The sequence below is a fragment of the Peptostreptococcus stomatis DSM 17678 genome (assembly GCF_000147675.1).
Classification (GTDB): domain Bacteria; phylum Bacillota; class Clostridia; order Peptostreptococcales; family Peptostreptococcaceae; genus Peptostreptococcus; species Peptostreptococcus stomatis.
On record NZ_ADGQ01000035.1, the window covers coordinates 1 to 57,671 of the forward strand.

57 protein-coding genes and 1 pseudogene (1 of these 58 running past the window's edge) are annotated in these 57,671 nt (G+C 37.5%); 54 read left to right on the plus strand and 4 right to left on the minus strand.

The window, feature by feature from the left end; genetic code table 11:
- Positions 1–20: 20 nt before the first annotated feature.
- On the minus strand, positions 21–1,280 hold the full coding sequence (locus HMPREF0634_RS03155) for a D-alanyl-D-alanine carboxypeptidase family protein (protein WP_007789020.1): 1,260 nt from the start codon (positions 1,278–1,280) through the stop codon (positions 21–23).
- 241 nt (positions 1,281–1,521) lie between these two features.
- On the opposite strand from HMPREF0634_RS03155, the gene HMPREF0634_RS03160 reads away from it, so the two are divergent.
- The gene (locus HMPREF0634_RS03160) at positions 1,522–2,052 is read left to right on the plus strand and encodes a DUF4364 family protein (protein WP_007789009.1); all 531 of its coding nucleotides are present in this window, start codon (positions 1,522–1,524) and stop codon (positions 2,050–2,052) included.
- Positions 2,053–2,177: 125 nt separating this feature from the next.
- Here the strand turns inward: HMPREF0634_RS03160 and hflX are convergent, their stop codons facing one another.
- Positions 2,178–3,491, minus strand: a complete 1,314-nt coding sequence (gene hflX / locus HMPREF0634_RS03165; protein ID WP_007789097.1) for a GTPase HflX — start codon at positions 3,489–3,491, stop codon at positions 2,178–2,180.
- Between the two features lie 497 nt (positions 3,492–3,988).
- Here hflX and HMPREF0634_RS03170 point away from each other — a divergent pair, with 497 nt between their 5' ends.
- From HMPREF0634_RS03170 to HMPREF0634_RS03265, 21 genes and pseudogenes are all read left to right on the plus strand, one after another.
- Positions 3,989–5,401, plus strand: coding sequence for an alanine/glycine:cation symporter family protein (locus HMPREF0634_RS03170; RefSeq protein WP_007789083.1), 1,413 nt, complete (start codon positions 3,989–3,991; stop codon positions 5,399–5,401).
- Positions 5,402–5,705: 304 nt separating this feature from the next.
- Positions 5,706–5,972, plus strand: coding sequence for a cysteine-rich small domain-containing protein (locus tag HMPREF0634_RS03175; protein ID WP_007788951.1), 267 nt, complete (start codon positions 5,706–5,708; stop codon positions 5,970–5,972).
- Complete coding sequence (gene cls / locus HMPREF0634_RS03180; RefSeq protein ID WP_007788940.1) at positions 5,972–7,561, plus strand: cardiolipin synthase; 1,590 nt, start codon at positions 5,972–5,974, stop codon at positions 7,559–7,561. Before HMPREF0634_RS03175 ends, cls begins: the two co-directional genes overlap by 1 nt.
- Before the next feature lie 187 nt (positions 7,562–7,748).
- A pseudogene (locus tag HMPREF0634_RS09955) lies at positions 7,749–8,117 on the plus strand (recombinase family protein).
- Positions 8,118–8,191: 74 nt separating this feature from the next.
- Positions 8,192–8,668 carry a hypothetical protein gene (locus HMPREF0634_RS09960; RefSeq protein ID WP_243440506.1) on the plus strand — a complete coding sequence of 159 codons (477 nt, stop codon included), beginning with the start codon at positions 8,192–8,194 and terminating at the stop codon, positions 8,666–8,668.
- Positions 8,669–8,751: 83 nt separating this feature from the next.
- Positions 8,752–8,958, plus strand: coding sequence for a helix-turn-helix domain-containing protein (locus HMPREF0634_RS03190; RefSeq protein WP_007788957.1), 207 nt, complete (start codon positions 8,752–8,754; stop codon positions 8,956–8,958).
- Between the two features lie 25 nt (positions 8,959–8,983).
- The gene (locus HMPREF0634_RS03195) at positions 8,984–9,961 is read left to right on the plus strand and encodes an ABC-three component system protein (RefSeq protein WP_007789030.1); all 978 of its coding nucleotides are present in this window, start codon (positions 8,984–8,986) and stop codon (positions 9,959–9,961) included.
- Complete coding sequence (locus HMPREF0634_RS03200; protein WP_040565701.1) at positions 9,945–10,172, plus strand: ABC-three component system middle component 6; 228 nt, start codon at positions 9,945–9,947, stop codon at positions 10,170–10,172. Before HMPREF0634_RS03195 ends, HMPREF0634_RS03200 begins: the two co-directional genes overlap by 17 nt.
- Entirely contained in the window at positions 10,163–11,887 is a 1,725-nt protein-coding gene (locus tag HMPREF0634_RS03205; RefSeq protein WP_007789005.1) for a DUF2326 domain-containing protein, read from the plus strand. The genes HMPREF0634_RS03200 and HMPREF0634_RS03205 overlap by 10 nt, the downstream gene beginning before the upstream one ends.
- 114 nt (positions 11,888–12,001) lie before the next feature.
- Positions 12,002–12,865, plus strand: coding sequence for an MBL fold metallo-hydrolase (locus HMPREF0634_RS03210; protein ID WP_007789113.1), 864 nt, complete (start codon positions 12,002–12,004; stop codon positions 12,863–12,865).
- A 79-nt stretch (positions 12,866–12,944) separates the two neighbouring features.
- Complete coding sequence (locus HMPREF0634_RS03215) at positions 12,945–13,346, plus strand: hypothetical protein (RefSeq protein ID WP_040565702.1); 402 nt, start codon at positions 12,945–12,947, stop codon at positions 13,344–13,346.
- A gap of 65 nt (positions 13,347–13,411) precedes the next feature.
- Positions 13,412–14,218: a protein-ADP-ribose hydrolase gene (locus HMPREF0634_RS03220; RefSeq protein ID WP_040565706.1), complete on the plus strand. Its 807-nt coding sequence runs from the start codon at positions 13,412–13,414 to the stop codon at positions 14,216–14,218.
- A gap of 352 nt (positions 14,219–14,570) precedes the next feature.
- Positions 14,571–16,937, plus strand: coding sequence for a cell wall-binding repeat-containing protein (locus tag HMPREF0634_RS03225; RefSeq protein WP_007789100.1), 2,367 nt, complete (start codon positions 14,571–14,573; stop codon positions 16,935–16,937).
- A gap of 277 nt (positions 16,938–17,214) precedes the next feature.
- Positions 17,215–18,366: a TlpA disulfide reductase family protein gene (locus HMPREF0634_RS03230; RefSeq protein WP_040565707.1), complete on the plus strand. Its 1,152-nt coding sequence runs from the start codon at positions 17,215–17,217 to the stop codon at positions 18,364–18,366.
- Positions 18,367–18,471: 105 nt separating this feature from the next.
- Entirely contained in the window at positions 18,472–18,561 is a 90-nt protein-coding gene (locus HMPREF0634_RS10195; RefSeq protein WP_330360470.1) for a CD1871A family CXXC motif-containing protein, read from the plus strand.
- The gene (locus tag HMPREF0634_RS03240) at positions 18,554–19,444 is read left to right on the plus strand and encodes a 4Fe-4S binding protein (protein ID WP_007789047.1); all 891 of its coding nucleotides are present in this window, start codon (positions 18,554–18,556) and stop codon (positions 19,442–19,444) included. Before HMPREF0634_RS10195 ends, HMPREF0634_RS03240 begins: the two co-directional genes overlap by 8 nt.
- A gap of 41 nt (positions 19,445–19,485) precedes the next feature.
- Positions 19,486–20,763 carry an ABC transporter permease gene (locus HMPREF0634_RS03245; protein WP_007789075.1) on the plus strand — a complete coding sequence of 426 codons (1,278 nt, stop codon included), beginning with the start codon at positions 19,486–19,488 and terminating at the stop codon, positions 20,761–20,763.
- A 9-nt stretch (positions 20,764–20,772) separates the two neighbouring features.
- Complete coding sequence (locus HMPREF0634_RS03250; RefSeq protein ID WP_007789044.1) at positions 20,773–21,417, plus strand: ABC transporter ATP-binding protein; 645 nt, start codon at positions 20,773–20,775, stop codon at positions 21,415–21,417.
- An 11-nt stretch (positions 21,418–21,428) separates the two neighbouring features.
- Complete coding sequence (locus tag HMPREF0634_RS03255) at positions 21,429–22,805, plus strand: ABC transporter permease (RefSeq protein ID WP_007789115.1); 1,377 nt, start codon at positions 21,429–21,431, stop codon at positions 22,803–22,805.
- A gap of 144 nt (positions 22,806–22,949) precedes the next feature.
- Positions 22,950–23,603 (plus strand): response regulator transcription factor, encoded by a 654-nt coding sequence (locus HMPREF0634_RS03260; RefSeq protein WP_007788995.1) that lies wholly within the window; start codon positions 22,950–22,952, stop codon positions 23,601–23,603.
- Positions 23,600–24,919, plus strand: coding sequence for a sensor histidine kinase (locus HMPREF0634_RS03265; protein WP_007788993.1), 1,320 nt, complete (start codon positions 23,600–23,602; stop codon positions 24,917–24,919). Before HMPREF0634_RS03260 ends, HMPREF0634_RS03265 begins: the two co-directional genes overlap by 4 nt.
- A gap of 103 nt (positions 24,920–25,022) precedes the next feature.
- Here HMPREF0634_RS03265 and acpS read toward each other — a convergent pair whose 3' ends face one another.
- Entirely contained in the window at positions 25,023–25,394 is a 372-nt protein-coding gene (gene acpS / locus HMPREF0634_RS03270) for a holo-ACP synthase (RefSeq protein WP_007789070.1), read from the minus strand.
- A 220-nt stretch (positions 25,395–25,614) separates the two neighbouring features.
- Here acpS and HMPREF0634_RS03275 point away from each other — a divergent pair, with 220 nt between their 5' ends.
- The 21 genes from HMPREF0634_RS03275 (at position 25,615) to HMPREF0634_RS03375 (ending at position 46,364) form a co-directional block, all read left to right on the plus strand.
- On the plus strand, positions 25,615–26,427 hold the full coding sequence (locus HMPREF0634_RS03275; RefSeq protein ID WP_007789046.1) for a transketolase: 813 nt from the start codon (positions 25,615–25,617) through the stop codon (positions 26,425–26,427).
- An 8-nt stretch (positions 26,428–26,435) separates the two neighbouring features.
- Positions 26,436–27,371 carry a transketolase family protein gene (locus HMPREF0634_RS03280; protein ID WP_007788974.1) on the plus strand — a complete coding sequence of 312 codons (936 nt, stop codon included), beginning with the start codon at positions 26,436–26,438 and terminating at the stop codon, positions 27,369–27,371.
- 47 nt (positions 27,372–27,418) lie between these two features.
- Positions 27,419–28,570, plus strand: coding sequence for a S41 family peptidase (locus HMPREF0634_RS03285; protein WP_050786343.1), 1,152 nt, complete (start codon positions 27,419–27,421; stop codon positions 28,568–28,570).
- Positions 28,571–28,685: 115 nt separating this feature from the next.
- Positions 28,686–29,768, plus strand: a complete 1,083-nt coding sequence (cobT, locus tag HMPREF0634_RS03290; RefSeq protein WP_007789106.1) for a nicotinate-nucleotide--dimethylbenzimidazole phosphoribosyltransferase — start codon at positions 28,686–28,688, stop codon at positions 29,766–29,768.
- A gap of 9 nt (positions 29,769–29,777) precedes the next feature.
- Positions 29,778–30,365, plus strand: coding sequence for a bifunctional adenosylcobinamide kinase/adenosylcobinamide-phosphate guanylyltransferase (locus tag HMPREF0634_RS03295; protein ID WP_007789099.1), 588 nt, complete (start codon positions 29,778–29,780; stop codon positions 30,363–30,365).
- Between the two features lie 28 nt (positions 30,366–30,393).
- Complete coding sequence (cobS, locus tag HMPREF0634_RS03300; protein ID WP_007789095.1) at positions 30,394–31,164, plus strand: adenosylcobinamide-GDP ribazoletransferase; 771 nt, start codon at positions 30,394–30,396, stop codon at positions 31,162–31,164.
- A gap of 4 nt (positions 31,165–31,168) precedes the next feature.
- A complete protein-coding gene (locus tag HMPREF0634_RS03305) occupies positions 31,169–31,807 on the plus strand; it encodes a histidine phosphatase family protein (protein ID WP_007789049.1) in 639 nt (212 codons plus the stop codon).
- Positions 31,808–32,019: 212 nt separating this feature from the next.
- Positions 32,020–33,522, plus strand: coding sequence for a cobyric acid synthase (locus HMPREF0634_RS03310; RefSeq protein WP_007788988.1), 1,503 nt, complete (start codon positions 32,020–32,022; stop codon positions 33,520–33,522).
- 137 nt (positions 33,523–33,659) lie between these two features.
- Positions 33,660–35,030, plus strand: a complete 1,371-nt coding sequence (locus HMPREF0634_RS03315) for a cobyrinate a,c-diamide synthase (protein WP_007788982.1) — start codon at positions 33,660–33,662, stop codon at positions 35,028–35,030.
- A 2-nt stretch (positions 35,031–35,032) separates the two neighbouring features.
- Positions 35,033–36,073: an adenosylcobinamide-phosphate synthase CbiB gene (gene cbiB / locus HMPREF0634_RS03320; protein ID WP_007788955.1), complete on the plus strand. Its 1,041-nt coding sequence runs from the start codon at positions 35,033–35,035 to the stop codon at positions 36,071–36,073.
- Positions 36,074–36,183: 110 nt separating this feature from the next.
- A complete protein-coding gene (locus HMPREF0634_RS03325; RefSeq protein ID WP_007789087.1) occupies positions 36,184–37,275 on the plus strand; it encodes an aminotransferase class I/II-fold pyridoxal phosphate-dependent enzyme in 1,092 nt (363 codons plus the stop codon).
- On the plus strand, positions 37,272–38,156 hold the full coding sequence (locus HMPREF0634_RS03330; protein WP_007789089.1) for a GHMP family kinase ATP-binding protein: 885 nt from the start codon (positions 37,272–37,274) through the stop codon (positions 38,154–38,156). Before HMPREF0634_RS03325 ends, HMPREF0634_RS03330 begins: the two co-directional genes overlap by 4 nt.
- A 3-nt stretch (positions 38,157–38,159) precedes the next feature.
- A complete protein-coding gene (locus tag HMPREF0634_RS03335) occupies positions 38,160–38,798 on the plus strand; it encodes a cobalt-precorrin-8 methylmutase (RefSeq protein WP_007789023.1) in 639 nt (212 codons plus the stop codon).
- 70 nt (positions 38,799–38,868) lie between these two features.
- The gene (cbiD, locus tag HMPREF0634_RS03340) at positions 38,869–40,032 is read left to right on the plus strand and encodes a cobalt-precorrin-5B (C(1))-methyltransferase CbiD (RefSeq protein ID WP_040565711.1); all 1,164 of its coding nucleotides are present in this window, start codon (positions 38,869–38,871) and stop codon (positions 40,030–40,032) included.
- A gap of 23 nt (positions 40,033–40,055) precedes the next feature.
- Entirely contained in the window at positions 40,056–40,775 is a 720-nt protein-coding gene (locus HMPREF0634_RS03345; RefSeq protein ID WP_007789114.1) for an SAM-dependent methyltransferase, read from the plus strand.
- Entirely contained in the window at positions 40,765–41,331 is a 567-nt protein-coding gene (locus HMPREF0634_RS03350) for a decarboxylating cobalt-precorrin-6B (C(15))-methyltransferase (RefSeq protein ID WP_007789025.1), read from the plus strand. The genes HMPREF0634_RS03345 and HMPREF0634_RS03350 overlap by 11 nt, the downstream gene beginning before the upstream one ends.
- The gene (locus HMPREF0634_RS03355) at positions 41,331–42,089 is read left to right on the plus strand and encodes a cobalt-precorrin-4 methyltransferase (protein ID WP_007789007.1); all 759 of its coding nucleotides are present in this window, start codon (positions 41,331–41,333) and stop codon (positions 42,087–42,089) included. Before HMPREF0634_RS03350 ends, HMPREF0634_RS03355 begins: the two co-directional genes overlap by 1 nt.
- Positions 42,090–42,097: 8 nt before the next feature.
- Positions 42,098–43,297 (plus strand): cobalt-precorrin 5A hydrolase, encoded by a 1,200-nt coding sequence (locus tag HMPREF0634_RS03360; RefSeq protein WP_007789077.1) that lies wholly within the window; start codon positions 42,098–42,100, stop codon positions 43,295–43,297.
- Between the two features lie 27 nt (positions 43,298–43,324).
- Positions 43,325–44,050: a precorrin-3B C(17)-methyltransferase gene (gene cobJ / locus HMPREF0634_RS03365; RefSeq protein ID WP_007789013.1), complete on the plus strand. Its 726-nt coding sequence runs from the start codon at positions 43,325–43,327 to the stop codon at positions 44,048–44,050.
- Entirely contained in the window at positions 44,047–44,811 is a 765-nt protein-coding gene (cobK, locus tag HMPREF0634_RS03370; protein ID WP_007789022.1) for a precorrin-6A reductase, read from the plus strand. Before cobJ ends, cobK begins: the two co-directional genes overlap by 4 nt.
- Positions 44,812–44,819: 8 nt before the next feature.
- A complete protein-coding gene (locus HMPREF0634_RS03375) occupies positions 44,820–46,364 on the plus strand; it encodes a cobalt-factor II C(20)-methyltransferase (protein ID WP_007788985.1) in 1,545 nt (514 codons plus the stop codon).
- A gap of 326 nt (positions 46,365–46,690) precedes the next feature.
- Here HMPREF0634_RS03375 and HMPREF0634_RS03380 read toward each other — a convergent pair whose 3' ends face one another.
- On the minus strand, positions 46,691–47,794 hold the full coding sequence (locus HMPREF0634_RS03380; protein WP_050786344.1) for a TDT family transporter: 1,104 nt from the start codon (positions 47,792–47,794) through the stop codon (positions 46,691–46,693).
- 153 nt (positions 47,795–47,947) lie between these two features.
- Here HMPREF0634_RS03380 and HMPREF0634_RS03385 point away from each other — a divergent pair, with 153 nt between their 5' ends.
- The 11 genes from HMPREF0634_RS03385 to glyQ all read left to right on the plus strand — a co-directional run.
- The gene (locus tag HMPREF0634_RS03385; protein WP_007788936.1) at positions 47,948–48,853 is read left to right on the plus strand and encodes a patatin-like phospholipase family protein; all 906 of its coding nucleotides are present in this window, start codon (positions 47,948–47,950) and stop codon (positions 48,851–48,853) included.
- Between the two features lie 111 nt (positions 48,854–48,964).
- Positions 48,965–49,888 carry a class II fructose-1,6-bisphosphate aldolase gene (gene fba, locus HMPREF0634_RS03390; RefSeq protein WP_007789001.1) on the plus strand — a complete coding sequence of 308 codons (924 nt, stop codon included), beginning with the start codon at positions 48,965–48,967 and terminating at the stop codon, positions 49,886–49,888.
- A gap of 305 nt (positions 49,889–50,193) precedes the next feature.
- Positions 50,194–50,745 (plus strand): ribosome hibernation-promoting factor, HPF/YfiA family, encoded by a 552-nt coding sequence (gene hpf / locus HMPREF0634_RS03395; RefSeq protein ID WP_007789017.1) that lies wholly within the window; start codon positions 50,194–50,196, stop codon positions 50,743–50,745.
- Positions 50,746–50,891: 146 nt separating this feature from the next.
- Positions 50,892–51,950: a PhoH family protein gene (locus tag HMPREF0634_RS03400; RefSeq protein WP_007789038.1), complete on the plus strand. Its 1,059-nt coding sequence runs from the start codon at positions 50,892–50,894 to the stop codon at positions 51,948–51,950.
- Complete coding sequence (gene ybeY / locus HMPREF0634_RS03405) at positions 51,941–52,402, plus strand: rRNA maturation RNase YbeY (RefSeq protein ID WP_007789055.1); 462 nt, start codon at positions 51,941–51,943, stop codon at positions 52,400–52,402. The genes HMPREF0634_RS03400 and ybeY overlap by 10 nt, the downstream gene beginning before the upstream one ends.
- A gap of 186 nt (positions 52,403–52,588) precedes the next feature.
- Complete coding sequence (locus HMPREF0634_RS03410; protein ID WP_040565714.1) at positions 52,589–53,317, plus strand: diacylglycerol kinase; 729 nt, start codon at positions 52,589–52,591, stop codon at positions 53,315–53,317.
- 77 nt (positions 53,318–53,394) lie between these two features.
- On the plus strand, positions 53,395–54,297 hold the full coding sequence (gene era, locus HMPREF0634_RS03415; RefSeq protein ID WP_007788999.1) for a GTPase Era: 903 nt from the start codon (positions 53,395–53,397) through the stop codon (positions 54,295–54,297).
- A gap of 12 nt (positions 54,298–54,309) precedes the next feature.
- Positions 54,310–55,686 (plus strand): magnesium transporter, encoded by a 1,377-nt coding sequence (gene mgtE, locus HMPREF0634_RS03420; RefSeq protein WP_007789109.1) that lies wholly within the window; start codon positions 54,310–54,312, stop codon positions 55,684–55,686.
- A gap of 82 nt (positions 55,687–55,768) precedes the next feature.
- Positions 55,769–56,515 (plus strand): DNA repair protein RecO, encoded by a 747-nt coding sequence (gene recO / locus HMPREF0634_RS03425; RefSeq protein ID WP_007789079.1) that lies wholly within the window; start codon positions 55,769–55,771, stop codon positions 56,513–56,515.
- Positions 56,516–56,552: 37 nt separating this feature from the next.
- Positions 56,553–57,161 carry a DUF4342 domain-containing protein gene (locus HMPREF0634_RS03430; protein WP_007789019.1) on the plus strand — a complete coding sequence of 203 codons (609 nt, stop codon included), beginning with the start codon at positions 56,553–56,555 and terminating at the stop codon, positions 57,159–57,161.
- Between the two features lie 92 nt (positions 57,162–57,253).
- Positions 57,254–57,671 carry the beginning of a glycine--tRNA ligase subunit alpha gene (glyQ, locus tag HMPREF0634_RS03435; protein WP_007788980.1) on the plus strand. 467 nt of this gene lie beyond the right edge of the window, so the window shows 418 of its 885 coding nt (coding positions 1–418); the start codon lies at positions 57,254–57,256; its stop codon lies off the right edge, out of view.

A 57,671-nucleotide genomic window follows, 5' to 3' on the forward strand; every position in this document is an offset into this window, starting at 1 on the left:
CTAATAAATTTTTAATCATATTATTCCCAAAAAGTATAGCGAGGGCCAACATTAGTATCAGTTATGTGGTCTAAGGCCTTGCCAACAATAGCACATCCACTGACTAGACACTTTTCCAAGAAAGGCATATCCCTAAGTGGGGTCCTAGTGCTGATATCGAAAGAGGCAACCTGGTTACCCTTGTCGTCTGTATATATAAGGTTGGCCAGGGGCTGGTCATTATCTGCAAAAATATCGACAGAGTTGTATTTTATAGTCTTTTTTAGTTTTTCTGTGTCCTTTTGTATAAGGCAAAGGTCCTTGTTTGCAACAAGGTCAAACTTTATAAAAGGTATACCATTTATTACGGGCCTATCTATGGTAGTATTTTTCTTGTATAGGTACTTAGTCTTGTAGTGGTTATTTATATAAACTAGGGTATTGTAGGATGCTAGCTTACGATTTTCCTTGCTGGAAGCTCCTAGGGAAACTCCTATTAACCTATTTGCACTATCATTACCATTGCCCTTATCAATCTTCATCGAGTAGGCCAGGCAGTAACCCGCTGCACCTGTAAAGCCGGTCTTAAGTCCGTCTACATTGGCGATTAGGGGTAAAAGAGGGTTTGTATTTTCCTCATTTATTGCCTTTTTTGGATTGACATAGGAAGACATATTTGTTATAGCAGTCAACTGGTTAGGATACTTATCATAAAGATACTTGGATAAGACTAGGACATCCCTGGCACTTGTCTTATTCTCAACCCCCACAGGCTTGCCACCTACATTTATACTGGTAGGTAGGCCATTAGGGTTGTAGAAAACAGTATTTTCCATGCCTATTTCCTTGGCCTTGGCGTTCATATCTTCTACAAACTTGCTATAGGTAGTAGAGACATGGTGGCTGATTGCTAGGGCAGCATCATTGGCTGACACTATCATCATACCCTTCATCAATTCCTCCAGACTGATTTGTTCACCTGCTGTTAACTTTATATTAGTACCCACCCTGTTGACATCGGATGGTAGTATAGTAACTATATCCTTATAGTCTACCTTCTTTTGGGAGATGGCATCAAATGTCAATAGTAGGGTCATCATCTTTGTTAGGCTGGCCATGGGCACTACCTGGTCGGCATTTTTTTCATATACAATCCTATTAGTATCTGTATCGCTTACTATGGCAGAACGTGAATATGAATCACTAAACCTCTGTTCAGCACCGGCCCTTGCCTGCATCAAAAGGGGAAGGCAAAGCCCTATTGCTAAGACCTTATATGCTTTTTTTCTATAATTTACCATTTCTTAAATTACTCCTGCAACTATATTAAAAGACCCTGTATCAAGGGATCTTTTTTAATTAAACAAGATAATTATAGCACAGTTTGGGCTAAAATACGGACAATTTCTATATTTATTTATAAATATATTTGTAGTTATATATTTGCAAAAAATTTATAGCTTTTTAGTATTATAGATAAAAGTATGGTAGAATAGTAGTTGATAATCGGATATAAAAAATATGTGTATATAGGAGGTAGGTATGCTAGATAACAGTACAGATGATTTAATCTTAGAAAAACTGATCGTATTATATACGCTTAATAGCATGGATGAAGACCTGACAGATTCCCAGTTGACAGAAATAATATTGGGGACAGGTGTTATAAACTACTTTGTATTGCTGGCACTCTTACCAAAGATGATGGATGCAAAGTTTATAACAACTTATGAGAAGAATAATACAAAGTTAAATGCCCTTACCCAGAGTGGGCTAGAAGTATTGGTTTACTTCCAAAACAGGATACCAGAATTTTTTGTCAAGAAGATAGATGACTATATAAGGGATAATAAGGAGGAGTTACTATCTACGCAGATAAAAAAACAAACCCACTACAGCCTGCAGGGGGATTCTTCTTACCTGGTCAACCTGGTAATCATAAAGGGTCGCCAAAATGTCATGAATGTTAACGTAAATGTCGATACAGAGGAAGAGGCTAAGGCCATGTGTGATAAGTGGAATAAGGACTATGAAAATAAGTATAATCAGATAATAGATATAATAAATTCATAGTGGCAGTTTAATAAGTCGGACATATAAAAAGCTAGGAGGTTCAAATCAAGTGAACACCCTAGCTTTTTTAGTGGACTATATATTTTATCTAATATTATATTGAAATTTTCAGGATTATAGATGGGTTACTGGATTTCAATATACTTCTTGTACTTGTTATAGTCTATTTCGTCCAAGGATAAGGTCACACTGATACCGGTATCCAGGTATTCAAAAGCTTCTATGGCATACTTGTCACTAAGGCTACTAAAGATGTTGCCTTGGTCATATGGTAGTAGGAGTTTTACCTTGTAGGAGTCCTTGTCCAGGGCCTTTTGAATCATATCCATCAACTTGTCCATATTTATATTTTTCTTGGCAGACAGGTAGACCATGTCCTCTTGGTTTCTTGGATAGATATCCAGGTCTAGTTTGTCAATCTTATTGTAAACAGTAATAGTATACTTATCATCAGCCTTTAGGTCCTTTAAGACACTCTCCGTAGTGGATTTTTGTATATCAGAGCTGGTATTTGTAGCGTCTATAATGTGAAGGATAAGGTCAGCATAGGTTACTTCTTCAAGGGTTGCCTTGAAGGCATCGACTAGGTCATGGGGTAGTTTACTGACAAAACCAACCGTATCTACTACTAAAAACTCTTTCTTATTTGGAAGCAGGGCCTTTCTTAGGGTTACATCAAGGGTGGCAAAGAGCATGTCCTTGACAAATACTTCCTTGTCCTTTTCATAGTCGGGATGGGTCTTGATTATCTCATTTAGGAGGGTAGACTTGCCGGCATTCGTATAGCCTACAAGGGCAACAATTGGCACCCTGTTCTTGCTTCTCTGAGCCCTTTGTATATCTCTTATCTTTACTACTTCCTTAAGTTCTTTCCTGATATTGGCTGCCCTGTTTAGGATATGCCTCTTGTCCTTCTCCAACTTCTGTTCACCAGGACCCCTAGTACCAATACCTGCACCAGTTCTGGACATCTGACCACCCATGCCATAAAGCCTTGGCAACCTGTACTTTAATTGGGCAAGTTCAACCTGGAGTTTACCCTCACGACTTAGGGCACGCTGGGCGAATATATCCAGTATCAGGGTGGTCCTATCGATTATCTTCTTACCTACAATATCTTCTATATTCCTGATTTGGGCTCCGGATAGCTCATCATTAAAGACCACCATGCTGGCATTCAGGCTATCCGCATAGGCCTTTATTTCCTCAATCTTACCAGACCCCATATAGGTAGCAGCATCTATACTTGACCTATTTTGTATTAGGTCACCCACCACTTCGGCACCAGCAGCCTGGACTAATTCTTTTAGCTCCAACATGGAGTCTTCAATATCGATATCATCAGGCTTTTTTACCAGACTAGTTAGGTTAAGACCAACACAAAGGGCCTTTTCTTTTAAATTTATTATGTCTTCATTGTTTATATTTAAATCATTCATAGTTTTCCCTGAGGAATACACCTCCTTGATATAGTTTATTTTTCTAGGTTTTTATTCGATTATATCACACTATGGGAATAAAAAACATACTTAGAACCATGCAATATATAAATTTATTCAAAAAATTCACATTAAATTCATGTTAAAAAATTCTAATAATATATTAGTTTATAATAAAAAAAACCTAATAATATTTTTTTGGCGGGATAAAAAGTAATCATATACGAAATTTGTCAGAAAAAAAACTAAATTTATATAAAAAATTTTTTTTAAAGCTAGAGGATAGGAAATCGTTACTCCTGAAAGATAATAGTATTTATAATTACAGGAAAAATATAATAATAGGACGTAAATATAAGGTTTGATAGATTTACTACAATTAAGTGACTTTAAAAAATAAGTTTTTTATACAAATTTCATATAAAAAATATACAATAGAGTATGTAATTAGATGTAATTATTTAAAAAACGAAAAATATGGATGGAGGTTTAATAATATGTCTAGTATTTTAGCATTAAACAAAATTATAGGTGATTTTGTATGGGGTTGGCCAATGCTAATAATGCTACTAGGAACAGGCCTATTCTTAGGAATCAGGACTAAATTCGTAGTAGTAAGGAAGTTTGGCTATGTATTGAAGAATACCCTATTGAAGATGTTCGACAAAAATTCTGGTGGAGAGGGAGAAATTTCGGCCTTTCAGGCAGTATCTACAGCCCTGGCAGCCACAGTAGGTACAGGTAATATAGCAGGTGTTGCCCTAGCCATTGCAGTAGGTGGTCCAGGAGCAGTATTTTGGATGTGGCTATCAGCTGTACTAGGTATGTCTACAAAGTTTGCAGAAGTAATTTTGGCAGTAACATACAGGGTTAAGGAAAAGGATTCACATGCCTACTCAGGTGGACCTATGTACTACATAGAAAGAGGGTTAGGTCAGAAATGGCTGGCAAAAATATTTGCCCTATTTGGTGCCTTGGCGTCTCTAGGTACAGGTAATATGACACAGTCAAACTCTATAGCCCAGTCACTAAATGCAGCTTTCAATGTAGATATGAAGGTTGTAGGTATAGTATTGACAGTATTGACAGCAGTAGTAGTATTGGGTGGAATCAAGAGAATAGGACAGGTTACAGAAAAGTTCGTACCATTGATGGCAGCCTTTTATATAGTAGGAGCTATAGTAATACTATTTATAAATGCAAGTGAAATACCACACGCTTTTGGATTGATATTTGGTTCAGCATTTTCTGGACATGCGGCTGTAGGTGGATTTGCAGGTTCTACTTTGATGTTGGCCCTAAGAAATGGTGTGGCTAGAGGAGTATTTACTAATGAAGCAGGTTTGGGTAGTGCACCAATAGCTCACGCAGCAGCAACTACAGACCATCCGGTTAGACAGGGTCTATGGGGAGTATTTGAGGTATTTGTCGATACTCTAGTAATATGTACAATGACAGCCTTGGTAATATTGGTATCTGGACAATGGACATCAGGCTTACAGGGGGCAGCCCTTACAACAAAGGCCTTCCAGTCAGGATTTAGCGGTGGCCAGTACATAGTATCTATAGGCTTAACACTGTTTGCCTTCTCAACAATTTTGGGATGGTCATATTATGGAGAAAAGTGTACTCAGTACTTATTCGGGGAACAGTTTGTAAAGGTATACAGGTTAATATATATTCCATTGGTATTTGTTGGATCAATAGGTGGTTTACAGGCAATCTGGGCAATATCAGATACTGTAAACGGTCTAATGGCCCTACCAAACTTGGTGGGACTACTATTCCTATCAGGTGTAATAATAGCCATGGTTAAGGACTTCTTCAAGGATCCAGACAGGATTAGGAAGACTGAAGAAGAATATCTGGCAGTAGTACCGGAAAAATTCAAGCCTAAGGACTTAAAATAAATTAATATAAAAAGGATGGCATAGGCCATCCACGGGAAAAAGATGTATCGCGCATTTAACTTGTGGGTACATCTTTTTTTGTTGCATAAATATAGGTATTATAAAGGTCAAGATGGCTTCTATAGGCAGTTCTTTTCTTTGTGTGATATAATATAGTTTAGGTATAGTAAACATATGATAAGATAGGTCCTATGTTATGGATAGCTGTATTTATATATTGTAAGATAAGAAAATATCTAGATGAGAGTAGATAGACACATTAAATATAAAAGTAAGTAGATAAAATTATGGAAAGGATAATAGGATGGAAAATTCATATAAGTTTTTTGCCAATAAGGATTGTGAATACTTTCCCTGTCACAAGGGGATAAGTCCAGAAAATTTCAACTGCCTATTTTGCTATTGCCCTCTCTATGTATTGGGAGAGAGGTGTGGAGGCAATTTCAAATATGGTGATAAGGGGATAAAGGATTGTACAGATTGTGCCCTTCCTCACAAGCCCCAATCCTATGAATATATAATAGGAAAATTTAGCCAGATAGCTGAATTAGCTAAGAAAGGGGTAGACTAGTGGACAAGAGGAAAAATACAAAAAATAACAGTAAGGAAAGATTTCTAGTTGCCGGTATAGCCTTGGTAATGCAGGTTTTTTGGGTAATATACCAAGTCAAGTGGATAAATGACATATATCCAATAACAGAAGGATTGAGTCACTTTTTAGCCCTAATGCTAGTAATTAGAATTTATGGTAAACACACAAATGCAGCAATGAAAATACCTTGGATGGTTCTTTTGTTGATATTCCCAATAACGGGCTTGATACTTTACAGTATATTTGCCAGCCGTATATCTAAGTATGCAGTAAAAAGACGGTTCAAATATATCATGGACAAGCTATACCAATATTTGTATAAGGATGATGACCTTTTAGCGGATCTTAAGGAGTCAGAACCTGATATATACGGCCAGGTACACTATATATCTAAGATAGGTAGGTTTCCAGCCTATAATCAAGGCCAGGTCACATATTATCCAGATGCCAAGCTAGGCGTTGAGGCCCAGAAGGAGGCCATGAGACAGGCTAAAAAGTTTATCTTTATGGAATACCATGCCATAGAGGACTCCGTATCCTTCCAGGAAATAGAGGAAATACTGGTAGAAAAGGCAAAAGAAGGCCTGGATGTAAGGGTAGTATATGACGATGTAGGTAGCCTTGTATTTATAGACAAGTCTTTTAGGAAGAGGCTAGAGGGCGAGGGAATCAAGTGTAGGGTATTTAACCCGATTGGACCTATTTTGAATGTATTTATGAACAATAGGGACCATAGAAAGATTACTGTAATAGACGGCAAGATAGGCTTTACAGGTGGGTACAACCTAGCCGATGAATATTTCAACCTGGTAAACCCATATGGCCACTGGAAGGACACAGGCATCAGGATAGAGGGCAGGCCAGTAGATAGCTTGACCCTGATGTTTTTGGAAATGTGGCATGCCAGCAAGTCTACTAAGAAGATAAATGAAGATATAAAGGCACTGATAAACCAGTGGGAGGAAGAAGGGACAGAAACTGAGACTGAAGAAACTTGTCAAGGTCTTCAAAGTGATAAGAATATAATAATTCAGCCATTTGCTGAAAACCCACTAAAAGAAGAATTATTGGCAGAAAATGCTTATATGAATATGGCAAAAAATGCCAGGGACTACCTATATATTACGACCCCATATCTCTTGATAGATGACAATATGAGTGAAGAATTGTCATCAGCTGCCAAGAGGGGAGTAGATGTAAGGATAGTAACACCAGGTATACCAGACAAGAGGATAGTCTATAAGATGACCAGGTCCTACTACGGTGGTTTGGCTAGAAATGGTGTCAGGATATATGAATATATGCCCGGTTTCATACATGCAAAGCAACATATATCAGATGACAAGACAGCCATCATAGGCACTATAAATATGGACTATAGGAGTCTCTACCACCATTTTGAAAATGGGGTATTTATGCACAATGTAGATTGTATAAAGGATATGAGGGCAGACTTTGAGCATATATTTGACCAGTCCTATGAGGTGACAGACAAGTATGCTAGTGGTAGGTCTACTTCACTTAGGATTGTCCAGTGTTTGTGGAGGTTTGTAGCACCTTTGATGTAGGATTGTATAAAATATGATGGAAATAATAATTAAATATTGTTATCTAATTATAATTATAGAAAAATAAAATATTTTATGATATTACGGATATGTGAAAGATGAAAACAACCATCATCAGTTCATTGTCGATGAAACAGTAAAACCTATCGTGAAAAAAGTGTTTGCAAGATATTTAAGCGGAGAAAGTATGTTTACGATTGCTAAAGACTTGATTGAGAGAGAAGTTTTAACACCCAGTAAGCACATAGGACTGCCAAGAGGAACGGGGATTTGGACAGGGCAGATTGTTCGCAATCTCTTGACCCAACGAATCTATACCGGAGCAATTGTTGGTGGAAAGACCAGAGTATACGAAGTTAGCTCGGAACATCGATAATGGATGGATAGCGAGGACTGGATTATACGGGAAAATATGCACGAAGCGATCATATCTAAAGAGGATTTTGTGGAAGTTCAAAACCGATTAAGCAGTAGTGCAAAACATATCAGCCGAGAACGGAGCATTTTCATATTCTTCAGTATAAAGTCTATTGCGGGAAATGTCATCATAAGATGAGCTATTCTGTTTACTATGGTAAAAATGACGGATATTATTGTCCATATCGGTACAAGGCAAAAGACTGTGGCTGTATGAAAGGAAAGATACAAGCTTTGGTACGGGAAGAAATCGTGTCAAAGGAAATTCAGCTTTATACCGAGAGCTTTCTTGAAAAAGAGCAGACGAGAATGATTGAGCATAGAGTCAGAAAAAGTCTTTGTGAGAGCCTGATTGAGCGAAAGAAAAAGCTGGAAGCAGAACAACAAAAGAACCAAATTTCCAAAATACAGTGTTGTGAAAGGCATAAACAAGGTATTATAGAGAAAGATAAGTATTTTGCAAAACGAGAATCCCTGACACAAAGAGCAAAGAACATCGAGCAAGAAATATCGGTCATAGAGGATAAAATACAAGAAAATACAGTTTCAATACATCATCTGAATGTAGATAAGCGAAGAGAAGCAGTAGCGAAAGGAGAACTTGTTTTAGACTGGATCAATGAAGTCATAGACAGAATCCATGTTTATGACAAGGACAAGGTGGAGATTGTTTGGAAATTTGATTGCTGACCTCATGGTATGTTACTCATTGTATGTTGACTGATTGTATTCAAAAGTGATAAAATATTTAAAAATAATAGGGGTACTGTATAATGGATATCATAGAAGTTTTTGCTAAAAACCTTAAAAAATATCGAAATGAAATGGGTTTATCGCAAGAAGCTTTTGCAGAAAAATCTGGCTTGCATAGAACATATATTAGTGCATTGGAGTGTAAAAAAAGAAGCATAGCCTTGGATAATGTACAAAAAATAGCAGATGCTTTGGAGATAGAACCATATTTACTATTCAAAGAATAATATAGTAAGAAAGGAGTGGTATTAAGTGAATAGGACAATTTATTTTGATTATATAGAAGAAAAATTAAATATGTTAGCATATAGAATAGAAGTGCGAAGCAAATTAAACCTTTTGGAACTTAATATCCATTCGGAGAATTTTTTTGCTTGTTTGTGTAATATTATTTTTGATTTAGAATTAGAAAATTTGAATTTCTCATATCAAAATATAGATGGTATAGATTTAATAGATCATAAAAATAAAGTTGTTGTACAAGTTTCTTCAACTTGTACAACAGCAAAAATCGAAAGTTCGCTAAGTAAGGCTGTATATACTAAATATAAAGATTACAGCTACAAGTTTATGTCTATTTCTAAGAATGCATCTACTTCTCTAAAAAACAAAACTTTTCAAAATCCATATAGTATGAATTTTGATCCAAAACAGGATATATGGGATGTTGCGCTACTCCTTAGAAAAATTTTAAACCAGACAGTTCATAAGCAAAGAAAGTTATATGATTTTATAAAAGTTGAATTAGGGGAGGAAGTTGATTGCGTTAAAATTGAGTCAAATTTAGCTAAAGTTATTAATATTTTAGCAGAGGAAACACTTGATATTAATGCTGATTCTCCAGAACTCAATTCTTTTGCAATAGAGGATAAGATTTTTTTTAATGATTTAGGAGATGTTAAAGATATAATTGACGATTATAAAATCTTTTACCACAGGCTTGATGAAATATACAGTGAGTTTGATAAAGAAGGTAAAAATAAAAGTTTCTCTGTATTACAAGAAATTAGAAGACAGTATATAGAATCAAATAGATTATATAATACTCCTACGAATATTTTTTATGAAATAATTAATTGTGTTATGAAAGTCATAATTAAAAGCAGTAATTATATAGAAATGCCGATGGAAGAATTACAAATGTGTACTGATATACTGATTGTGGATGCTTTTATTAGATGTAAAATATTTAAGAATCCGGAGGGATACAATCATGTTATTACCAGATAATATTCATCCTGAACTTAGTATTTATTATAATGGTTCTGTTATTTTAACGGAACTTGAAAAAAAAACTGAACAAAAGCTTTTAGAATTATATTATAATGTAAAAAAGTCAAATGACATGTCATTTTCTATGTTCGTATTGAGTTTAGATTGGTTGTATTTAATACAATTAGCTCAAATAAGTGAGAAAGGGGTAGTAAGAAAATGTTTATAGAAAAATTGAAAATTTCTACTAAGTATGAAACAATTCGAGAGATGAATTTTCATACAGGTATGAATTTGATAATTGATAACACCCTTTTAACAGATGACTTAAAATCAACAGGGAATAATGTTGGTAAGACAACAGTCTTAAAATTAATTTATTTTTGTATGGGAGGAGAAGGTAAGGATATTTATACAGATGAAGAAAATAAAAATAAAGTGTATGAAGATGTTAAAAATTTTTTAATAAATCAGGAAGTGTTAGTAACATTAACCTTGACAAATGGATTTAATATACAAAAAAAAGATCGAATAGTTATTGAACGTAATTTTTTATCGGGGAAAAATGCTATAAGGAAAATAAATGGCGAATCAATATTGAAAAAAGATTTTGAAAATGAACTATTAGCAAAAATTTTTCCAGAACATAAAAACGAAAAACCTTCTTTTAAGCAAATAATATCTCATAATATTAGATATAAGGACAATAGTATTAATAAGACATTAAAAACATTGGATTCTTTTACTTCTGATGTTGAATACGAAACTCTATATTTATATCTCTTAGGTTGTGGGTTTGATAGCGGAGCTAAAAAACAGGCGCTTACTAATAAGATAAAGCAGGAGAATGCATATAAAGAAAGAATTGAAAAAAAACAGAAAAAGAATTCATATGAGGTAGCATTGGCTATCATTGAGGATGAAATAGTTGAGTTAAATAACAAAAAATCATTATTGAATATTAATGAAAATTTTGAAGAAGATTTAAATAGACTAAATGAAAAAAAATATAAAATAAATAGATTAAGTTCACTTATTACTAAACTAGAAATAAGAAGGGATATGATTGTTGAAGCCAAAAATGAGATGGAAAAAGACGTGGCTTCAATTGATTTAGAGCAATTAAGATTGTTGTATAGTGAGTCAAAAGAATATATCCCTAATTTGCATAAAACATTTGAAGATTTAGTTGCTTATCACAATAAGATGATAGTGGAAAAAATTTCATTCATAACAAAAGAGTTACCTTCTTTAAGTGATAGAATTGAAAATGAAAAGAGAACTTTAAAAGCTTTGTTAAGTGATGAAAAAGAGTTGTCACTAAAAATTTCTAAAAGTGATTCTTTTAATGACTTAGAAAATATTATTTCTGAAATAAATGAAAAATATAGATTAAAAGGTGAATATGAAAATACAATCTCACAAATAAACGAGGTAGATTCAATTCTCGAAGCAATAGAGAATGAACTTGAAAACATTGATCAATATTTATATTCCTCTGGTTTTCAAGAAAAACTTAAAAAACAAATAACGAAATTTAACAAATATTTTTCTTCTGTATCATATGAGCTATATGGAGAAAAATATGCTCTGACATATGATATTATCAATAATAAAAAGACAAACAAGCCAGTATATAAATTTACTACATTTAACTCAAATATGAGTTCAGGCAAAAAGCAAGGAGAAATCCTATGTTTTGATTTGGCTTATATAATGTTTGCAGATGAAGAAGGAATATCCTGCTTACATTTTTTATTAAATGATAAAAAAGAATTAATGCATGATAATCAATTGTCGAAAGTTGCGGATTTTGTTATGAAAAAAGATATTCAATTAGTAATTTCAATATTGAAAGATAAATTGCCTGATGATCTATTGAATAAAGCGAATGTTGTTTTAGAGTTATCACAAGAGGATAAATTGTTTAGAATTGAACAATAATATAAAAGAGTAAGAATTTCTTACTCTTTTATATTATAGAAAATATGTATCCAATACTTGATACAAGGGTGTAATTTTATATAGTGGCTAAAAAAGGAACAAAGGTGAGACATTATGGCGAAAAAAGATTCAAAATTCCAAGTAAGATTTATGTCTTTTGCCTTTCGAGGAAAAGAAATATTTAAACCCTTAAATACAGGTTTTATAGATAAGAGAGTGAGTTGTATTAGGGAATATGTAGCCAATATTTACTTTTATACGAAAGATGGTCATACTATTATGATTGATGCAGGATATAACTATGATAGACTTGCGGAAAAGATGCAGTGGCTTGATATTGATCCGAAAGATATAAAAGAAATTTTAATTACCCATCAAGATACAGACCATGTTGGGGCTATTGAAAAAGACAGTGATGGCATATTTAGCAAAGCAACGATATATATAGGTGAAATTGAAAATGAGTATTTAGAAGGTCGTAAACGACGTAAAGTCTTTTGGGGATTATATAAATTGCCTCAAGTGTATATTGATAATAGAAAAGTTTTAATCGATGATGGTCAAGTATTTTATATTGGTAATATTAAGATAGAAGCTTTTCTCGTGCCTGGACATACTTGGGGACATCTTGTATATTTGATTGATGATGCTTATTTATTTACAGGAGATACGATTTGGTTTGGAGCGGATGGTGGTTACGCATTTTTAAATACTCTTGCGGAAGATAGAAAGTTGCAAATTAAATCACTTAAAAGATTGGAAGAAATCCTTAGAAAAAGAAAGCTTAAGTTAAACATCATTACAGGACATACCGGTTGGACTGATGATATAAACTTTGCTTTTGCTCATGTAGATGAAATTTGCAATTCACTAAGGCGAAAACCAAAAGTTCATGATCCTAAAGCACCCTATGATGGTTTTGATGAAAGAGATGATACAGAAGCCAATGCAAGAAATATTTTTCTCGATAAGTGTTAGAAATAGATATTTGCTTATCGTGAAATAGATGCTGATTTGAAAAAGTCAAGAACATTTGTATAAAAGTGAAGAGGACAATATGAAAACTTATTATGTATGGATTGGAAACCTTGAAGAGGGTGATTTTGAACAGTATTGGGATAATGAACCCTATGAAAACGAAATGGAACTATGGAAGAAGGGACAGGGAGCCAAACCAAGTGAGGGTCTAAAGTGCGGATTTTGTAGGGAAATGGGATTAGAGGAATTGGATAAAAAAGATTTTTGGTTCTCTACTAGGCCTTATTTATCTAGTGTGAGAGAGCTAGCAAAAGACTATATTACAGGCTTAGATGAATTTGAAAGAAAATGTAGAGAAAAAGGGATTCTAGAGGGAAATGTAATCTGGGGTCTATCAGCGAAAGATTTCCCTGATTTAAAACCAGAAGACTCCAGCAGTTTGTATTATGTTGGGGCAGAAGAGATTGAAATATGCAACTAAAAGACAAAATTAGAATAATTGAAAACCATAAGAGAATGAATAAGGATATGTTAGAAGGTAATTATATGGATAAGTTAAGAACACAAGAAGAAAGATTAAACTACCTTTTAGAAGAATTTAAGGCTGATTCTGATAACTACAAGGAGATAGCAATTCCAGATAGCGTTGGTGAGAAGCAGGCCCTACTACGCTCTCTCATGAATATCCGTATGCCAAAGAAAATGTCTGACCAGGTAATAAGGATACAAGATGATTACCTAACTGGTCGTGCACAAGAAAAGGGCATAGTAAGGCTAGCTGATATTCCTGTGGCTAAAGATAACCTATCTATTTGGCAGGGGGATATAACTAGGCTAGAAGTGGATGCAATAGTCAATGCGGCCAATTCTATGATGTTGGGATGTTTTTTACCTATGCACACTTGCATAGATAACCAAATCCATACCTTTGCAGGTATACAGCTAAGGCAAGAATGTAATGAAAAAATGGACCAGTTAAGGGCCAGGTATGGGCCTGATTATGAACAGGCTACAGCTATACCTATGCTTACAGATGCCTACAATCTTCCTGCAAGGAAGGTAATTCATATAGTAGGGCCTATTGTAGCCAATAAGCTTACACTAGAGTCAGAAAAAAATCTGGAAGACTGTTATACAAATACTCTGGATATGTGTTTGGAGAATGGATTAAAAAGTGTGGCCTTTTCTTGTATATCGACAGGTGTATTTCATTTTCCTAACAAGAGGGCAGCAGAGATTGCTGTAAATACAGTAGGAAAGTGGTCTTTAAAACATCCAAACTCAATGGATAGGATTATTTTTAATGTCTTTAAAGATGAGGATAAGAAATATTATGAAGAATTATTACGATAATAATGGAAGCATTTTGTCCAAAGGAAATTGAAGACAGGAGTATTTGTATAGATGATGATATTGGAGAGGTCTTAGATAATTTGACTTAGCTAAATGAAATTTTATATGATTGTAGATATGCTGTTTTTCTTGATTTCAAAACGTAAGAGCGGATAATTAAGGATAATTGAATGTGATGAATATAAAAAATATTATTGAGCAAATATACTGCGAAAAGATATTGTATTAAGTGCATATTTGATGTAAAATTGGATATAAATAGGAGAATTTTTAGAAAATTTACAAAATATAAAGTTTTTCTATAATCAATTAGTTAAATTAATATAATTCTTAAAAAAAGAGGTGAATTTTAATGGGAAAAATGAAACATTTATTGATGGTTATGATTTGCTTTGTTGTTGTTGGATTATTACAATCTAATAATGCTGTATATGCATCAACAGATAGGACTAGTATACATAGTTTTTATGATAATCCGTTGAGCAAGACACCAGATCAATCGATTAACTACAATGGAATAGAATATTTTGCTAGATTTGTTGCAAAAAATAATAAGACAGGAAGTAAGGAATATTCATCTAAGAACTGGGATATGCTTGCACCTTGGAATCCTGCTCATCCTGACTATGATTATGATTATGCAGCAGTACAAGCTAGTGCTGATGTATATGATATGACAAATTCTAGTGAATTGGCTCTAATTGGTCAATTAAAAAATACTACAAGTCAGAGGGTAAATATAAAGTTGTATTTTGATTTAGGGACAATAAACCCTGATGCTCCTATTGCTAAACACATTGATACAACAAGAATATCTGAAGTAATAACAGGTACTTATAGTTCGGATTTTAATATTGAATTAAGGTGTACTGGTAATAGAAATTATACTTATGCCCAGGCAAAAGCTATGAGTGATTTTCCTTGGTCATCAGTAAATCAAATACATTTCACAGGAGCACTTAATCCTAATGATACTATCAATGTAAATATTCCCCTAACTACTAATAATGCTAAGCAAGGGGATTATATGGATGTTCCAGTTGTAAATTATACAGATTTATCTCAGACAACTACTAGGGCAAAAATAAGGCTTTCAAAATATATGTATAATGTTAATGATAGGATTAGTGGTGTATATGTTGGAGCATATAAGTTGGAAAATGATAAGTACCAACAGGTTCCACCAAAAGTTCAAGCTATTATGCCAGCTGTTCAAAGAGGTGATTTGATATATAGTATGTCTAAGCTTTTAAACAAACATAGCTTGCAAAAGTATATTGCAGATGGAAGTGATGATGTTGTTTATGATCATTCAAGCTACCTAATTAAATTAGAAAGGATTTTTAATGCAGTAAAGGATGAAGGCTATAGTGTAAATTATAGTACAGCTAAAGGCTTATGGCCATCTTATGCTTACAGTATGACAGGAGGCTTGAGACTTACAAACGAGGATGGGGAACAGATAAGGTTTGGTACTTACGATGAGAAAGCGAAAGTATGGTTATCAAATTACTATGTGGAATTACATAAAGTACTGGATACAAAAGATATTACAATTGATGTAGGAAGTACTTGGAATAAATTTGATAATTTAACTTGGCGTAAACTTATAGGTGGAAGTCGAGATTTAAGAGATAATGAAATTGAAGTACAGAACAATGTTGATAATACCAGAGAGGGTACATATTGGGTTAAATACTCATATAAGGTAGAACCAAGTAAGTATATCACTAAGACTGCTAAAGTGGTTGTAAAAAGAAGACCGAGTGGAGGAGGAGCTTCTGGAGAAGATATTTCTAAAAAACATGTGATATTAGCCAGTGGATACAAATATACTGATGTACTTACTGCGACTGTTCTAGGAAATGAGAAGAAGTGTCCGATACTTTTAACTAATGAAAATGAAGTTTCTGACAATACCATGAAGGAAATAAAGCGATTGGGTGTTGATGAAGTGATTATCTCTGGAGGTCCTGCATCTATATCAGAAAATGTAGTAAAACAGCTTAAAAAAGCTGGATATAGTGTGAGAAGAATAGCTGGTAAGGATAGATATGAAACAGCAGAAAAAATTGGTGAAGAGGTTAGACTTACAAGTGATAATAAAAATGAAGTAATACTAGTTGATGGAACAAATTTCCCAGATGTTATAACTCTTTCAACTTTGGCAAATCAAAAGAGAGTTCCAATACTTCTTACTCAGCCAAAAGTATTAAATGCTATAACTAATAGACTGTTGAGTACTTGGAAAATAAATAAAGTGACTATTGGTGGAGAAAAAGATTCTGTTTCTAAAAATATTGAAGATACACTGAAGTTAAATAATAAAAATATTTATAGGATTGGTGGAGAAAACAGGTATGAAACTGCCTATAAGGTTGCTAATGAAGTAAACAAGTTAACAGGTAACAAAAACGATTTAATACTAGTTGATGGAACAAACTTCCCAGATGGAATTACTATTAGTTCTTTAGCTGCTAAGTTTAAAGCACCAATACTTCTTACTACACCTAAAAAACTTCACCCTATAACAGAAAAGACAATAGGTAAGTGGAATGTAGAAAATGTATTGATTGGTGGAGGCTATAATTCAGTATCTAAAGAAATAGAGGATTCTATAAAGATAAAGAATAAGGAAAGAGTAGCAGGAAGTGATAGGTACAATACTGCGGTAGAAATATCAATAAGATACACTGACAACAAAAAAATAGGCAAATAAATAATACTTTATCTTAAATATTATTGTTGTAAAAGAGGTTTCCTAATTGTAGGAAATCTCTTTTTTTGCAGCATTTAAATATAAGGTACAAAAAAATAATTCCCAATAAGTCAAAAAAAATAAAAAAATAATCCCATTTCATAAATGTTTCATAAAAGTCCTGTAGTATGTACTTGTAAACAGTTATATTTGATATGTGAACCAAGGATATTCTGTTTTATTAAATTGAAATTTAAAAAAATGAAAGATATTTAAGGAGGAAAAAATTATGTCAATTATGAAGAAGAGAGCATTAAAGGGAGCAGCTGTACTACTTACCCTATGTATTACTTTAGGTGCAGTGGGGTGTCAGAAAGGTGAAGACAAGGGCAAGGCAAAAGAAAATCAGTCAGTAACATCTGAACAGGCAGGTATGACAACTGACGCTAAGGGCAATAATAAATTTAAGCCTGCAGATTATACTCTACCATCAAAGGATGAATATACGTATGAATTTTTAGGACTTAAATTCAAACTTTCAGACAATATTAGAAAGGACATAGATGGAAAGAATTTAGCAATGCTAGATGATCAGAGTCCTGTAGAAAAGGATTTAAAGTACGCTATGTTGACTTTCAACAAGATGACAGATGAACAGAAGAATGCTGTTATAGATAAGATGGGTGATGGCTACGAAAAGTGGAAGAGCGAGCTTGAAAGAGTGGGAACTATAGGTATGTTCGAAAAGGGCATGTCAGAAGATGAAATCTCTAAGATCACAAAGTGTGATACTCATAAGAAGCTAGGTGAATCTTCAGATGGTAAGTATACTTACTACATAAGTACTAAGAGTGGAGCAAAAGATAATTTTGCAGAAGAGTTCAACAAGACTAAGGTTGATATTATAGAAAAGAAGGCTCGTCCAGAAAATGGATTTGTTTTATCAGAAAAGAAAGACTTAGAAGGTACAGAAGCATTTGATAAGGGATCAGCTAAGGATTTACGTAACCTATCAACAAAGGATATAAATGGTAAGGAATTTACAAGTAAGGAATTTGGAAAGTATGACCTTACTATGGTAAATGTATTTGCAACTTGGTGTACAGCTTGTGTAAAGGAAATTCCTGACCTGGTTAAGGTTCAGAATGAAATGAAGAGCAAGGGTGTAAACATAGTTGGAGTTGTTACAGATACTGTTGATGATAATGGTAATAACAAGGAAGCAATCGATAAGTCTAAGTTAATCCAGAAGAAGACTAAGGCTTCATATCCATTCCTAATGCCAGACAAGTCAAACTTCAATGGTAGATTAAACGGTATACAGGCTATGCCAGAAACTTTCTTTGTTGACAAGAATGGTAACATCGTAGGTGACACTTATTCTGGAGCAAAGACTGCAAGTGAATGGAAGCAGGTAATAGAAAAAGAGTTAGCAAAGATAAAGAAATAAGTAAAGATGAATAATAAGTAAGTGTAAAGCGGTGAAGGGTATATGATTAAGAAAATTTTAAAGAGCCGTGTCTTATCTCTAGTAATCGTATTTGCCAGTATGGCTATGATTTACTACGGACATAGCAACGGGGAAGCTAGGGTCGTTTTGGATAAGGCAATAAGAATTTGTATGGAGTGTATTGGAATTGGATAGGATTAAAAGATTTATAAATGGTAGTACTAAAAAAAATAAATATAAAGTAAGGGATCGTTTTAGACATCTTTTTCAATCCGTTTGGTTTTTGATTACTAATTCCTATTTTGAAGGGTTCAAGACAGGTAAAATATATGGTGGGAACCTGAAGCAAGTTTGTGTTCCGGGTATGAATTGTTATTCATGCCCGGGGGCAAAAGGTGCTTGCCCGATAGGATCGCTACAGGCAGTAATAGGGAATTCGAACTATAAGTTTAGCTATTATGTAGTTGGCTTTATCTTTTTGATAGGCGCACTTATAGGAAGATTTGTCTGTGGTTGGCTATGTCCATTTGGACTAGTCCAGGATTTATTACACAAGATTCCATTTTTTAAAAAGGTGGAAACATTCAAGTTTGATAAGCATTTGAGGAAATTGAAGTATGTAATACTGCTTGTGTTTGTAATAATACTACCTTTATTCTTGGTGGATATTTTAGGACAGGGGTCTCCGTATTTCTGTAAGCTTATCTGTCCGGTTGGTATGTTAGAGGGAGGAATACCACTTGTATTAATGAATAAGAGTATGAGAGGGGCCATAGGTTTCTTGTACTATTGGAAGGGAGTAATTCTAGTACTTACTATATTACTTTCGATAATGGTATACAGACCTTTCTGTAAGTATGTCTGTCCTCTTGGAGCCCTATACTCAGTTTTCAACCCTATTTCAGTATTCAGGTATAGACTGGATAAGGACAAGTGTATCAGTTGTGGTAGATGTAAAAAAGTCTGTCAGATGAATATAGACCCGGTTGAAAATTGCAACCACCTGGAATGTATCAGGTGTGGTAGGTGTAAGAATGCCTGTCCTGTGGATGCAATAAGTTGTGGAATTAAAAACTAGACGATTATTGAAACAAAAACTAGAAGGGAGCTTAGTAAAAAATGATTAAAAATGCTATAGCGTACGTTTCAAGAAAAAAGAATAGAACAGTTATAGTCTTCATTATTTTGACACTAGTTCTTTCTTGTTTGTATTCGTGTTTAAATATAATGAAATCAAGTGATAGTTTAGAGAAAACTTTGTATAAATCTTCAAATTCTTCTCTATCAATAACTAAGAAAGCTAATGGCTATTTCGAGATAGACCAATTTAAAAACATAGAAAAAATAAAAGAGGTTGGAGAGGTCGTTCCGCAGTATAATGGGATGGCCAAACCAACTAACACCAAGGTTGTTGAGGGGCAACAGAAGATTGAAAGAGAAGATTTGCCTGGTGAATTTAAAAATGTTGTGTCTGTAGAAGGCACAAGTAATACAAAGAGGAATGTATTATTCACTAGTGGTGTCTTCACGATTAAAGAGGGTAGGAATATTGAGAAAAATGATCGTGGAAAGGTCCTTGTACATGAAGATTTTGCTAAGAAAAACAACTTGAAATTAAAGGATAAGATTGGCCTTGAATTAGTTGAGATAAATAACAAGGGGTCAAATAAGGAATATAAGTTTGAAATTGTAGGAATTTTTTCGGGGAAAAAGCAGGAAAAATATACAGGTTTGTCTTCCGATTTTAGTGAAAACACAATGTTTGTTGACTATGAATCAAGTCAAAAGGCATTGAATAGGGGAGGAAGTAAGAAGGTTGCTAATAAGCTTGCACTATTTTCAGATAGTGCAGAAGAGACTAATGTAGCTTTAAAGAAAATAAAAGAGTCTAAGGTTGATTGGTCAAAGTATGCTATTGAAAAAGATTCTAATGCATTTGAGGAGTCTTTAGAATCCTTGAGCGGTATAAAGCATATTATCAAAATCATGACATTTTCTATTATGATAGGTGGAGTAATAGTTCTTTCATTAATACTAATCTTATGGTTGAGGGAAAGAATTTATGAAATAGGTATCCTCCTATCAATAGGGGTAAGTAAGGTCAAGATTGTAGGTCAATTCATGCTTGAGTTGATATTGATATCTTTGCCGGCTATAGTAGCATCTTTGTTCATAGGGAATTTGCTGTTAAGCCAAATGGTTGGTGGATTTATGGATCCTGACAGCTCAACAACGCTTACTAATAACCTGCTTGAAAACAGCAGTGTTTTAGACAATATAGTTACCTTTATACAGAGTTATGGTATTTTAATAGGTATTATTGTGATATCAGTTGTTATTGCTTGTGCAATGATTTTAATAAAGAAACCAAAAGAAATATTATCAAAAATAAGTTAGGAGAAGAGAATGGACGTATTAGAAATTAAAAATGTAACATACAGTTATTCAAATTCTAGAGAAAATATTTTATTATCAGTAAATCAAAAATTTGAACTTGGACAATTTTATGCGATAATTGGTAAATCCGGTACAGGGAAATCAACGCTACTTTCCCTCTTAGCCGGTCTAGATAAGCCAAAACTTGGCAGAATTCTGTTTGAAAATGAGGACATAGAAAAAAAGGGATATTCTAACCATAGAAAGAACAATATATCCCTGGTATTTCAAAATTATAACTTAATTGACTATTTATCTCCACTTGAAAATATCAGGTTAGTAAATAGCAAGGCACCGGAAACAATTTTATATGAACTAGGACTTGATAGGAGTCAGATAAAGAGAAATGTAATGAAGTTGTCGGGAGGACAGCAGCAGAGGGTTGCTATAGCTAGGGCTTTGGTATCAGAAGCTCCTATAATTTTAGCAGACGAGCCTACTGGAAATCTTGATAGTGCTACAGCAGAAGAGATAATAGAGATATTAAAGAAATTGGCTAAGGAAAGAAATAAGTGCGTGATAGTTGTAACGCATAGTAAAGAAGTTGCAAATGCGGCAGATATTATTCTAGAGCTGAGTGACAAAAAACTGAAAAAGGTTGATAGTCTTATCTAGGAGGTGTAGGAATGATAAAAAACGCATTTGCATATGTAACAAGAAAAAGTTTGAAATCCTTAATAATCCTATTGGTAATTTTAGCCATGTCAACACTTAGTCTAATAAGTTTGTCTATTAAGGATGCAACAGATAGGGCTTCACAGGAAACTTTTGGTAATATAACAAATAGTTTCTCTATGGAAATAAACAGGCAAGTAAATCAGGGTACTGCCAGGGGTGGTGGTAATGTAAGAGGACAGGATATTAAAAAAATATCTGATTCTAAGGATATAGAATATTTTGTTAAGAGGATCAACAGTGTGGCTGATTTAGTTGATCACGACATTATAGAAACTGATGAAACACTTGCCAATCAATCTCCTGAGAGGGCAAAAAACTTTAAAAGAACCGTTATGTTAACAGGGGTTAATGATTCATCTAAGGAAACTAAGTTTGTATCAGGGGCCTATAAGTTGGTTGAGGGTTCTCACTTAGCTAACAATGATAAGCATAAGGTGTTAATGCATAAGGACCTGGCCAAGAAGAACAATTTAAAGGTTGGAGATAAGATAAAAATTAAATCTAACTTGTTTGACGCCGATAATGAAAAGGGTGCAAATGAAACTGTAGAGGCAGAAATTAAGGGTCTGTTTGACGGCCACAATAACGGTGGTGTAAGTGCAGCCCAGGAACTTTATGAAAATACTTTAATCACTGATTTAGATACAGCGGCTAAGGTATATGGATATAATGAAGAGAATGCCTTCTACCAGGATGCAACATTCTTTGTAAAGGGTAATAAGAATTTGGACAAGGTTATAAAGGACCTTGGAAGACTTGACATTGATTGGAGAGAATACAATCTAATCAAGAGTTCATCAAATTACCCTGCATTACAGCAGTCGATATCAGGTATATACTCAATAGCAAATAAGTTATTTGCTGGATCATTAATATTCGCAGGTATTGTAGTTTCACTACTACTATTCTTATGGATGAATGCCAGAAAGAAAGAGATTGCAGTCCTATTGTCGCTAGGAATTTCAAAGGCGAAAATTTTTGGACAGTTTATAACTGAACTGGTATTTGTATCTATACCAGCCTTTATAGGAGCTTACTTCTTGGCCGGTTATACAGGAAAGATACTTGGAAATAGTATATTAAATAAGGTTACTAGTGATATAGCTAAGCAGATAGCAAGACAGTCTTCATCTAGTCAGCTTGGTGGGGGGGCTGAAGTTGATGGCTTTAACAAGACATTGACAAGTTTAGATGTTCATATCTTGCCTAAATCTATGGTATATGTAGTTATATTCATGATTTTAGTGCTTGTTGTATCATTATTAATATCATCATCAAGCATTCTGAGGAAAAACCCAAAAGAATTATTGATTGATACAAAATAAGATTATCGGTGCATTTTGCACCGATAATTTTATGTAGTAGATAAAAAACAAATATGGGAAAGTAGACCAGATTTATAAAAAACTGTAAATTAAAGGACAAAATGATATATAATATACTTATTAAGTTGTAAAAAGGAGGGAGTTATGAGGATACTAGTCGTTGAAGATGACCAGATGATAAGAGAGGGTATAAGTGAGTACCTATCAGAATTTGGCTATACTATTATACAGGCAAAAGATGGCAAGGAAGCCTTGTCGAAATTTGATAATGATATAAATCTGGCTATTTTGGATATTCAAATACCCTTTGTAAATGGTCTGGAAGTCTTAAAGGAAATAAGAAAGACAAGTAAGTTGCCGATTCTAATATTAACAGCATTTAGCGATGAAGAATACAAGATTGACGCCTTTACTAATTTGGCAGATGGCTATATAGAAAAGCCTTTTTCATTGCCAGTTTTAAAAGCCAGGGTTGATTCTTTAATCAAGAAGAACTTCGGTAGAATAGAAAAGTTTGAATATAAGAATATAGAGGTTAATTTTACCAGCTATACAGCAAAAATAAATGGTGAAAGTATAGATATCAATGCCAAGGAACTGGAAATACTCAAATACCTATTGGACAATGAGGGCCAGGCCTTAACAAGGATGCAGATAATTGACAATGTCTGGAAGGAAACAGAGGAGATTCCCTTTGACCGTGTGATAGATGTATATATTAAAGAGTTGAGAAAAAAATTAGAGTTAGACTGTATAGTCACTATTAGAAATGTAGGTTATAAATTGGAGAGAAAATGAAAAATTTAAAAATATTTCCCAAAATGTTTATGCAAATATTTTCTGTTCTTGGAGTAATAATTATATTAGTCCACCTATTGGTATTTTATATTTTTCCTAGAACATATCTAGAGACTAGAAAGGAAGAAATCTATGCCAAGGCAAATGAAATCTCCCATAATATGAATGGAAAAGAAATAAAATATATAGAACAGGCTTTGGATTTTTATTCTAAAAGCAATGAAATAAAGGCATATATAAAAGGACAAAATAATGAAAATGGAGTAAAAATTAGAAAAAATATAGGTGTTGACTTAAACAGCAATAACAATTCTTTAATAATTGAAGAAAGGGAAGTATCTCTTAATACAGGTAAAAAAATACACCTGCAGTTTATTTCTACAGCAGATATGCAAAAGGATGCCAAGAATTTAATCTTTAAGTTTTTGCCTTATTCATTGTTGATATCTCTCTTATTTTCTATTGTTGTTTCTTTGATATATGCTAAAACTATAAAATATAATATACAAGAAATAAAAAAAGTTACTGACAGGATGATGAAGCTGGATAAAAGTGCCAGATTAAAGATTGATTCTAAAAACGAAATAGGAGAACTAAAAGAGCAAATCAATGACCTGTATTTTACCCTGCTGGAATCAATCGATGATTTGGAGTATAAGAACAAGGAAATCCTAAAGTTGGAAAAGTTAAAATATGACTTTTTCAAGGGGGCATCTCATGAACTAAAGACCCCTCTTGCCAGTCTCAAAATAATATTGGAGAATATGAAGTACAATATAGGCAAGTATAAAAACAGGGACGCCTATATAGGTGATTGTATTGATATAGTCGATGGTTTAACCAAAAATATCTCCCAAATTCTATCGGTTTCTTCCTTAGAACACTTGAAGAATGACGAAGAATTCTTGAATATCAATGAGGTATTAGAGGGAGTATTAAGAAAATATGAGGTATTGGCAAACCAGAAAAATATAAAAATAAATAATTGCCTATCAAACGAAAAGATTTATATAGGTAAGACGGCCCTGAAAATTATTTTATCCAACCTGATTAGCAATGCGGTAAAGTATGCTGATGAGTCTGGAACTATCAATATTGGGGTTGATGAGGAATGGCTATATATAGAAAACTCCTATGGAAACAAAAAATCTATAGATATGGAAAAACTATTTGAAGTTAAATTTGACTTGAATAAGGAAACAAGCAATGGCTTAGGCCTATATATAGTCAGTAACCTCTTGAATAACTATAATATTAAATATAAGGCCCTACAAAATGAATCATGTTTTGTATTTAAGATAGAACTATCTATTTAAGATAATTCCTATCCAGGAAAAGTGGGAGGTCTCTTATACATTTGTAAATGAAGACCTCCCTATTTTTTATTTTTGATTTCATTTTTTTATATCATATATAAAACTAGATAAGAGCTATTGCAGTGGCAGTGGCATAGTTTTTTGAGTGGGATATGGTCACCATTATCTGGCTTATTCCAAGGCTTATGCATATATCCCTTAAGTCTCCACTCGTGACTACATAGGGCTTGTTGAGTTCATCCCTTAAAATTTCTAGGTCATGGATTTTAAAACCCCTCAAACCCCTACCCAGGGCCTTGACAACAGCCTCCTTGGCACAGAAGTTTCCTGCTAGAGATTCAGGCTTAAAGCCCTTGGATTCTAACATTTTTTTCTCCCTATAGGTAAAAAGTTTATCTACAATGCCTGGATTCCTGTCCATCGCCTGACTTATACGGTCTATTTCAATAATATCATTACCAATTCCATAAATCATATTAGGTCCTCCTAGACTACTTACTACTTATATTACACATTATCATACCACCTATGTCAACTTTATTTTTCTAATAAAAATTACAATTATATCTCAAGTAGTGGATATTGCTACACCTGGGAAAATATATATAGTATAATAGAAAATGTATTGGTGTGACCAATTACAGAAAAATCGGGTTTAAGGTGATATAAGAGCCTAAGAGGAAAGGAATTATAAAATGAGAGATTATAATGACCTATATGAAAGGGCAAAAAGAATAAGAAGGAATATAGTAAAGATGATATATAAGGCCCAGTCGGGCCACCTGGGTGGTTCCCTGTCTTGTGTGGATATATTAACTGCCCTGTACTTTGGGAGGATGAATGTAGACCCACAGGACCCTGGGAAGACAGATAGGGATAGGTTTGTAATGTGCAAGGGCCATTCTTCTCCGGCCATATATGCTACCCTGGCAGACAAGGGATTTTTATTGGAGGAGGAACTGGATGGCTTTAGGCAGATAAATGAAGACCTCCAGGGTAGTCCAGACATGCTAAGGGTAAATGGGATAGACATGTCTACGGGTTCTCTAGGTCAGGGTTTATCAGCAGCTTGTGGTATGGCCCTAGCATCCAAGATGGACGACATTGACTATAATGTATATGCCTTGCTGGGCGATGGTGAACTGCAGGAGGGTATGGTTTGGGAGGCAGCTATGTTTGCCAACCAGTACAAGTTGGACAACCTGCTAGCCATAGTTGATATGAATGGTCTCCAAATTGATGGTACGACAGATGAAGTTATGAGCCTGGGGTCTATAGCCAAGAAGTTTACATCTTTCGGCTGGTATGTGCTGGAAATAGACGGCCATGACTTTGACCAAATTTTTGGAGCCCTTAATACCTTCAATAAGATTAATTCCAAGCCGGTCTTGGTGATTGCCAATACTGTAAAGGGCAAGGGTGTGTCTTTTATGGAAAATGCCTGTGAGTGGCATAGCAATATACCAAATGAAGCTGAATATAAGTTAGCCATGGAAGAGCTAAGATAGGAGGGTTTATGAGTAAGAGTTCGATGAGAGAGGCCTTTGGAAGGGCCTTGGTAGATATAGGAGATGAGAGGGAAGACCTGATAGTTGTAGATGCAGACCTGGCTACGTCTACGAAGACCCAATATTTTAAGGAGGCCTTCCCATCAAGATTTGTAGATGTTGGTATAGCAGAGCAGAACCTAATAGGTGTATCTGCAGGTCTGGCTTCTACGGGCAAGGCGGTCTTTGCTTCTTCTTTTGCAGTATTTGAAACTGGTAGGGCCTATGAAATTATTAGAAATACGGTCTGCATAGGCAGGCTAAATGTAAAACTATGTGCCAGTCATGCAGGCCTGATGACTGGTCCAGATGGGGCAACCCACCAAAGTCTGGAAGATATAGCGACTATGAGGGTTTTGCCTAATATGAAGGTCTTGGTTCCAGCAGATGCCAAGGAGGCTGCCAGTATGGTGGAATTTATGGCAGGTGACAAGGGGCCTAGTTACATTAGGATGGTAAGGGATGATACAGAAGATATAAATGACCATGACTATGTATATGAATTTGGCAAGGGCCAGGTTCTTAGAGAGGGCAAGGATATAAGTATACTTGCATGTGGTCCAATGGTGAAGAAGGCCCTAGATGCTGCCAGCCAACTTGAGTCAGCAGATATAGATGCCAGGGTGGTAAATATGTCGACTATAAAGCCCCTGGATATTGAAACGATATTGGCCTGTGCGAGGGAGACCAGGGGAATAATAACAGTGGAAGACCACAGTATCTACGGTGGGCTAGGGTCAGCGGTAGCAGAAGTTGTGGTAGACCATTGTCCAGTCAAGATGAAGATAATAGGTGTAAACGATAGCTTTGGTATGTCAGGAAATAGCCAGGACTTGTACAGGCATTTTGGTTTGACCAGTGAGAGAATAGTCAATGAGGCCCTTGCTATTTTGGATAAGGCTTAGACACCTTAAATATATAGTCAATTATTATGGTAAAGGTAAGTGGTGAAATGAAGAATAATATAGAAAAAAGATTTTTTAAGACGATTTTAGTGGTCCTTGTTACTGCTATTGTAACTAGTTTTGTACTAGTAAATGTAGGTTTTTTAGGATTTGTGCCACCGGCAGAATATAAAAGATATGCCAAGTACAAGGCCCTAGAGCAGAGTATTAAAAGGGAGTTTTACAAGAAACCAGATGAAAAAAAGTTGGAAGATGCAACATACAAGGGGCTTTTTAGTGGACTTGATGATGTATACTCAGCCTACTATACTGCAGATGAAATGAAACAGCTACTAGAAGTAGCTACAGGCAAGTATGTAGGTATAGGTTTTGTAGTTGGGGCTGACAAGGCCACAGGGGCAATTAGGGTTGAGTCAGTTATGAATAACAGCCCAGCCAAGGAATCTGGTGTAAAGAAGGGGGACCTGGTAGTAGCTGTAAATGGTAAGAAATACTCATATATGGAGATGGACATAGCAGTTAAAAACATAAGGGGTCCTGAAAATACGAGTGTAAAGATTACATTTTTAAGAGATGGCAAGAAGATTGATAAGACAATCACTAGGAAGGAAATTAAGATAGTATCCATAGAGAGCAAGATGTTGGAAGACAAGATTGGATACATAAATATAAAGAGCTTTGAAGAGGAGACTGCAGAGGACTTTAGGAAGGCCCTAGCTAGTTTAGAGGCCCAGGGAATGAAGGCCTTGATTATAGACGTGAGAGATGATGGTGGTGGCCTATTGACTGTAGTAGAAGATATATGTGACAGGATTTTAGGTAAGGCAGTCATAGTCTATACAAAGGATAGGCAGGGTAAAAAGGAATACCTAAAGAGTAGCGACAAGGAAAAGATAGACAAGCCTATAGTTGTCCTTACAAACCGTAGTTCAGCATCAGCATCAGAGATATTGACAGGGGCAGTTCTTGACAACAAGGCAGGTATATCTATTGGTGAAACTACTTATGGTAAGGGACTAGTCCAGGGTATGTTGAAGTTGAAGGATGGCAGTGGATACAAGCTTACTACAGCCCAGTACTTTACACCTAATGGCAACTATATCGATAAGAAGGGTATCAAGCCAACTATTGAAGTCAAGGACAAGGACCAGCAGTTACCTAAGGCAATTGAATACCTAAAGGGCAAGATAAACAAGTAGGCTTAGGTTATAAAGTTTGATAAATGATATAGATATGAGTCTTATATAGGCTGATTTCAAAAGGTCAAGATACCTGATTGAAGTTTAAGCCTTATATAAATACATGGAGGAAGATATGAATCTTTTGGTTAGTATATCTAGTAATATATATCCACTAGATAAAAAGAGTATAGATAAGGCCAGGGCCAGGTGGGATGACCTAATACACCCACCAAAGACCATGGGCAAGTTGGAGGATATGACTTGTATGATGGCAGGAGTCTATGGTACTGACGAGATTGAGGACAGGCCGAAGAAGTGTATAATAGCTTTTGCTGGAGACCATGGTGTTCATGATGAAGGTGTATCAGCCTATCCCCAGGATATTACAAGGCTCCAATTTGAAAATTTTGTAAATGGAAAATGTGGAGTAGCCAACCTGGCTGAGTGCAATGGGGTAGATATGTTTGGCGTTGACATAGGTATGAAGGGCAGGGAATCTATAGTTGGTATCCTTAACTACAAGATAAGGGAAGGGACTGACAACATGACCCTAGGTCCAGCTATGAGCCTTGATGATGCAGTTAAGTCTATAGAAATTGGTATAGAGGTGGCAGAAAGATGTATAGTTGATGACTACAAGATAATAGGCATTGGGGAGATGGGTATAGGTAATACTACTCCAGCCACTGCTATCTTGTCGGTTATGTCTGGTAAAGACCCTATGGAGATAGTGGTTTCTGAATCAGCAAATCCTGGTCAGGAACTCAAGCACAAGGCCGATGTAATCAGGAAGGCTATAGAGGTAAATAATCCAAATCCAACTGATGGTATAGAGGTTCTGGCCAAGGTTGGTGGTTTAGAGATAGGCGGTATGGTAGGTGTAATCCTAGGTTGTGCTGCCAATAAGATACCTGTAGTTATAGATGGCTTCATATCATATGCGGCTGTTTTGATAGCCAACAGGATAAATCCGAGGTGTTTAGACTACCTAATTCCATCCCACCTATCAGGTCATCCCGGTTCTAAGCTGGCAATGGAAATATTAAAGATGGAACCTATCCTGGATATGAAGATGTGTCTAGGTGAGGGTACTGGGGCAGCCCTGGCTATGCCTATAATAGATTCGGCTATATATGCCTATAATAATATGGCCAGGTTTAGCCAAGAACCCCTTGGTCAGTTTCTAAGGTCTTATGAATCAGACCAGAAAAAGTAGGTGACGGGTATGGCAAGAATAAGTCTAGTTACAGGTGGGGCCAATTCGGGCAAGAGCAAGTTTGCCGAGGATTTATGCCTGGGATTAGAGCCTGGTGAAAATGGTGAGGACAAGGTCCTATACATAGCTAGTGCCAAGATACTTGATGGAGAAATGGCAGAAAAAAAGGCCAGGCATATAGAAAGAAGAAAAACCTATGGTTGGGATACCCTTGAGGCCTATAGGGACTTTGACAAGCATTTTGATGACCAGTCTATTTTTGACAAGGGCTACAAGGCTATCCTGTTTGACTGTCTGACTATGATGGTGACCAACATACTATTTGAAGGAAATATGGACTTTGATGCCAGCGATAGGAAACTTAGGCAGGACAAGGAAGATATAGTTTTTAAAGAACTAGATAAACTTTTGGACCTGGTTGCTGACAAGGACCTAGATATAGTATTTGTCACAAATGAACTGGGTATGGGCCTGGTAGGGGACACAAACCTATCCAGGTACTTCTTAGAAATAGGAGGCAAGGTCAATATGTACATAGCCGACAGGAGTCAGGTCATGTATTTTGTGGTATCGGGCCAACCTATCAGGGTAAAGTGATTTTAGAAAGTGTATGGGGGCAGGCTAGATGAGGTTTATAAATATAATTCAATTTTTAACCAGAATAAGTATAAAAAAAGATCTGGGTTATGACCCATATATTGAAAGGGGAATTGTCTACTTTCCACTTGTAGGGGCCATAATAGGCCTGATTTTGATGGTGGGCTATGAAGTATTTTCTTGGATTTTTTCGGGAATAGACAATATCTACCTAGTGGCTACCCTTGTCTTGACCTTGGAATTAGTATTGACAGGTGGACTCCATATGGACGGTTTTGGGGATACCTTTGATGGATTTTTTTCCTATAGGTCCAAGGATAGGATTTTAGAGATAATGAAGGGCCCTAGGTTGGGTACTAATGGTTTGCTGGCCATAGTAGTCTTGGTGGTTTTGAAGATTGTATTAATAGGAGTATTTATAGACTATAACCTGGTAGGGTATTTGATTTTTATGCCGATTATTGGGCGCCTAGGCGGAGTATTTATGACCTATGGGACTAGACCTGCCAGAGAAAATGGTATGGGCAACATGTTTATAGGCAAGTGCAGTGGCAAGTCCCTCTTGCTAGCAAGCCTGTTTAGTGTCTTATCTGCAATAATTCTGGACTATTATATGGGTTTAAATCCTTACAATCTCCTATACTTGTTGGGGTCCATAATCCTAATATTTATCCTGGTAAGGCTCCTTATAGGCCTAAGCTACAAGAAGGTCGATGGGATAACAGGAGATGTATTGGGTTGTGGAATTGAATTGAGTGAAGTGGTATTTTTGATATATATTTTGATAGCGATGAGGTGAAAGAATGAATAAACTGATATTGGTTAGGCATGGTCTAACGGTCGATAATGAGCACAAAAGCTTTTCGGGTTTTAATGACTGTGACCTTAGCCAGATAGGCAGGGACCAGGCCCAGGGCCTGTGCGAGTATTTGAAAAGACAGGATGTAGACAAGATATATACGTCAACCCTGAAGAGGACAGTCCAGACTATAGAAGCCTACGCTGACTACAGGGGCCTTGAAATAGATAAAAGAGATGATTTTAGGGAAATAAATTTTGGACTTTTTGATGGTCTTAATTATGAGGAAATCAAGGAAAAATATCCCCAAGAAGCCAAGGAAATGATGATTTTAAGCGAGGCCTACAAGTTTCCACAGGGTGAAAGTCTAGAGGAAATGTACCAGAGGAATACCAAGGAACTCGATAAGCTGATTGAGGAAAATAAGGACAATGATAAGAATATCCTAATCTGTTCCCATATGGGGACTATAAGGAATATCCTATCCCACCTTTTAACCAAAAATAATGACGTACATTGGAATTTCAGACTACAAAATGCAAGTGTAACAGTAATTGATATGTCAAATGACTTTCCAATTATTGAATTAATGGGTTTTATACCCTACAGTGAAGACTTGATAAGAGACCCATATAGGTCATAGGACTAAATATATAATTTACATAAGAAAAATAAGTAAGGGCAATAAAAGACGATAAAATTAACTAGGATATAATTTAACTGGAATAGAAATTACCCAAGATATAAATTATCTAAGATACAATTAACTGGAATAGAAATTACCCAAGATATAAATTATCTAAGATACAATTTAACTAAAGTAGAAAGAGTATATATGAAGGGGGGTCATGTGATTTGAATAATATAATGTTTCAGGGGACAGCATCCAATGTAGGCAAGAGCATAATATCAGCAGGTATTTGCAGGATCTTGTGGAAAGATGGATACAAGGTTGGCCCTTTTAAATCACAAAATATGTCCCTAAATTCATATATAGACAAGTATGGAGGAGAGATGGGTAGGGCCCAGGTATTTCAAGCTGAAGCCTGTCATTTACTACCCAGGGCCTATATGAATCCAATCCTCCTTAAACCTTCTGGCAATAATATGTCACAGTTGATAATGAAGGGTAAATTTGTAAGAAATATTTCTTCTAGAGACTACCAGGCCCTAAAACCAGACCTAGTAGGCTGGTTGGACCAGGTATACCAGAGGTACCAAAAAGACTTTGATATAGTGGTCTTAGAGGGGGCGGGAAGTCCTGTTGAAATTAATATAAATAAACTAGATATTTCCAATATGGAGATGGCAAGGATTGCGGATGCACCTGTAGTTCTAATTGCTGATATAGACAGGGGGGGAGTCTTTGCCTCAGTGGTGGGAACCCTAAGTCTTATGTCAGAAGAGGAAAGAGCCAGGGTCAAGGGTGTCATCATCAATAAATTTAGGGGAAAGAAGGACTATTTTGCTGAGGGTGTTAGGCTTTTAGAAGACATAATTAAAATACCAGTCCTGGGTGTGGTTCCCTACCAAAAGTTAGGTATAGAGGAAGAGGATGGGGTTAGTGAAAAGACCTACCAAAAATCCAAGCAGGACTACAGGCAGGACACTTTAAATGTTGCAGTCCTAAAACTAGACCATATGTCAAACTATACCGACTTTAATGTATTTGAACATATTGAGGGTCTTAACCTGTCCTATATAAGTCCAGACAAAGGTCTAGAAGGATTTGGGGGTCAGGGTGGACTGGGAGGGCCTGATATGCTGGTAATACCGGGGTCTAAGAATACTATTGGTGATATGAAAAGGTTAAACCAATCGCCAATGAGAGACCAAATATTGGAATATGCAAAAAGGGGAGGCCTAATTATTGGCCTATGTGGAGGCTACCAGATCCTGGGTCAGACCCTTAGGGATGACCAGGCATTAGATGGAAGCCAGGGCCAGGTAGATGGTTTAGGCCTATTGGATGTTTATACCGTCTTTGCCAAGGAGAAAAAGACAGGTCAGGTAAAGTGGACTTTTGACCGTGAAGAAGGATATTTTTCAGGACTTGGAGGAAGTAAAATCGAGGGTTATGAGACCCACCTGGGTAGGACATATCCTGGACCCGAGGATAGCTACAAAATCAAGGATGGTCATATACTTGGAACTTACTGCCATGGACTCTTTGATTCGGCTGAATTTTTATCTGGCTTGCTAAATAATATAGCCAAGAAAAAGGGCTTGTCTAGGGACTTTGAGGTAAAGGACTACAAGGCCATCAAGGAAGCAGAATACGACAAGTTGGCCGACCTGGTAAGAAATAATATCGACATGGAAAAGGTATACAAGATAATATTTGATAGGGATATTTAAGACTAGGCATAAAGTTTTATATAGATGAGAAAAATATAAGGAAAAGCAATAGCCAAGTTAAAGATACTTGGGACTAAATATATATACAGAAATTGTGAAATATAAGGTGTTAAGTGGGACACAGATTGAAGGTAGGTATGAAGAAGATTGTAATTGCAGGAACAGGAAGTGGCGTAGGCAAGACTACTATCAGCCTGGGTATAATGAAGGCCCTGGTAGATAGGGGTAAGTCGGTTCAAGCCTTTAAGGTAGGGCCAGACTATATAGATCCTAGCTACCACCAATATGTAACGGGTAGGTCGTCTAGAAACTTGGATTCCTACATGCTAGATGATGAACAGGTCAAGTATGTGTATAAGCAGGCATCCAAGAGGGCGGATATATCTATAATTGAGGGGGTTATGGGCCTATATGATGGCCTGGGAACAGATATCAATAAGCATTCGACATCCAAAATGGCAAAGACCCTGAAGGCACCAGTTATACTGGTAGTAGATGCCAAGGCTATGGGGTCATCCGTTGCAGCCATGGTCTTGGGCTACAAGCAACTGGACAAGGACCTTGATATTGTAGGTGTAATAGCCAATAATGTCAGGACCGAGAGACACTATGATATAGTCAAGACATCAATTGAAAAATATTGTGCCCTTGAGGTTTTGGGGTATATTCCACCTCTTGAGGACATAAGCCTAGAATCAAGACAGTTGGGCCTTGTGCCTAGTGGAGAAACAGAAGACTTGGACGAGAAAATAGATATTCTGGGCAGGTTGGTTGAAGACTATGTGGACGTTGATAGGATTATAGAGTTGTCAGAAAGTGAAGCTATAACGTCAAACTTTGAATTAAATATGTTTATAGAAGACCCTGATGTACGAGATTTGGCAAGGGGTAAAAGGATTGCCGTTGCCTATGACAAGGCCTTTAACTTCTATTATGACAGCAACCTTGAATTACTTGAAGATATAGGTGTGGAACTAGAGTTTTTCTCACCATTGGAAGATGAGTCTGTGCCTGAGGCCGATATTATATATATAGGTGGTGGTTTCCCAGAGGTTTTTGCTGACAAACTAGAGGCAAATAAGTCTATGAGGGATAGTATCTATAAGGTCTATGAAGCCAATAAACCAATCTATGCAGAGTGTGGCGGCCTTATGTATCTTGGTGAATATATGTTAGATATAGAGGGCAAGAAATACAAAATGGTCGGGGCAATAAAGGGATATAGCCAGATGGAAAAAAGATTAAAGAGGGTTGGCTATTGCCAGGCTACGGCTAAAGAAGATAATTTAATAGCCTACAAGGGTCAGCAGATATGTGGTCATGAATTCCACTATTCAAGCTTCCATTCAGACCTTGAAACTGCCTTTGAAATAGAGAAAATAGTAAATGAAAAAGTTATAGATAGGTGGGAAGGCGGTTATTTTACAAAGAATACCCTAGCCAGTTACCTGCATATCCATTTCTATAATAATTTAAGCCTTGTGTGTTATCTTTTGAGTAGGGACTAGTCATGTTTGATTTTTTGATGAGTGATGGAGTGTCTAGCTTTTTGCTCGTCTTTGGACTTGCATTCTTCCTAGACCTAATTGTTGGAGACCCTTACTGGTTTCCCCACCCGGTTATATTTATAGGAAAATTAGTATCCTACCTGGAAAAGGGGGCCAGGAGGTTTGTATATAAACTTTCTAGTCGGGGCCCTCGTCAGGAAAAAAAAAGTCTTATATCTGAGGCAAGGGGCCTGAAAATTTCGGGCCTGGTCATATGGATAGCCACAGTCGCTACCACTTACCTCTTTGCCTATATCTGGTCCCATATCTTTGATTTTAATACCTACCTGGATATGGGAATGACGACCCTAGCCATGTGTACCTGTCTTTCTACGAGGTGCCTGGCCTCTGAGTCAAAAAAGATATATAAGGCCCTAGACAAGGGGGATGTCAACCTGGCCAGAAAGCAACTATCTTATATAGTTGGTAGGGATACCAGGGACCTGGATGAGGGTCAGATAATCAGGGCCACGGTTGAAACCGTAGCTGAAAATACTGTAGATGGAAGCCTGGCACCCATGTTTTACTATATTTTGGGAGGCCTACCAATGGCCTTTGCCTACAAGGCAGTAAATACCATGGATTCTATGCTAGGCTATAAGAACGAGAAATACAGAGACTTGGGATTTTTCCCTGCTAGATTAGATGATGTCTTTAACTATATACCAGCCAGGCTATCACTCATATTCTTTGGCCTGGCCAGCCTGGTCCTGGCCTATGATTTCAAGGCCTCTATTAGGGTTGGACTTAGGGACAGGAAGAACCACACTAGTCCAAATTGTGCCTACCCAGAGGGGGCTGTAGCTGGGGCCCTGGGTGTAAGCTTGGGTGGAACAAATGTATACTTTGGTCAGGAGGTCTACAAGCCAAGTATAGGCGACCCAAAAAAGGACCTGGAACCAGGCGATATACTAAGGGCAAATAGACTCCTGTATGTGTCTAGCCTGGTGGGGCTTGTATTTTTTAGCCTTGCCTACCTGGTCATTAGGGCTATGCTAGCCTAGTTTATATAAGTTTTATAGCCCGGTTTGGGAATAGGCTTGACCTATTATTAAGTATGTTAAGGTAAAATAGGGTCTTGCATTTTGTGAAAGATAAATTTGGAGGTACTACCTTGGGTCACGGAGCTGATTTGGACAAGATAAAAAGAGAATACGGCATAAATGGGCCTATTATAGACTTTAGCTCAAATATTAATCCTATAATACCCCATGGACTGGACGAAATAATCCTGGAAAATATAGGTTCTATAAGGGTCTACCCTGATATTGAATATATGGACCTGAGGAGGGCAATAGGAAGCCATGTAGGGGGTATGGGACCTGAAAGTATATGTGTAGGCAATGGGGCGACTGAGCTTATATTCCTGTTTATGAAGCTGATAAGGGGGAATTTGGCAATTATAGGGCCAACTTTTTCCGAATATGCCAGGGCAGCCAGGTTAGCAGGCCTTGACTACAGGCTTATAAATATGGTGGCCAGGGATGGGACCTTTGAACTAGAAGGCTTTGAGGACCTGGACAAGATGGGGGACCTGGAGGCCATAGTGGTATGTAACCCCAATAATCCGGATGGGGCCTTGAGAAAGTTGGATGGATTAGTAGACTATTGCCGGTCGAGGTCGGTCAAGGTCTTGGTTGATGAAACCTTTATAGAGTTTTGTCAGGACTACGAGGCCTACACATCCTTAAATTACGATTACAAGGATATATTTATCCTAAGGGCAATGACTAAGTTTTATGGTATGCCAGGCCTTAGGGTGGGATATATTTTAAGTGAAAATAAAGACTTTATTGATAAGTTATATAGTATAAAAGAGCCTTGGACTGTTAATTCCATGGCTGAAAAAATAACGATAGAAGTGCTAAAAAGAGAGGTTGAAAGCAAGTATTTATTTGCTACAAATACTAGGTTGGCCTATAAAAAAGAGAGGGACTACCTTCTTGATAGGCTTGGTAAAATCAAGGGAATCAAGACCTATAAGACGGATACTGCCTTCATCCTAATAGAGATAGGAGAGGAAACCGGCTACACATCTGCCAGCCTAAAAGACACCCTAGTCAGGGATTATTCAATCCTGATCAGAGATGCCAGTAATTTTGATGGACTGGGTGCTAGCTTTGTAAGGGTGGCCATCAAGGATAGGAAGTCCAATGAAATCTTGATAGGGGCTCTTTTTAGTGTATTTGGAGGGGAAAACCTATGAAAAAGGGGTATGGAACCTGTCCAGCAACGTGTGGAGAGTTGGTTCAAGGTTATTCAAATAAAAGAGAATGTATCAGTTCCTACTGTATAGATATCTTTTCAAGGGCAATAATCACTGAAGGGACGGGTATGTCAAATAGGTATGTAAAAAATAAGAGGAAGTCTCTTGAGGCAATTGCTATGGTCCTAGACCATTTTGATATAGATAGGTCATGCCTGGATAAATTGTCCCTATCTATAAGGTCTAGCATACCTACAGGTAAGGGGATGGCTAGTTCAACTGCAGATATAGGAGCCAGTATAATGGCTATCTTGGATTACCTGGACCAGGATATGGATTCTGACTTGATTTCAAAGATTGTTGCCAGGGTTGAACCCACTGATTCCATATATAATGAGAATATCTGTATATTTGATCCACTTAAGGGCCAGGTTATAGATGACTTGGGTAAACTAAGTGTGAAAAAGGTCTTGATACTAGAGCCAGGCTTCAAGATAAATACGGTCAAACTGAGGATGAGGAAGGACTACTACAAGTGCCTGAGCGAAAATAGGGTATTGACTAGCCAGGCCTTTAAGAAACTCAAATATGGTATTGAAAATGACCATATGGAATCTATCAGGCAGGCCTGTGAGACCAGTGCCCTAGCCAATGAAAATATAAAAATCACCCCCTATCTAAGGGACTTGATAGAAATAGCCAGGGCCTGTGACTATAGCTTTTTAAATATATCACACACAGGGTCAACAGTAGGTATAGGCTTAAATGCCAAGACAGACCTAGATAGGTTGGAGTATGAAATAAGAAATTCCGAGATTTCTAAAGTATATAAAAAACAGTATATAAAAAATATAATTGATGGGGGTTTGAGAAGGAGGTAGCCAGTGGACTATATAAAGAATCCGGGAAAAATTGAAGAAAAAAGCTTTGAAATTATCCAGGCTATAATAGACGAAACCAGGCCTGACTACAAATTTTCATCAAAGATAGAAGAACTTATAATCAAGAGGGCTATCCATACGACAGCAGACTTTGATTATTTAGATATTTTAAAAATCTCAGAAGGGGTAGTTGAGACCATTGCTTATGCCCTAAAAAACGGTGCAACCATATATACCGATACTACCATGGGGCTGAGTGGCATAAACAAGAGGATTCTTGACGAACTGGGGGTTGGTTATAAGTGTTTGATTGCAGACCAGGAGACTGTTGATTTGGCCAAGGACAAGGGGATTACCAGGTCCATGGCAGCAGTTGAAATAGCAGCCAGGGATAAGAAGGATAAGATCTTTATCTTTGGAAATGCCCCAACAGCCCTTTATAAGGCCATAGAGATGAATAGTGAGGGGCTTTTAAATGCCTCTGCTATAATAGGTGTGCCAGTTGGTTTTGTGGGGGCAGAGGATTCCAAGGAAGCCCTGATGGAAACCGACATGGAATATATAGTTTCTAGGGGAAAAAAGGGCGGTAGCAATTTAGCTGCAGCCATTATAAACGCAATACTATACTATTATTTTACTTAAGGATTTTCTAACGATTCAGGTATTTTCTGATTTTAAATAATAGGATGAAGATGAGGGTGGTGACTAGATGATTGATGAATTTGTATATGTAGATGGAAAAAAATACCGTAGGGGATATACAAGTGGATCTTGTGCCTGTGGGGCTACAAAGGCTGCCCTTATAATGCTCTTAGAAAAAAGAAATATAAATGAAGTCAGGATAGGAACACCCAAGGGGGTAGACCTAGACTTGAAGATTGATAATATAAGCAGGGAAAAAGGCTGGGTCCAGTGCTCTGTCAAAAAGGATGGGGGAGATGACATAGATGCTACCCATGGTATGGATATTTTTGCCAGACTTGAGCTGGTCCAAGCTGACCAGGTGCCAGACTTCAGGTCTGACCTGGATTCAGACTACCTTTTCATAACATCTGGTCAGGGCATAGGCCGAGTGACTAAAAAGGGCCTGGATATAAGGCCAGGAAGACCTGCAATCAATAGGGTTCCCTTAAAAATGATACTTAAGGAGGTTCAAGAAACACTAGACGAAGCAGGTCTAGACATATATGACTACCTGGGTGGACGAAAAATTTTGGTGACCATATTTGCACCCCAAGGCCAGGAAATTGCCAAGAGGACCTTTAATAGTAATCTTGGAATAGAGGGGGGCATATCTATTATAGGGACGACTGGTATAGTAGAGCCCATGAGTGATGAAGGCTGGAAAAAGGCCCTGTCCGCTGAACTAGCCATTAAGAGGGCTGAAGGCAGGGAGACCATAATCCTAGTACCAGGAAATATTGGCAGGGATATAATGGCCAAGTCTTATGGGGCAGACTTGGATGGAATAGTAAAGATGAGTAATTTTATAGGCTATATGCTGATGGAAACTAAACGTCTGGGTTTTAAGAAGGTTATCATAGGTGGCCATATAGGCAAGTTGATTAAATTATCTGGTGGTATCACAAATAGCCACAGCAGGGTGGCCGATGCTAGGAGTGAGATAATGGTGGCCAACCTAGCCCTCTTGGGGGCACCTTTAGAACTTTTGAAAGAGGTTGATGCCTGTTTGAGCACAGATGCCATGGTAGATATAATCAGGGATGCAGGCTATAGTAAGGTATTTAAGGTTCTTGCAGACAAGGCTGCCAGCAAGGCCAAAGTATATATGAGGTTGGGGCAAGAGGACCATATGGATATAGAAGTTTACCTGTTTTCTATGGATGGAAGTCTCTTGGCCAAGTCTCAAATCTAGACTAGGCTCTAGGAGGAGGTTTCATGGTATATGTAGTTGGAGTTGGCCCAGGTTCAGGTCTTTACCTGACCAGGGCAGGAGAAGATATAATTAAAAGGTCCCAACTGGTAATAGGCGGGAAGAGGAACATAGATTTTATAAGATCCAGCATTGGACTATTAGAAGGTCAAGCCCTATATATCTTAGGTCCAGACCTGGCCAGCATGATGGACCAGATAAATAGAAATCCAGATAAGGATATAGTGGTCCTGGCTTCAGGTGACCCCTCAATCTATGGGATAGCAGACTATATCAATAGACATATGCCTGGAAGGAAGGCCTTAGGTGATGAATATGATGTTAGCCCTAATCAGGGGTTTCATATGTATAAAAGTGTTCAAGATATGGCTAGTAAGGATCTTGTAATAGTACCGGGAATAAGTTCTATCCAATATGCCTTTTCGGTATTTCAAATACCTATGAATGACCTATATATTACCAGTAGCCACGGCAGGCAACCGGACTATGACTTTATTTTTGTGCATGACAAGGTAGCCATCCTGACTGACTCCAAGATAGGGCCAAGACAGATAGCCCAAGAAGTCAAAGTCAGGGGTTTAGACTATAGTTTTTATGTGGGTGAAAACCTGTCTTATCCCGACCAGAGGCTGACAGTTGGGTCTGCAGATGATATTTTGGCCAGGGACGACTATGATATGTGCCTGGTAATACTGATAAGGTGGAGAAAAGACGATGAAAAATAGTGAATTTATAGTTGGCAAAGTACCTATTACCAAGGAAGAGGTCAGGGCAATATCCCTGGCCAAGCTAGACCTATCAGGGGTCTGTAATTTCTTGGATATAGGGTCTGGGACTGGCAGTGTTACAGTTGAAGCCGCCCTTAAAAATAAGGATATAAGGGTAACTTCAATAGAAAAGGACCAGGCCGCCCTAGACTTGACTAGACTTAATATAGAAAAATTTGGCTTAAAAAATGTGGTCCAGGTTGATGGAACAGCCCCATTAGACCTGGAAGAAGCAGGTTTGGATACCTGCTACCAGGCCATATTTTTAGGTGGAAGTGGTGAAAATCTTGAGGATATTTTGACCTGGTCCTACCAGATCTTGGACCAGGGTGGCAAGTTAGTGTCTAATTTTATCCTGTTGGAAAATGCAATAAAGTCCTATAAGATAATGGAAGAAATAGGTTTTAAAAATATAGACCTAGTCCAGGTTGGGGTATCTGTACTAGAAAAACTAGGTGGGGGTCACTACCTCAAGCCTAGAAACCCAATTGTAATTATAAGTGGAGAAAAGTAATGGAAAAAATATACTTTGTGGGAGCAGGGCCTGGTGACAAGGACTTGATTACCTTGAAGGGCTACAAGCTCTTGAGTCAGGCTGACATAGTAATATATGCGGGGTCCTTGGTTAATCCAGACCTCCTAGACTACTGCAAGTCAGGGGCCAGACTATACGATAGTGCCGGAATGAACTTGGAAGAAATTATTGACCTAATGAGGGAGGGGGCTGAAAAAGACCTCCTGGTAGTCAGGCTACAAACAGGTGATATCTCAATATACGGATCAATAAGAGAACAGGCCGAGGAATTGAAAAAACTAAATATAGGCTACGAGTCTGTGCCAGGTGTAAGTTCATTTCTAGGGGCTGCAGGGGCCTTGGGTATAGAATATACGGTCCCAGAAGTTTCCCAAAGTTTGATCATTACAAGGATAGAGGGAAGGACACCTGTACCAAAACTAGAAAGTCTTAAGTCCTTTGCTAGCCACCAGACTTCTATGGCCATCTTCCTATCTGTCCAAAATATAGATGGTGTGGTAGACCAACTCCTGGAGGGAGGCTATCCAGCCGATACACCTGTGGCAGTGGTCTATAAGGCAACCTGGCCAGACCAAGACCTTGTAAGGGGAACCTTGGAGGATATAGCTGGCAAGGTCAAGGAGGCTGGTATAAAAAAGACAGCCCTGATCCTTGTGGGCAGGTTCTTGGGACATGAATACAATTATTCTAAGTTATATGATAAGTACTTTGGTCATGAGTACAGGGATTCGATATAGGTGTTGGTATGAGGATAAGATATATATATTTGACTGACCAGTCAAGGCAACTTGCCCAAAGGATAAATTTGCTTATGGCTGATGATTTTTTGGAAGTCAGTGGCCATGACTACGGTAAAAAAATTGAGTCTGAGATAATTTCATATGGTGATTTTAAGGCCCAGTCATCCAGTATTTTTAGGGAATCAGACTGCCTGGTATTTATAATGGCAAGTGGCATAGTGGTTAGGGCTATAGCAGGCCACCTGGTTGATAAATTTACAGACCCGGCAGTATTGGTTGTGGATGAATTGGGTATAAATGTTATAAGCCTATTGTCTGGCCACATGGGTGGGGCCAATGAATTTTGTAGGCTGATAGCTACTAGGATAGGGGCAAACCCTGTAATCACTACGGCTACTGACATCAATGGCAAGGCTGCCTTTGATATGCTTGTTAAAAAGATGTGGGCAAATGTGGATAAGTTAAGGGGCTTGAGCCTGGATATAAATTCAGCCCTTTTGAAAGGTGGGGATATCTACCTTTATATAGACCCAGACTATAGGACATATTTTAAGGAAGAAGAATTGAAGGGTTTTAGCCTAGTAGATGACCTTAAAGACCTAATAACCCTGGGAAAAAATGGAATAAGAGACAAAGAGTTTGATAATAAGACAGATAAGACAATATACAATGAGCTGGATAAAAAAACAGAGAATAAAACAGAGAATAAAGCAGAAAACAAAACAGAAAATAATATAGATATTAAAATAGATAGTAAACATAATAAGATAGTAATCAGTGATAAGCTAGATGTCTGCGAGTTTGCAAAAGAACATGGTTGGGTCCTGGTAGTTCCTAGGAGGAACGTACTAGGCCTGGGGTGTAGAAAAAACACAGACTCAAACCTATTTGAGGGGGAGGTCTTGAGATACCTATCAGAAGCCAATATAGATGTAAGGTCTATTGGTAGGGTGGGCACTATTGACCTGAAAAAGGATGAGGCCTGTATTCTTGACTTTTGTCGTAAATATGGGATAAAAAGTGATTTTTTTTCCCCGAAAGACCTAGCAGATCACCAGGATATATATGAAAAATCTGAGTTTGTAAAAAAGGTTACGGGTGTCTATTCTGTAGCCCAACCGGCCTGTCATATATTGGCAGGGGGAAATCTCTTGGGGCAAATGTACAGGGACAAGGGGATTACCCTGGCCCTAGGTAGATGGTAGGACCGGATTTTTTAGAAAGGAATAAAGATGATATATGTTGTAGGAATAGGGCCTGGAAACAAGGAGTTTATGACTCTAGAAGCCCTAGAAACTATTAAAAAGTGTGACATAATTATAGGATACAAGACCTATATAGGTTTGATAGAAGACCTCCTGGCTGGCAAGACTGTACTGGAAAATGGGATGAGACAGGAGGTGGATAGGTGCAAGAAGGCCTTAGACCTGTCAGCCCAGGGACATAGGGTTGCCTTGATAAGTGGCGGTGATTCTGGTGTATATGCTATGGCAGGCCTGGTATATGAGCTTAACTCTAAACTTGACAAGAGGGAAGAAATAAGGGTAGTTCAGGGGGTTACTTCAAGTATATCCGCAGCAGCAAGTCTGGGTGCACCCCTTATGCATGACTTTTGCCAGATAAGTTTGAGCGACCTGATGACTGATTGGAGCTTGATAGAAAAGAGGCTTGAACTGGCATCCATGGCTGACTTTGTCATCTGTATATACAATCCTAAGAGCAAGGGGAGGCCAAATCATTTGAAGAGGGCCTTTGAAATAATGCAGGTCTATAAGCCAGCAACTACACCTGTTGGCATAGTTAAAAATGCGGGTAGGACCAATGAAGAAAAGTATATAAAAACATTGGAAAGTATCGATTTTGAAGTCTGTGATATGTCAACTATGATAATAGTTGGTAACAAGGAAACATATATTGATGGAGATAAGATAATCACTCCGAGGGGGTATGGAATATGATATTGGTTTTAGGTGGAACCTCAGATAGTTTAAAGATATGCGATAGGCTAAACCAAATAGGTATAAGCGACTTTGTCCTATCTGTAGCGACTGAATTTGGCAAGGACTTGGCCCTTGAGCATGCAAAAAATATAATAAACGGCAAGATGGATAAAAAAGAAATGGTTGAATATATACGGGACAAGGGAATCAGGCAGGTAATAGATGCTACCCACCCCTATGCGATCGAGGTATCTAGAAATGCAATAGAGGCCTGTGACCAGACCGATATCAAGTATATTAGGTTTGAGAGGAAGTCTTTACTGGATGAAATAAAATACCAGCAGGAGTATGTGGTTGATACGATTGAAGAGGCCTGTGATATGGTTATGAAAAATAAGAACTGGGAAAATGTACTTATAGCTACAGGAAGCAAGAACTTGGCTACCTATGTCAAACTCCTTAAGGGGAAAAAACTAGTTGCCAGGGTACTTCCAACCAGTGAAGTAATCAGGAGTTGTGAGGCTATGGGTCTAAATGCTGACAATATAATAGCCCTTAAAGGTCCCTTTAGCAAGGATATAAACGTGGCCCTCCTAAAGCATTCCAAGATAGAGGTGGTAATCACCAAGGAAAGTGGCTTTGCAGGTGGTTTTATAGACAAGATTGAAGCCTGTGAGGAACTGGGTATACCGGTGATAATAATTAGGAGAAGGACTATAGACTATCAGAGGATGATTCATAGCATAGATGAAATAGAAGAAGGATTGATATTTGGCTAGGAGGCGTGATGGAAGATATGAAGAACAAGAAGGCCTTGTTGGTTATCAGTTTTGGGACAACCCATATGGATACCAGGCAGAAGACTATAGAGACCTGTGAAAAAAAGTTGAGGGATAGATTTACCGACTTTGACTTTTATAGGTCATGGACATCTAAGATGATTATAAAGAAGTTGAAAAATAGGGACAATGAAGAAATTCTATATCCTAGTCAGGCCCTAGACCTGCTCTTAGAAAAGGGCTATAAAGAGGTATACATCCAGTCTCTTCACCTGATCTGTGGTGAAGAGTACAACAAGATGATGAACATAATAGACAACTACAGGCACAAGTTTGACAAGATACTTGTGGGTAGGCCCCTACTGACTAGCCTAGAGGACTATGACTATGTGACCGACCTAATAAAGGAAGTAAGTCTTGAAGATACCAAGTCTGATGATAAAAAATCAGCTAGTGTATGGATGGGCCACGGAACAGGCCACCATGCCCATGCCTCCTATGCAGCCATAGACTACAGGTTGAGTAGGAACTCTATTAAGGCCTATTTGGCTACTATAGAAGGCTACCCTGAAATAGAAGATATGATATTTTTCTTGAAAAAGGACGGTATAGAAAAGATCCACCTTAGACCCTTCCTCCTGGTAGCTGGTGACCATGCTAAAAATGACATGGCAGGTCAGGAAGACGATGATTCCTGGTTGAATATATTGAAGGCAGAAGGTTTTGAGGTAGAAGTCCACATGGAAGGTATAGGTGAATTTGAGTCTATCCAGGACAAGTTTGTCGAAAATCTGACAGATGCCATAGAAGAGGAAAATGAGATAGGCCTGCTTGATCAAGACCTGCCACTTGAGGGTGGTAAGTTTTATGGTATAGGAACAGGGCCGGGGGACAGTAAGTTGATGACTGTCAAGGCAGTAAAAACCCTGGATAAATTAGACATACTCTACCTGCCCCAGGCAAGGATTGGTGGAGATAGTAGGGTCAGGAAGATAGTAGACCCCTACCTAAGGCCAGACCTTGTTCTAAAGGAAAGGCACTTCCCTATGTCATATGATAACCAGGAGAAAATAGAGTCTTGGGATGCCATATCCAGGGAGATAATAGATGATGTAAGAAATGGTAAAGAGGTAGGTTTTGTCAGTCTGGGAGATCCTATGTTGTACTCTACCTATGTATACCTACTAGACAGGCTGGTGGACAAGGTTGATATTGAAACAATACCAGGTCTTAGTTCTTTTTCAAATATAGCAGCAACAAATAATTTCCCTTTGGCAATGGATACAGACCCTATGGTAATATACCCTTGTACAGGTTCTATGAAAGAAATATCAAGAGCAGTCGATTCGTTTGACTCCATAGTCTTGATGAAGGTATACAAAAAATGTAAGCAGATAATAGAAATGCTAGAAGCCAAAGGATTGGCAGACAAGTCCATTATGGTATCTAACTCTGCCATGGATGGAGAAGAGGTATATAGGGATATAAGCCAGGCGAAGGACCTGGATACCTATTCTTATTTCACCACTATAATAGTCAACAAAAAGAACTAGTAAATGGTCAGGCAGGAAGCTTAAAGAAGCAAAAGAAATAAAACTAATAATTAATGGAAATATAATGGTGATAAGGCTTTAATAAAAGGTCCAAGTGGGATTTTTATTATTTAAAGCCTTTTTCCTGTGTAAATTATATTAAAATTTCGTGTTTGGTTTCAAATTCAAGACAAAAAAACATTGATAGTAATGGGATTCCCCCAAGTCTTGCTACTTAGAGGGTGCTTACTATCAATGCTAAAGCTTGCAGGTTTAAAATCTAACCCAGTTTATAATATTAATACTTCCATTAAGGAAGGAGACTTGTAGGCCTAGCAAGATAAATACTAGTCTATCAGGTCTTCTAAATTATAGGATTTATCATCAGGATCTTTTTTTGTATCCTTACCAGGGACTTCTGTATGACTGTCTTTCTTTCTATCCCTGTTCTTCCTTTTCTCGTTTTTCTTTAACTTTTTCTGAAGTTCATGTAGGTTGAGCTTCTGAGTATTCTCAAGAACTCTCTGCTTATGGACTTCCGGATCTTCCAATATACTAATAAAACTTGCAAGTAGCATAAAGGCTCCTATTATAAAGCTCAGGACATATTCACCATAGATTATATAGGTAATTATATCAGACCCCATCTTGTGTCCTATTAGGTAGGACAAGAAGAATTTAGAAGCATAGGCTATCATAGCCACTGCAACAGCATAGCAGGACCAAGTAGGGAAAAATCCGTCAAATAAGTGTATTATCATGTTTACAATAACAAAGACCAAGGTCGCCTGTATAGCAAAAAACATAATCCATAGGCTATTGGCATATATACCTGAAGATAGACCTATATAGGCTGGCAGTATAATGCTCAAAGGCATGGATATCAGTGCTATAAGTGGTCTAGCTGCTATGGTAGTATCCCTCTTGAAAAACCTGGTTAAAATAGGTAGTATCAAGATGATGGATATAAAAATAGTGTAGTAGTAGACTGCCTTACCGTAGATGTCCATACCGAAATCCTTGCAGGTAATGGCTGACATGCCTAGGCCTGCATAGACCATAAACCAGCTAGGGAAGACATACTTTATCCTAAAGTTAAAGACGTATTTAATTGTAAATATGATTAAGATTACCGTTTGAATGACGACACCTGCTACCCAAAAATAAAGGTTGGCCTTGTCAAACAACTCCTTCATCCATACAGATATCATTATCAATGACATAGGAAAAGATGAGAAGAGGGATAGGCCTACGGGTGACTTTATGCTAGTGTAAAAGCTAACTGGATTCAAGAACATCTTGGCTATAGTTAGAATTAGTAGTATCAGGGCTACTATCATACACATGTCACTCAAAAAAGGAATCAAGCCCTTGAATATATTTCCTAGAAGTACCCAAGCCAGGGCCAAGGCCGTAATTGGTAGGGGCATTCTAGCTATAAACTTTCTCAAAAAACCACCTCTTATTTTAAATAACTATATAATATTTCTATACACCCTAGTAATTATAGCACATTTATTAGGATATTACTATAAATTTGATTAATGGGGCCTGATATAGTAAAATTGTAGTAAGGATTATGCCTATAAAGAAGGAGGGCACTTATGAATAGGAAGATATTTTCAAAGATAGATAAGATACCAAGGGGGAGGGCTACAGACAAGGTAAGCAAGGTCTGCCTGGTCCTTGAAGGAGGAGCCTTTAGGGGCCTTTATGGAGAAGGGGTACTGGATGCCCTGATGCTGGCCGGTATAAATGCAGAGTGCACTATAGGTGTATCTGCAGGAGCCATGAACGGCATGAATTATGTGTCTGGCCAGATTGGACGTGCAGCCAGAGTCAACCTTACCTACAGGCATGACAGTAGGTATATAGGTCTAAAGGCAATTAAAAATAATGGGGGAATGGTTGGCTTTGACTTTGTTATGAACCATATAGAGGAAGAAATATTTGATGAGGAAGCCTTTTTTGACCCAAGACAAAAATTTGTGGCTGTTGCTACAAATTGTCTGACTGGTCAGTCGGAATACTTTGATAGGGACCAGATGGGTTCAAAAATATATGATGCTGTCAGTGCGTCTGCAAGTATGCCTTTTATCTCAAAAATGGTGGAAATAGATGGAGTTCCCTACCTGGATGGGGGATGTAGCAACAAGATACCATATAGGTGGGCCCTGGACCAGGGTTACGAAAAAATAATAGTAGTAAGGACTAGGCCTAGCTCATTTAGGAGGAAGTTAAAGTCCAACCACCTGGTTACAAGTAATGTATACAGGTCCTACCCTGAATTTGCCGAGGTCCTGGCCAGGAGTGACAAGGACTACAACAGGCAGTGTGATGAGCTAACAATCTTAAATTCACAGAAGAGGCTTTATGTTATAAGTCCCTCAGTCTATATGGATGTAAGCAGGATGGAGGGAGACCTGGAAAAGTTAGGCCAACTATACAAAATGGGCTTTAATGATACGGCAAGACAGATAAAGGATATAATGGCCTACATATACCTATAAGTTAATTGGGATAGACCCTGGGTTTATTTTTAAAAAAGTTGTTCATGAAGCAATTTTTTTTGGTATAATAAGGGTGATGGGTAAGTTTTAAAAGTTTATAAGGAGGAAATTATGGCATTAGTAAATACTAAAGAAATGTTCAAGAAGGCATATGAAGGTGGATATTCTATAGGAGCTTTTAACATTAGTGACTTAGAACAGTTACAGGGTGTATTAGAGGCTTGTAAGGAAAGAAATTCTGCTGTTATAATCCAGGCTTCAAAGTCTGCTATATCATATGCAGGTATCGATACACTAGTGAAGTTGGTAAAGGCTGCTTCTGATGAAATCGGAGTTGACTGTGCCCTACACCTAGACCATGGTCCAAACTTTGAAATGGCTAAGAAGTGTATTGATGCTGGATTTACTTCAGTTATGATAGATGGTTCTCATCTTGACTACGAAGAAAATGTAGCTATTACTAAGCAGGTTGTTGAATATGCACATCCAAAGAATGTTACAGTTGAAGCTGAGCTAGGTGTATTGGCTGGTACAGAAGATGATGTTACATCTGATGTACACAAATATACGGAGCCAGACCAGGCGGTAGACTTTGTAAATAGAACTGGTGTTGATTCACTAGCTATAGCAATCGGTACTTCTCACGGAGCTTTCAAGTTCAAGGGTGAAGCTAAGTTAAGATTTGATATACTAGAAGAAATCCAGTCTAAGCTACCAAACTATCCGATCGTACTTCACGGTGCATCTGCTGTTGACCAGGATGCTGTTGCTACTTGTAACAAGTTCGGTGGTGATATAGCTGGTGCTAAGGGTGTTCCAGTAGAAATGCTAAGAAAGGCATCTGAAATGGCTGTTTGTAAGATCAATATGGATACAGACCTAAGACTTGCAATGACTGCAGCTATCAGAAAGTTCATGGCAGAAAATCCTAAGGAATTCGACCCAAGAAAGTACCTAGGTGCTGGTAGAGATGCAATAAAGGACGTTGTTCTTGGTAAGATAGATACTGTACTAGGTTCTAAAGACTCTCTTTAAGAATTACTTTAGGAGCCAGTATATTTATTTAAATAAACGAGCATAACCATAACTTATAAATAATTAGAAACTTTTAGGGGAGGCTATGCCTCCTCTTTTTTGATAAAATCAAGTGGTTGAGGCTTGTAAGGTTTGCTGTATTCAGACAAAAAAATAGGGGAGTTGATTAAAAACTCGCCCTCACATCCATTATACAACAAAAAAGATGTAAATTAAAGACTTTAATTAGTTATAGATATCGATTATACTTAAAATAAGAAGTAAATAGGTTGAATTACCAGCCTATACCGAAGGGAGTTGTTTTTATGAAAATAACAGTATCTGGAAAAAAGATAAAATTGACTGATGGCATTACAGGTTATATCGACAAGAAGTTCAGCAAGTTAGAAAAGCTGCTTGACCCTGAGGCAGAATTAAGAGTTACGGTAAGTGCAAATAAGAAGGAAAAACAGAAGGTTGAAGTTACTCTCGACAGCATTAATGGACATGTTGTAAGAGCAGAAGATGTACAGGATGACTTGTATTCAGCTATAGACCTTGTAAGTGATAAGTTAAATAGACAGATTGTAAAATACAAGAATAAATTCAAGACTAGGGGAGCAGGAAATTCAACTATCAGGTTTGAAAACTTTGATGAATTGGTTGAAGAAGAGATTGATATTCTACCAGGAGATTCTGAACTGGTATTTGAGAGAAAAAAGAGGTTTAACCTTAGACCAATGTCAGCAGAAGAGGCTGTATTGCAGATGAACCTACTTGGACATGACTTCTTCCTATTCAAAGATCAGGATACATTTGAAGTTTGCCTGGTTTATAGAAGGGGCGACGGGGGCTATGGCCTGATTGAACAAGAATGATGAGACTCCTGAGAGGGTTGACATATAGAGGTTTGTTTCACAAATCTCACATATTTTTTAGAGGACAGTGCGTAAGTACTGTCCTCTATCCTTTTAGCAATATATTTGATATAATGGGTATATACGATTAAAATAGAGGTGATAACTTGATAATACAAAAGCAATTTCAAATTTACGAGCCTAAATTTGAACATGAATTATTTGGAAATTTTGATGAAAATATAAAACTTATAGAAAAAAACCTAAATACAGATATCCTACTTAGGGAGGGTACAATAGTAGTTCTTGGAGAGGAAAAGAATGTTGAAACAACCCTGGAACTCTTGGGTCAACTACATAGGATGGTAGAAGTAGGCAAGACTCTAGATAGGCAGGCCATAGTCTATGCCATAGACCTCCTATTTGGGGGTAGCCAGGACAGGATAAAAGAGTTAGAGGACACTATAGTCATAACTAAAAAGGGTAATCCAGTCAAGCCAAAGACCCTGGGACAAAAGGAGTATGTCAACCTGATTGAAAACCATGACATTACATTTGGTATAGGGCCAGCAGGTACTGGTAAGACTTATCTTGCAGTTGCCATGGCGGTCAAGGCCTTCAAGTCTGATGAGGTTACAAAGATAATTTTGACCAGGCCGGCTGTAGAAGCAGGGGAAACACTTGGATTTTTACCAGGTGATATGAAGGACAAGGTAGACCCATATTTGAGGCCCCTTTATGATGCCTTGTTTGATATGTTTGGACCAGACAAGTTCAACAAGTTCCTTGAAAGGGGAATTATAGAAGTGGCCCCCCTGGCCTTTATGAGGGGTAGGACACTAGACAACGCCTTTATTATCCTGGATGAAGCCCAGAATACTACACCAGAGCAGATGAAGATGTTTTTGACCAGACTGGGTTTTGGTTCAAAGGCTGTAGTGACAGGGGACATCACCCAAACTGACCTTCCTAGGTCCAGACAGAGTGGCCTGGTCCAGGCTATAAGGATACTAGAGGGTGTAAAGGGTATAGGTTACAAGGAATTGACTGAAAAGGACGTTGTCAGACATGAACTGGTTCAGAGGATTATCAAAGCCTATGCCAAGCATGAAAAGAAACTTGAATTTAAGGAAAAGTCTAGTGAAAGAAAGAGGCCTAGAGATGATAGGTCTGGAGATAAGAATAATGACTCGAGGGGAAAGAGCAGGGACAAAAAATGGAAATAATTTTTGAAGATAGACAGGATTTTGTAAAATTAGACCAGGATATAATGGATAAAATTGAGGCGGTAATCTTGGAAGTATTAGCATATGAGGGTTATGATGATGACTATGAAGTGAGCCTATCCTTTGTATCAAATGATGAGATTAGGGAGATAAACAGGGACTACAGGAATATAGACAAGGTGACTGATGTCCTATCCTTTCCAATGTATGATGGGGAGGAAGTAGATGTAGACTTTGGAGCCATATCCCTAGGTGATATAGTGATTTCAATAGAAAGGGCAGCTGACCAGGCCAAGGACTTTGGCCATAGTTTGGAAAGAGAGGTCTGTTTCCTGGTATGTCATAGTATGTTCCACCTACTTGGCTATGACCATATGGAAGAGGAAGAGGCCAAGGAGATGCATGCCAAGGAAGAGGATGTACTCAGCCAGCTAGGGATTACTAGAAACTAAAAACAATGGGGGATTTGTATGAGTAAAGACCTAAAAGATGACAAAAGTATTGATAAAATAGACCTTGAAGATATAGATGAAATGCTTATTGATGACTCAGATATATCGGATTCCAAGGAAGATAAGAAATCCTATAAGCCGGACAAGGAAAAGATCAAGGAAGAAAAGGACAGGGAAAGATACAAGATTTTTAAGAAAAATAAGGACAAGAAGATCAAGCAGGGCTTTACCAAGTCTGTAAATGCAGCCATTGATGGCATCCTGTATACCTTCAGGAGTGAGAGGAATATGAAACTCCACTACCTGGCATGTTTCCTTGTCCTAATAGCCAGCCTATTTTTTGACTTTTCAAAGATGGAATTTATAGTTCTATTGGGGGCTATAACCATGGTTGTAATAACAGAGATGATAAATACTGCTGTAGAAAAGACCGTAGACATGGTAACCCAGGAGTACAATCCTCTGGCAAAGATAGCCAAGGACGTAGCAGCAGGGGCAGTTTTGGTATCGGCTATATACTCAGTAGGTGTGGCCTATATACTTTTTTATAAAAAGCTTACCCTATTGACAGGTAACCTGGTATACAGGATAAGGGAGTCAGAACTCCATATCACACTTATCTGTATAGTGGTGGTCCTGATAGCTGTAGTAGTGGTTAAGGCCATTACCTTTACGGGTACACCCCTAAAGGGGGGAATGCCTAGTGGACATGCTGCCCTAGCCTTTGCAATAGCAACATCTATTACCCTGATGACTGAGAGGGTTGAGGCTTCATCTTTGGCCTACCTGATGGCACTTTTGGTAGCCCAGAGTAGGATTGAGGGTAAGATACACACCTTCTGGGAGACGGTCGCAGGAGCCATACTGGGTACCCTGGTGGCCATAGTTATATTCCAGTTGGGCTTGTTTTATTAAAATTTGAAAAATACTACCGTATATGGTATAATTAAAATGTTTTATCAAAATAAAAATAGGCATATAAGGAGAAATATATGGAATATAAATCGGGTTTCGTCAGCATAGTAGGTCGACCTAATGTAGGAAAGTCTACCCTGATGAACAACATGGTAGGTGAGAAAATCGCCATAATGAGCGATAAACCTCAGACTACAAGAAACACCATCCAGGCTGTATATACAGATGACCAGGCTCAAATAGTATTCTTGGATACACCAGGTATACACAAGCCAAAGAACAAGCTGGGCCAGATGATGGTAAAGTCAGCAGAAGAATCTTTCAAGAATGTAGATTGCATCCTCTTTGTAGTCGATGACTCTGACAAGATTGGCAAGGGAGATTCAATGATCATAGAAAACCTAAGAAAGGCAAAAGTTCCTGTTTTTCTTGTGATCAACAAGGTTGATAAGATTGCCAACAAGGAAGAGATATTTGACCTGATAAAGATGTATGATCAGGAGGGCCTATTCAAGGAAATAATACCGGTATCAGCCCTAAAGGGTTCAAATGTCGACAGCTTGATAAAGGCTATAAAGCAGACCCTGGATCTAGGGCCAAAGTATTTTCCTGACTACATGGTTACAGACCAGCCTGAGAGGGTCCTGGTTGCCGAACTTATCAGGGAGAAAGTACTCCAGTACACTAATGATGAGGTTCCTCATGGCATAGCAATTGAAATAGAAAAGATGAAGGCCAGGAAGGACAAGGACATAGTAGATGTATCAGCAGTTATCTACTGTGAGAGAAACTCCCACAAGGGTATCATCATAGGCAAGAATGGAAGAAAGCTAAAGGGAATAGGAAAATCAGCGAGAGAAGAAATAGAATTTTTATTGGATACAAGGGTTAATCTCCAATTATGGGTTAAGGTTAAGGAAAATTGGAGAAACATGACTAATTTTATTACTGATTTTGGTTTAAATGAAAATAGAGATTAAAAGGTGGTTATGATGGATAAGAAACAGGACTCGGCGCGAGAGTTGTACAATGAAGTTAAAGAAATGATTGATAAATCCAAGCTCATTGAGTTAAAGGAGACCTTGGAAGAGTACCATACGGTAGATATATACGATGTATTGATGGAGTTAGATGAAGTAGACAGGGTCAAGTTATTTGAAATCCTGCCTTTAGATACGGCTGCATCAATCCTTGAAGAATGTGAATTAGACCTATTTATGGAATTGATTTCAGAAATGGATCCAGACCATGTAAGGAGTATATTTGAGGAAATGTCACTAGGTGACCTGGCAGATATATTGAGAGACATGGGTGAAGAAGAGAGAGAAAAGATTCTTGATATGGTCAACAAGGAAGATGAGACTGAATTGAGAGAACTCTTGGCCTATGTGGATGAAACTTCTGGTTCAACTATGAGGAAGGGTTATGTGACTATAAACAAAAACCTAAATGTCCAGGAAGCTATCAAGCACATAAGGGCAGAGGCAGTTGATGCAGACTCAATCTACTACATATACGTACTCGACAATGATCAGAAACTGGTAGGTGTACTTTCCCTGAGAGAACTATTCCTAGCCAAGGACTCAGAGATAATCGAGGACATAATGATGGAAAATGTCAGGTCTGTAAATGACAATGACGATAGGGAAGAGGCCGTAAAGATAGTTTCTAAGTATAACCTTGTTGCAGTGCCAGTTGTTGATGACGAAGGTATCCTAAAGGGTATCATAACTGTAGATGACATTATAGATGTTATGGAAGAAGAGGCTTCAGAGGACCTTTATAAGATCGCAGGAAGTAGCGAGAGAGAGAGGGACACTGATGAAGATGACAACTCTACCCTAGGCCAGCAGATTATATCATGCGTGAGGGGTAGGATAGGATGGTTGGTATTGACAGCCATTATCTCATTTATAGCTGCTATAGTTTTTATGAATTTTAAGAAGGTGATAGACAAGAACCTTATAGAGTTAATATTCTTAGCGCCTTTAGTAGTGGCTATGGGAGGTAGTGTTAGCAGTCAGTCATCATCTGTAACAGTAATAAATTTAACAGACAAGGACAAGGGCGTAGACGGAGTTCTAATACTTAAAGAGATCATAAGTAGTATGATAAATGGTATTCTTATAGGTATAATAGCAGTTGTTTTATTGGCCCTATTTATAGGAAAGCCTGAAATAACAATGGTGGTTGCCTTAACTGTCCTGATAAATATGGTACTAGGAGCATGTGCAGGTACCCTATTACCTATTATCCTGGCTAAGATGGATTCAGATCCAACAGCAATCTTCTCGCCGATAATGGCAGTCTTGATGGATGTAATAGGTATATGTGTTTATTATGTAATGATAAACATATTCTTAATGTAGATATAATTAGATGATGGTATTAGATAGCTAAATTGGAATGAGAATTGCAATTTAGCTATTTTTGTTAATTTATGAGGTAGAAATGATAGTTTTAGATACACAAGGTATAGTTCTGAGGGCCGTCAAGTACAGGGACAAGGACTTGATATTGACCATTTTCACCAGGAAATATGGCAAGGTTTCAGCCATAGCCAAGGGGGCCCAGGGGCAAAAGAGCAGGTTCTTATCTGCATCCCAACTTTTTTCCTACAACAACTACAACATGAGAAAACAGAAGGATATGTTCACCCTTTACCAGGCTGATAATATAAAGAGTTTCTATAATATATCCATGGACTTTGAGAGTTTTTCCTATGCCTCTTTTATAATAAAGTTGGTAGAGGCCAATATTGTAGAGGGCCAGCCCAATAACAGGCTCTTTGAACTCCTGGCCCAGACCTTATTTTTGTATTCTGAGAAGATAGATAATAAAAATTTGGTCTTAGATGCCTTTTTACTAAAATTTGTAGATTATATGGGTTATAGGCCCCAGCTGGACAGGTGTACAATATGTGGCAACAAAAATTTGAAATATGCCGTATTTTCTGTTGAAGATGGGGGTTTGGTATGTAACAATTGCCACAAAAAGGAAAAATTTTTTATAAAATTAGATCAAACTACTATATCACTTATGCAATATATACTAAATAATGATATAATAGTATGTAGCAAAGCAAAAGTGGCAGAGGTCTTGGTCAGGGAGCTCTTTTCTTTATTAAAGATCTACCTGATCAACTATTTTGAAAATGTCAGTTTCAAGTCACTAGACCTCTTAAAAACGTTAAAGTAAATATCTATTTTTTAGAACTTGAGAAAGGATGAAAATTATGGCACAGATAACAATTGAAATGGTAGATCAGGTATTGGATAGACTTCCATATGCAACATACAAGGAAGCCAGAGAAGCCTTAATCAAGACTGATGGCAATGTACTAGACGCAATTATATATATTGAGTCAGGTCAGAAAGATATGGGTTTTGAAAACAAGAAAGAATCTATACGCAGGTTTGGGGAAAATATATCCCAGGAGTCAGAGAAAATAAGGGGCCAGCTAGGAGACCTATTTAAGAAGACTACTGTTGTCAGAATAATTGTAGAAAAAGAAGGTAAGATAATGTTGAACATACCCTTGACTATTGGTGTGCTGGGTGTAGCAGCTATGCCAGTCCTATCCCTATTGGGCCTATCAGCAGCAGTTCTTAGCAAGTACTCAGTCCTTATCACAGATGAGGCTAGTGGGGAAAGTGTTGATATGGGGAGTTTGACTCCGGAAAAACTAGAAATCCTAAAGGAGATTATATTTAATTCCTTTGAGGACATAAGGGAGACATTCAAGAAGTCTAAGGATGAAGACGAAGATGATTCAAGTGATGATATCATATATGAATTAATCAAGGAAGAAGATCCTAAAAAGGAAGATTCTGAAGAGAAATAAAAGGCTAAATAGTAAGACAGAGAAAGACTAAAGAGTGAATTAGATTCCATAAATAAGGTGGATGAAAAAAGAAGAATCAGGAGGAAATATTTATGAATTTTCAAGAAATGATTTTGACTTTGCAAAATTTCTGGGCAAAGCAAGGTTGTATAATGACACAGCCATATGATGTGGAAAAGGGTGCTGGAACTATGAATCCAAATACTTTTCTTAGATCACTTGGGCCTGAGCCATGGAGTGTTTGTTATGTAGAGCCATCAAGGAGACCTGCAGATGGTAGGTATGGGGAAAACCCTAACAGGTTGTACCAGCACCACCAATTTCAGGTAATCCTAAAGCCATCACCAGATGATATACAGGACCTATACCTAGAATCTCTTAGGGCTATAGGTATTAATCCAGATGAACACGATATAAGATTTGTTGAAGATAACTGGGAGGCAGCCACAGTAGGAGCCTGGGGTCTAGGCTGGGAAGTCTGGCTTGACGGTATGGAAATCACTCAGTTCA

Bases quoted from the DNA above. Each gene is read 5' to 3' on its own strand.
- HMPREF0634_RS03155 (WP_007789020.1), bottom strand. From the start codon at position 1,280: ATGGTAAATTATAGAAAAAAAGCATATAAGGTCTTAGCAATAGGGCTT.
- HMPREF0634_RS03160 (WP_007789009.1), top strand. From the start codon at position 1,522: ATGCTAGATAACAGTACAGATGATTTAATCTTAGAAAAACTGATCGTA.
- hflX (WP_007789097.1), bottom strand. From the start codon at position 3,491: ATGAATGATTTAAATATAAACAATGAAGACATAATAAATTTAAAAGAA.
- HMPREF0634_RS03170 (WP_007789083.1), top strand. From the start codon at position 3,989: ATGTCTAGTATTTTAGCATTAAACAAAATTATAGGTGATTTTGTATGG.
- HMPREF0634_RS03175 (WP_007788951.1), top strand. From the start codon at position 5,706: ATGGAAAATTCATATAAGTTTTTTGCCAATAAGGATTGTGAATACTTT.
- HMPREF0634_RS09960 (WP_243440506.1), top strand. From the start codon at position 8,192: ATGAAAGGAAAGATACAAGCTTTGGTACGGGAAGAAATCGTGTCAAAG.
- HMPREF0634_RS03190 (WP_007788957.1), top strand. From the start codon at position 8,752: ATGGATATCATAGAAGTTTTTGCTAAAAACCTTAAAAAATATCGAAAT.
- HMPREF0634_RS03200 (WP_040565701.1), top strand. From the start codon at position 9,945: ATGTTATTACCAGATAATATTCATCCTGAACTTAGTATTTATTATAAT.
- HMPREF0634_RS03205 (WP_007789005.1), top strand. From the start codon at position 10,163: ATGTTTATAGAAAAATTGAAAATTTCTACTAAGTATGAAACAATTCGA.
- HMPREF0634_RS03210 (WP_007789113.1), top strand. From the start codon at position 12,002: ATGGCGAAAAAAGATTCAAAATTCCAAGTAAGATTTATGTCTTTTGCC.
- HMPREF0634_RS03215 (WP_040565702.1), top strand. From the start codon at position 12,945: ATGAAAACTTATTATGTATGGATTGGAAACCTTGAAGAGGGTGATTTT.
- HMPREF0634_RS03220 (WP_040565706.1), top strand. From the start codon at position 13,412: ATGGATAAGTTAAGAACACAAGAAGAAAGATTAAACTACCTTTTAGAA.
- HMPREF0634_RS03225 (WP_007789100.1), top strand. From the start codon at position 14,571: ATGGGAAAAATGAAACATTTATTGATGGTTATGATTTGCTTTGTTGTT.
- HMPREF0634_RS03230 (WP_040565707.1), top strand. From the start codon at position 17,215: ATGAAGAAGAGAGCATTAAAGGGAGCAGCTGTACTACTTACCCTATGT.
- HMPREF0634_RS10195 (WP_330360470.1), top strand. From the start codon at position 18,472: ATGATTTACTACGGACATAGCAACGGGGAAGCTAGGGTCGTTTTGGAT.
- HMPREF0634_RS03245 (WP_007789075.1), top strand. From the start codon at position 19,486: ATGATTAAAAATGCTATAGCGTACGTTTCAAGAAAAAAGAATAGAACA.
- HMPREF0634_RS03250 (WP_007789044.1), top strand. From the start codon at position 20,773: ATGGACGTATTAGAAATTAAAAATGTAACATACAGTTATTCAAATTCT.
- HMPREF0634_RS03255 (WP_007789115.1), top strand. From the start codon at position 21,429: ATGATAAAAAACGCATTTGCATATGTAACAAGAAAAAGTTTGAAATCC.
- HMPREF0634_RS03260 (WP_007788995.1), top strand. From the start codon at position 22,950: ATGAGGATACTAGTCGTTGAAGATGACCAGATGATAAGAGAGGGTATA.
- HMPREF0634_RS03265 (WP_007788993.1), top strand. From the start codon at position 23,600: ATGAAAAATTTAAAAATATTTCCCAAAATGTTTATGCAAATATTTTCT.
- acpS (WP_007789070.1), bottom strand. From the start codon at position 25,394: ATGATTTATGGAATTGGTAATGATATTATTGAAATAGACCGTATAAGT.
- HMPREF0634_RS03275 (WP_007789046.1), top strand. From the start codon at position 25,615: ATGAGAGATTATAATGACCTATATGAAAGGGCAAAAAGAATAAGAAGG.
- HMPREF0634_RS03280 (WP_007788974.1), top strand. From the start codon at position 26,436: ATGAGTAAGAGTTCGATGAGAGAGGCCTTTGGAAGGGCCTTGGTAGAT.
- HMPREF0634_RS03285 (WP_050786343.1), top strand. From the start codon at position 27,419: ATGAAGAATAATATAGAAAAAAGATTTTTTAAGACGATTTTAGTGGTC.
- cobT (WP_007789106.1), top strand. From the start codon at position 28,686: ATGAATCTTTTGGTTAGTATATCTAGTAATATATATCCACTAGATAAA.
- HMPREF0634_RS03295 (WP_007789099.1), top strand. From the start codon at position 29,778: ATGGCAAGAATAAGTCTAGTTACAGGTGGGGCCAATTCGGGCAAGAGC.
- cobS (WP_007789095.1), top strand. From the start codon at position 30,394: ATGAGGTTTATAAATATAATTCAATTTTTAACCAGAATAAGTATAAAA.
- HMPREF0634_RS03305 (WP_007789049.1), top strand. From the start codon at position 31,169: ATGAATAAACTGATATTGGTTAGGCATGGTCTAACGGTCGATAATGAG.
- HMPREF0634_RS03315 (WP_007788982.1), top strand. From the start codon at position 33,660: ATGAAGAAGATTGTAATTGCAGGAACAGGAAGTGGCGTAGGCAAGACT.
- cbiB (WP_007788955.1), top strand. From the start codon at position 35,033: ATGTTTGATTTTTTGATGAGTGATGGAGTGTCTAGCTTTTTGCTCGTC.
- HMPREF0634_RS03330 (WP_007789089.1), top strand. From the start codon at position 37,272: ATGAAAAAGGGGTATGGAACCTGTCCAGCAACGTGTGGAGAGTTGGTT.
- HMPREF0634_RS03345 (WP_007789114.1), top strand. From the start codon at position 40,056: ATGGTATATGTAGTTGGAGTTGGCCCAGGTTCAGGTCTTTACCTGACC.
- HMPREF0634_RS03350 (WP_007789025.1), top strand. From the start codon at position 40,765: ATGAAAAATAGTGAATTTATAGTTGGCAAAGTACCTATTACCAAGGAA.
- HMPREF0634_RS03355 (WP_007789007.1), top strand. From the start codon at position 41,331: ATGGAAAAAATATACTTTGTGGGAGCAGGGCCTGGTGACAAGGACTTG.
- HMPREF0634_RS03360 (WP_007789077.1), top strand. From the start codon at position 42,098: ATGAGGATAAGATATATATATTTGACTGACCAGTCAAGGCAACTTGCC.
- cobJ (WP_007789013.1), top strand. From the start codon at position 43,325: ATGATATATGTTGTAGGAATAGGGCCTGGAAACAAGGAGTTTATGACT.
- cobK (WP_007789022.1), top strand. From the start codon at position 44,047: ATGATATTGGTTTTAGGTGGAACCTCAGATAGTTTAAAGATATGCGAT.
- HMPREF0634_RS03375 (WP_007788985.1), top strand. From the start codon at position 44,820: ATGGAAGATATGAAGAACAAGAAGGCCTTGTTGGTTATCAGTTTTGGG.
- HMPREF0634_RS03385 (WP_007788936.1), top strand. From the start codon at position 47,948: ATGAATAGGAAGATATTTTCAAAGATAGATAAGATACCAAGGGGGAGG.
- fba (WP_007789001.1), top strand. From the start codon at position 48,965: ATGGCATTAGTAAATACTAAAGAAATGTTCAAGAAGGCATATGAAGGT.
- hpf (WP_007789017.1), top strand. From the start codon at position 50,194: ATGAAAATAACAGTATCTGGAAAAAAGATAAAATTGACTGATGGCATT.
- ybeY (WP_007789055.1), top strand. From the start codon at position 51,941: ATGGAAATAATTTTTGAAGATAGACAGGATTTTGTAAAATTAGACCAG.
- era (WP_007788999.1), top strand. From the start codon at position 53,395: ATGGAATATAAATCGGGTTTCGTCAGCATAGTAGGTCGACCTAATGTA.
- mgtE (WP_007789109.1), top strand. From the start codon at position 54,310: ATGGATAAGAAACAGGACTCGGCGCGAGAGTTGTACAATGAAGTTAAA.
- recO (WP_007789079.1), top strand. From the start codon at position 55,769: ATGATAGTTTTAGATACACAAGGTATAGTTCTGAGGGCCGTCAAGTAC.
- HMPREF0634_RS03430 (WP_007789019.1), top strand. From the start codon at position 56,553: ATGGCACAGATAACAATTGAAATGGTAGATCAGGTATTGGATAGACTT.